Raw genomic sequence first — 57,671 nt, 5'->3', positions numbered from 1 at the left:
TGCAGGTCATCCAGGAAACCGGACACATTCCCTGTTGAGGTCAGGCTGAAGTCAACAGCACCTTCCCGCAAAAATTCAATCAATTCTTCAGGGCTGGATGTTAAGGTTCCACCGGGATAAATTTGAATTTTAATCGCCCCGTTGGTTCTTTCCTCAACGAGTTTTTTAAAGACTTCGACTTGGAGCTGAATGGCACTGTTAATATTGTTTTCGTGAGCAAATTTGAGGGTAACAGGCTTCGCCTCAACCTTGGCAGCAAGACAGACAAGCCCCATTATCATTACGAACGAGGCCAGTCCTTTTACTTTTGGCAACTTGAACATCTTGATCCTCCTGGGAATGTGTTCCGAACATACCTTCACCTAAAAGATACTTTCAAAAGCAACGGCGCTCTTCCTCAATGGACACGTCGCTGGGTCCACACTTCCAACTTTAGAGCTCTATTCAAGCAACCAAACGTTTGATTTTTGCACCCTAGCAAGACCTCATCACACCTGTCAATATTTATCTGATGACATGATCAATAATAAACACACCAGACATCTGCCACAATCACAAATTTAAAACATATATGCTATTATTTCAAATAGTTATACGAACTCCTCTCATCGACAAAAAATCAACACACCTGCCATATGCTTAAAAAATAAATCATGTCGTCAGATCTATTGTCGATAAAAATTCAACCTTGAAGCAAAGCGACAAGACCATGGCAGCACCGGCAATGGATTCAGAACGGCATCTGGCAAGCCATAGGTCAAAGAGAGGGGGATGGTATAAGGCCAAGGAAGATAACAAAAAAGTGAGTGATAAATTCCCTTCAACAGTCAAGGTTGCAAATCAACTGAACAATAACAACATCCAATACCAGGTTTTATATGATATACTTGCTCTCCAAATATGAAACTTAAGCTTCATTAACCGCACGTTCCATTTGCGAGCTTTCCGGAGGACAGGTGGCACCGTCATACATCATTCCCGCCCTGGCACGGTCATTTGAAGTCATCGATTACATTTCCAAGGCTCCGCAGGGGGTGACGTTCAGCGAGATCGTCAACTACCTGCAAGCGCCGAAAGCCTCTATTTACCGGATACTGCACACCCTGGAGAGCGCCTCCTGGGTGGCTCGGCAGGGGGATAAATACCATCTCGACTACATGTTTATCCATTACGGAATGCTGACCCTGTCGCGTCGTGACCTACCCAAGGTGGCCGGCCCGTACCTGCAGCAGCTGACCAAGGAACTAGGCGAAACCACCCACCTGGCCGTCCTGTCCGGCAAGCAGAGCATGCTCGCCGCGGTCTGCGAAAGCCAGCATCATATCAAGCTATCCTCCCCGGTCGGCACCCTACTGCCCCTCAACTGCACCAGCCATGGCAAAATTTTCTTGGCCTGGGCGGTCACCACTCCGCTCGAAGCCTTCCTTAAAGATGTCGAGCTGGTGTCTAGAACGACCCACTCGCTGACCACGGTGGACGCGCTGAAGGAAGAGATTTCCCGAATCCGGCAGCAGGGCTATGCCCTGGACAATCTGGAATTTTTCGACGATATCCGCTGTTGCGCGGCGCCGGTCTTTGACGGTACCGGTCGTTGCGTCGGCGCCATCGGCACCACGGCAACGGCGGTGCGCTTCCCCTTGAGTGCGGTGGCGCAGATCTCCGCCAAGGTTAAAAGCACGGCAGCAGCCATCTCCGAAGCCATGGGCAAAAAAAACTCTTGATTTGGCTTTTCCCGCCCTGCTCCGGCAGGGTGGGGTCAATCCCCTCCCTCACCCAACCATGACCGATGACTCACCAGCGACTCAACAGACCATTTGCAGATCACCGGAAGGAAAGGTCCTGAGCGGAACTTTCTGAACATTTCCACCAGCGTTTTCATTGTCACCCATTTTTAATGCCAACCCCTATTGACAACCGCACTATTCAGTGTACATTTTTTTATATCATAAACCTTGTTTCATATTTAAAACCGAAGGAGGTCACATGAAAAAGCTGACTATCACCATGGTCATGTTCCTGTTCGCCGTCGGGCTCGGTTTGGGCGTCAGCACTCCAAAAGCTGCAGCCGCAACCTATCTGTTTAAGTATGCCAACACCCAGTCCGCCAGCCATCCCCGCAGCAAATCGATGGAATTTTTCAAAACGGAACTGGAAAAGGCTTCGGGTGGGCGGATTGCTGTTGAACTCTATTTTGGTGGTGTTCTGGGCAAAGAGGCCGACACCCTCGACATGGTGAAAATGGGAGCGATTCAAGGTGTCCGCGGCGGCTTGTTTGAAAGAGCGAACAAGCAGTACCTGATCTACACCCTGCCCTTTATGTTTGAAAACACCGCTCAGGTTCTCGCTGCCATGAACAGCCCGATCGGTCAGAAAATCAATGAAGGGGCATTGCAAAACGGTTATTACATCCCCGCCACCGGTGTCGCCGGGGGCTTCCGCAATATCACCAACAGCAAGCGGCCCATCGCCACTCTGGCGGATATCAAGGGTTTGAAAATGAGAACGCCGCCCATCGATATGACCATCAAAACCTTCCGTGCCCTGGGCGCCAACCCGCAGCAAGTCCCCTATACGGAAACCTATATGGCCCTCAAAACCGGAGTTGTCGATGGCCAGGAGAACCCGTTTTCCAATATTGTCGATATGAAATTTTATGAAGCGCAGAAATACCTGTCCGTGGTGAATTGGCAGGTTCATCCCGACCCGTTCTACGTCAACCTGGCCTGGTATAAAGCCCTGCCCGCCGATCTGCAGACAATTTTTGACCAAGTCGCCAAAGAAACCATCAAACGGTCGAATGACCTCTGGCTCGGTTCCGAGGATGGATTTTTCCAGATTCTGCAGAAGGAACTGGCCGTAAACACCCTGACGCCCCAAGCCCGGGCGGAATTCCGGGAAGCCGTAAAACCGGTCTGGCAAGGCTATGTCGATGATGGTTTCTTCACCTGGGACGACATCAATCAGGTGAAGAAGTTTGCCGAATAAACCAGATCCGGGAGCCTCCGGCGAACCCACGTCGGTCCCGCCGGAGGCTTTACAATCACCATGACATCATTCAAAACAATCATCCAACGCAGTCAGTCCGGGCTGGCCGTGCTGCTGGAAAAAGCGGTCACGGTATGTTTTGCGGTTATCTTCGTGCTGACCATCCTGCTGGTCATGCTGCGCTATCTGTTCAACTCGTCCATCAGCGGTGGCCATGAACTGATCGGCTATCTGTTCATCTATACGACCTCCCTCGGTGCGGCGGTCTCCATCTGCCGCAACGAACATATCCGGATCGCCTACTTTGTCGATCTGCTGCCACCGTTTCTGCACAAACTGAGCAGGATCCTGGGAGCTGTCCTGGTCGCGGCTATCAACCTGATTATCGCTTACCTGAGCCTGTCCTGGCTCAGTCAGATCGGCGATTCCCCGTCGCCGGTGCTGAGAATCCCCATGTGGGTGGTCGAAGTCTCGGTGCCCATCGGCTGCCTGTTCGCAGTACTGTTCTGCCTCAGCGCGATTATCCGGGAATTGCTTGGCAAGGAAGGGGACGATTCAGCATGACTCTGCTGCTCCTCTCCCTGACCGTGCTGTTGCTCCTGGGGATTCCCATTGCCTATGCCCTGGGCCTGTCCGGATACATCTATTTCCTGGTCGACCAGCCGCTGCTCCTTGCCATCCTCCCGCAGCGCCTTTATTCGGGGATGGAATCCTATTCGATGATCGCCCTGCCGCTGTTCTGCCTGATGGGCTACCTGATGAACGCCGGCGGCATCACCGCCCGGCTGATTGATTTTTCCCTGCTGTTCGTGGGTCGTTTCCGCGGCGGCCTGGGCCTGGTCAACGTGTTGTCGAGTATGATTTTCGGTGGGATTTCCGGCTCTTCGGTCTCCGACACAGCCTCGGTCGGGGCGATCCTGATCCCGGAGATGCAGAAAAAAGGCTACAGCGTTGAATATTCCAGCGGCATCACCGTGGCCTCCTCGACCATGGGGATGATCATCCCACCCAGCGTGCCGATGATCATCTATGCGCTGGCCGCGGAACAATCCGTCGGCCGACTGTTTCTGGCCAGTGCCATTCCCGGAATCCTCATCGGCATCTTGATGCTGGTCATCACTTTGGTCATCTCCTATCGTAAAAAACTGCCCCGCGAAGCAGCCCAGCTCTCCACGACAGAAAAGAAAAAGTGCCTGCAGCGGGCGATTCTGGCCCTGATCATGCCGATTTTCGTTATCGGTTCCATTGTTCTGGGGGTCGCAACCGCGACCGAAGCCGCTGCCATCGGCGTGCTCTATTCCCTGCTGGTCGGGTTCTTTGTCTTTAAAACCCTGCGCCTGCGCGACATCCCGGAGCTGGCGCAAAAGGCGATCATCACCAGCGCCAACGTCATGATCATCATTGCCTTTTCCAAACTTTATATCTGGATTCTGGCCCTGGAACGGGTTCCGCAGATGCTGGCCAACGGGGTGATGAACCTGGGGCTGCCGACCTCTGCCGTGTTTATCGCCGTGATCCTGATCATTCTGGTCTGCGGCACCTTTATCGACGTTTCCCCGGCCATCTTATTGCTCACCCCGGTCTTTCTGCCGCTGGTCGCTGCCTTTGGCATGGACGGCATTCAGTTCGGGGTTATTCTGATCACCGGCCTGGCGGTGGGTCTGGTGACTCCGCCGGTCGGCATGTGCCTGAATGTGGCCTCGGCCATTTCCAAGCTGGAAATAGGGGCGATCTTCACCGCCGCGCTGCCGTTTCTGGCCGCCAATCTGCTCACCCTGTTACTGATCGCTTTTGTACCGGCGTTAACGCACTGGCTGCCGTCACTGTTAATGCCGTAAATCGAACCAAATGGAGAAAATTCTTATGGACGTTAGACACCCGATCCACCCCGACCACAGCAAAACCTTTAGCACCGACCAACTGCGCCGGGAATACCTGATTTCCCAGCTTTTCACCCCGGGACAACTGAACCTGACCTACAGTCATTTCGACAGGATTATTGTCGGCGGGATCATGCCGACGCTCACCCCTCTGGCTTTGGAAGGGGGGAAAATCCTCGGTGCTGATTCCTTTTTCGAACGCCGCGAAGGCGGTGTCATCAACATCGGCGCGCCGGGCACGGTGATCATCGACGGAACCGAGTATCCCCTCGGCCGGCACGACGGGCTGTATATCGGCAAAGGCGCTATGGCGGTCTCCTTTGCCAGCGCTGACAGCGCCACGCCGGCCAAATTCTACTTCCTGTCCGGCCCGGCTCATCAGACTTACCCCCATCGGCGGGTGACCCGGGACGATGCCCGCCAGGTTCATCTCGGCAGCTTGGCGGAATCGAACGAGCGCACCATCTACCAGTATCTGCACCCGGAAGTCCTGGACAGCTGCCAGCTCTGCATGGGGATGACGGTCCTGGAACCGAACTGTGTCTGGAATACCATGCCGACCCACACCCATGAACGGCGCATGGAGGTGTACCTCTATTTCGATATGGATCCAGAAGCGCTGGTCTTTCACTTGATGGGGCCGCCGGACGAAACCCGCCACCTGGTCATGCGCAACGAGGAAGCCGTCATTTCGCCCAGTTGGTCGATCCACAGCGGGGTCGGAACCAGGAACTATACCTTCATTTGGGGGATGGTGGGAGAGAACCAGACCTTTACCGACATGGACCCCGTGGCCATGCAGGATCTCAAGTAAGCCTGAACGGCAGGGGGCGGCCCGGGCGGATCGTCCGGGCCGGTTTTGTGCTTGATGAGCTGGCGAAGAGCTGTCTGTCAGATGAACCGCTTCATCAGCTCATCAAGTTTTTCATCCAGATTGTCCAGGGTCACCCCGAACTGGCTGCAGGCCAGGTCAATGCGTTCACGCCGGCCCGGTAATTCCAGATCATTGACCCGGCCGAGCAACCCCAGTCGCCGTCCCAGCTGATAGCGCAGACGCTCTTCGGCCGGCAGCTGCAGGAAATTTTCGATCACCCCTGCCATTACCGCCTGGTCCTGCGGCAATTGCCCTTCGATCTCCTGAAACAGGTTGAGGATATGATCACTGCGCAGGAAGCTGGTCACCCCCTCTAACTGTCTCAGGAACAGCAGTAACTCCTCCGCCACTTCCAAATCGGTCAATTTGTCGAAGCGACCGCTTTGCCAGGCCTCATACAGTTCGGTATGGTTGGGAATAGCCAGGGTCCGCAGGCGGATATAGTCAGGGTTGATCTGATTGATCGCGGCGGCCGTGGCCATGGCGTGTTCCCGTGACAGCCTGCGCCCGCCCAATCCGGGCATGACATATTCGGAAAGCTCCATCCCGGCGGCCTTCACCTTGAGCCCGGCCCGCACATGCTGAGCCTGAGTGGTCCCCTTCTGAACCATTTCCAGCACTTCATCCGCGCCCGATTCAAGACCGATATGGATCCGGTTCAACCCGGCAGCAGCAAACCGCTCCAGATCGGCGGCCTCAATCCGATCGATGGTCTGGGCCCGGGCATAGGTGGTAATCCGCTTCGGCCAGGGGAAACTGGCGCGGATATGCTCGAGAATTTGCACGATATCATCGGGCTTGGCCACCAGGCTGTTGGCATCCTGCAGGAAAATCGACTTTTTCCCGCCGGCAAGCCAGTTATGCGCCGCATACAGAGCCATTTCCGTGGCTTCGTCAAGGTCATCCGCAAGCCGGCCCAACTCACGATAGGTCACCGGCCCGTAGCGCTGTTGATACTCCTCGATCCGTTCCAACTGGGTTGCCACCGTATCGATGTCGAGCAGGATATGGGGCAGCGGCCGCAGGGAGAATTTTTCCCCTTTGTAAACCGGGCAGAAGGTGCAACGGTTCCATGGGCAATTGCGGGTCACCCGCAGCAACAGGCTGGCGGCCTCGCTCGGCGGACGGATCGGGCCTTGCTCGAACCCGGCATAGGTCTTTTCATCGGCTTTATTTTTTGGCATAGGCTTCATCTCAAAACGCCTGCTATTTCGACAAGAACAGTCAACATTGAATTGGCAACAATCCCGGCCACCTCAGTCATACCCGTCGGGACCGGTTATCGAGATATTCTGTATTCTTTATTCTAACAGGAAACCTGACAAAAATTCAGCCACCCCCGAAACCAGCAGTTGCAAAACAACCTACCGAGCCCATGCCCGAACGATCAGAATCAGTGCCGATCCACTAACTCGTTTTCATCCAGAAACGGCCCTTTTCCGCTGTGGCGGTGTCAATCTGCGGATTTTCTTGTGCGGCGCAAAGAACTACGACTCCGCGCAACCCCTTGATTTTCTTGCCACAACGAAAAATTTCTCGTTGCCAATCTGATAACTTAGCCGTTGCCCTGCGGAGTTTCTAACTCACCGAATTCACAAGGAGGGAAACACCACTTTTTTCCGCCGCGTTTGAGAAATCCCGGACGGGACTTTTTCACCAACCGCTAAAAATCATGCTACAATTGGAAAAACTTTTTCAAGGGAGACAAAATAATGGTTCATAAATCACGACTTACCTCAATATTGATAACGAATCTCCTTCTCTTTATTGCTCTACCCGCTGCTGCGGCAAAAATCCCGGCACAACCGGAGGATGTTCCCCGCATCAGCGTGACGGATCTGCAGCAGATGCAAGCGGCGGAACAGGTGATCATCATCGATACCCGGACTGAAGGGCAGTGGCAGCAGGCCAAGGATAAAATCCCCGGCGCCATCCGCCTGTCCAGCCAAAGCGACCTGGCCCGCCTGCAAGAGACCCTGACACCGGACACCGCCCTGGTCACTTACTGCACCTGACACAACGAAGCCTCTAGTGCCGGTCTGGCACTGCTGTTACTGCAAAACGGTTTCACCCGCGTCTGGGCCTTGCTGGGCGGTTACCATGCCTGGATTGATGCCGGACTTCCCGTTGCCAGCAAAGAATGAAAGGACAGCCACATGAAAGGAACCTTAACCCCTGGAACCAAGCATACCCACAGCTATGTGGTCCCACAGAACAAAACCGTCCCCTTTGTTTTTGAAGAAGCCGAGCTGTTCCAACAAATGCCGCAGGTCTTTGCCACAGCTTTTATGGTCGGGCTGATGGAATGGGCCTGTATGGAGACCATGAAGCCCCATATGGACGAGGGTGAAATCAGTCTCGGCGTCGATATCTGCGTCTCCCACCTGGCTGCTACGCCGCCGGGCATGACTGTCGAAGTCGAAGCAACCTGCCTAGCCGTGGAAGGTGCAAAAACTAAATGGAGCCTGGTCGCCAGGGACGAACAGGACATCATCGGCAAGGGGACTCACGAACGCTTTACCATCAAAGCGGAAAAATTTGCTAAAATAGTCGAAAAGAAATCGGCCGGATAGCTGGCCGCTGGACCGCTGGCGGTTAACCGGGTATTATCCTGAGCCAAATCTGTTTTTCATTCACTACAACCAGGATTAAAGGAGAGACAAGATGACTGAATGGAGCTGCGACAATCCGGAAGAACATTGCGATTTCCATGCCTGCCAGCTGACCGCAAGCACGCGCAATCCTGAGATCGACAAGATGTTTGAAAACCCACGCTACGCCTGTACCAACTGTGGCGCCAAAGTCCATGACGCCCGCAACGTCTGTCGCCCTAAAGAACTCTAGAATTTTTCCCAACGACCGGCCTCTGCCATCTATCCGCAGAGGCCGGTTTTATCACCCCACAAAATCAGCCGCAACCAGGGATGCGTTTCAATCGGCAACGGCAGCAGTGCTGATTTCAGGTTGGAAAAATCCATTTCCGGATGAAAAACAGTTAGAAACTGACGACAACTCCGGCCAGCAGATTGAACTGCCAGAACAAATCCCCTTTCACCTGAATCCGGCAGGCATTGCCGGATTCACAAAAGACCGAGCCGCTGCCGTTGAACAGGGTGCCGAAACCACGTCCTTCCAGCCGCAGGCCCAGATGCTCTGACAGCTGCAAGCGCAACCCGCCGCCGAGGCTGAGAGAAAACCTTGTTTCCGAGTCCCCCTGTTCAGGACTCAGATAAGTGAGACCAAGCCCCCCGGACACAAAAGGCAGCAATCGTTGTTGTTCCGTTGCGGTTGGATAATAAGACCCGCCGAGATGGAGATAATCAATCTTGATGTCCATGCGCGGCTCACCGGCGAACACCACCCCATCCCCGTTGAGGTGTGTCTCCTGGTGGCTATAGAACAGTTCGTAAAAAGCCCCGCTTCTGGTTTTGTCAGCCATGCCCAGGATAAGTCCGAAATTCCCCCCATCGCCCAGATCGAGGGAGTCGCCGTTCTCTGCGTTCTCAAAACCACCGCCAAATGCGTAACCGATCAGCGGGGTCACCTCGTAGTCACCTGCCACCGCGATTCCCGGCAAAACCATCAACGTCAATCCACAGAGAACAGCAGCAAGCATTGTCAGTAGGCGCATAGAGCAGATCCTTTCCAGAGCAAACAGAGCAGATTCCAGGACATAAAACAGATCCGGGATGCAGGGTTGAGATCCCTCCATTTCCTTCTCATTCCCTTATTCTGCCATAGCACTTATGAATGACAACTGATCCGGCAAAATCGGCGGATGACAGGAAGTTCGGGCCGCGCGGTTAACGGCCCGGGTCGGATGACCGCGGGGCGGGGCAGCTGAACCCTTCGAATTGGGCGCAGACAGTGGTGACGTAATCGAGCAGGAACTGGCGGGACGCCGGCGACAACCCCAGCTTGTCGATCTCCCGACTCAGCTGTTCCGGGTTGCCATGACAGCCCAGGTAACCGTTGAGCCGGGCCGCGGCGGTGGACGCGACCAGGTCCTGGACAGTCGGATATACGCTGGACAGCTCAGCCAACAGGCGATCATAGCGCCGCAAGTAATATTTCTGATGATAATCTTCCGCCGGGTAAAAGGTCCCGGCAGCTTCGATATCGGTCTGCACCGGCCGCTTGTGCTTCTCCTGAATCCGCTGTAACGAGTCCAAGGCCTGTTGGTGCTGCCGATCATTCAGGTAAAAAATCGCGTTGCGGTACTGGCGACTGTAAACATTGCTGGTGGGATCATGACTGTCCCAGAAGACAGCCAGAAGCTCCGCATAGGAGATCTCCGCTGGGTTGAAGGTCACCTGGACCGTTTCCGTATAACCTTTCATCTGCCGGTAACTGGGCTCGGCTGCACTGCCGCCGGCATACCCGGCCGCCGTCCGATAAACACCCTGCAGACTCCCGAACCGGGAGTCGACACCCCAAAATCAGCCAAGGGCAAAAAGTGCGGTCTCCAGATGCGCGGGAAGGTTTTTATCCAGTTCCGGTAACGGCCTGGCGCTGCCGGTTGCGGCCAACGCCAACCCCGGCCCGGAACCGAACAGCAACGCGGTTCCCCGGGCAGTGGTCAACAGATAAGCCCCGACTCCGGCCAGCAGCAACAGTACGACGCTGAACAGGGTTGGCCAGAAAGCTGATGGTTTGGTGTGTTTCTGCATAAGGTTATTGTGGCATTGAGTGAGGTTGGGAGGCAAGGAGAGGGAGACATTTTGCTTGTACAAACCGGGAACATAGGTCACACCGCCGATAGGCCGAGCCTGCAGCCCCTGCCATCGGCGATACGAGAAGCCATATAAATCCCCCCGGCCCTTTTCCCAAGGGGGGAGTTGACCTGCTTTGACGTTCCCCCGGTTTCGTGGACACCGGGTTTACTTCAATCAAATAAAAGAAAAATGCCTGCCGGTTTCCTTTCCCCCTTTAGCAAAGGGGGATTAAGGGGGGTTTGGAGTTCACTGCCAGGCCGGAACAGCACGTTGACCAACCAGAAAATCCGCCGGGTCTCGGCCCGGCAGCCGACCTCCTTTTTTTTGAGCGCAAATAAAAAGGAGGCAAAAAAACGCTTTTGATTGCTCGGGATAACCGGCTTCGTTGGCTTGTTTGGTGTGTCATTGCTGTGTGCGGCTGCGTGGGCAGGGATGAAGACGGGGGCTGTTGTCGTCTCCGATGTATCGCTATGTAGGGCACGAGTCAGCGCAGCAGGAGCCCCTGGCAAAGGCAAGCCTTTTGACGGGGCAACGGTTGGCGGTGATGATTGGTGCGGCAGCTCTGCTTGGAGGACCTTGGCCGAGGAATTGTTTCACCCCCATCCCGACCTTCCCCCATCAAAGGGGGAAGGAGCAGATGTATCAACCCATGAATATAGGTCGCACGGAGGATTGGCCAATTCCGCAGCACCTGCGTTCGCCGATACGAGAAGCCTGCTTCTCGTTCAGGCGCATTCGGCGACGCTGCGGCCTGTACTGGCCATGATCCGTGATTAAATGTTCGGTGACCAACCCTGCCGAATCACCAGCGCCCAACACAAACGTAGCCGGCTTCCGGAATAAACGAAATTCCCGAGCAATCAAGAAGGCCATTTTTTGCTTCCTTTTTGTTGGCCTGGACAAAAAGGAAGGCGGCGGCGGGGCCGCAACCCCGCGACTTTGACTGGGACCTTGAGATTGGATTGCCAAATCGCAACAGTCCATTAGATTAACCAGAGCAACCGGATAAATCCCCCCCGGCCCCCCTTTTTCCAAGGGGGGAGTAATTGTCTGCTTTTTTTCTCCCATCAATAATAAAAAAAATTTTACTGGTTTCATTTCCCCCTTTAGCAAAGGGGGATTAAGGGGGATTTGGCCTTTGCTGTCAGACATCAAAAATAGCGGCCCAATACCGCACGCAACACATCCCCCCTCAACCTGCATATTGATTTTTCCCCGCAAACCCGTAAGATCAAACCAACCACAAAGAGACTATCCTGCCCTGACAACAGCGACCAAGGAGTCCCGAGATGGCCCATCACACCCTGAAATCCGGCTATTCACGCCTGGCCGAACGGTTGAACCGCTACCCGCAGGGGGCGCCGCCTTCGCAGCTGCTGTTCAAAATCCTCTCCCTGTTATTCAGCGAAAAAGAAGCCGAGCTGGTCGCCCTGTTGCCGATCAAACCGGTGACCGCGGCCCAGGCCAGCCGGGTCTGGAAGATCAGTGAAACGGAAAGCCGCAAGGTTCTGGAAGAGCTGGCCGGACGGGCGATTCTGGTAGATATGGAACTGAATGGCCGGCAGGTCTATGTGCTGCCGCCGCCGATGGCCGGTTTTTTCGAATTTTCGCTGATGCGGACCCGCGGCGATATCGATCAGAAGCTGCTCAGCGAGCTGTTTTATCAGTATATGAATGTGGAAGAGGACTTTATCCGCGAACTCTTTACCAAAGGGGAAACCCAACTCGGGCAGACCTTTATCCATGAACCGGTGCTGAGCAGCGCAGACGCTTTGCACGTTTTGGATTATGAACGCGCCAGCGAAGTGATCAAAACGGCCAGTCATATCGGCATCGGCACCTGCTACTGCCGCCACAAGATGCACCACCTGGACCGGGCCTGCGCGGCGCCCATGGAGATCTGCATGTCCCTCAACAGTGCCGCATCTTCGCTGATCAAACACGGTCATGCCCGCCAGGTCGAGGTCGCCGAAGGGCTTGACCTGCTCCAGCAGGCCTATGAACACAACCTGGTCCAGTTCGGGGAGAATGTCCGCGAAGACGTCAACTTCATCTGCAATTGCTGCGGCTGTTGTTGCGAAGCCATGATCGCGGCCCGCCGCTTTACCATCCTCAACCCGGTTCACACCACCAACTTCATCCCGCAGATCAAGCAGAGCGACTGTAACGGCTGCGGCAAATGCGTCACCATCTGTCCGGTCGAGGCCCTGGGGCTGACTTCGGCCAACGATCCGCAGCAACTGACCCGCAAGCATGCCTCGCTGATCGAAGAGCGCTGCCTCGGCTGCGGGCTCTGTGTCCGCAACTGCCCGCAGCAGGTCATCAGTATGAAAGCACGTCCCGAGCGGGTCCTGACCCCGCTTAACGGAGTCCACCGCGCCGTGGTCATGGCGGTGGAGCGTGACAAACTGCAAAACCTGATCTTCGATAATCAGGCCTTGCTCAGTCACCGCGCCCTGGCTGCCGTGCTGGGCGCGATCCTGCGCCTGCCGCCGGTCAAACGGGTGATGGCGAGCAAACAGATGAAATCGCGCTATCTGGAAAAACTGGTTCAGCGGGTGGGTCTGTAACCTGCTCGAAACCGTTCATTAGTTGTCATCCGGAAACACTGGATGGCAATAATGAAGTTTTCAGATTGGAAACGAGCAGTTTTCCGTTGTGGCAAGGAAAGCAAAGGCTTGCGCGGAGGCGTACACCGTTAGGCCGCACAAGTAAGCCTGCAGATTGACGCCGCCACAGCGGAAAAAAGCCGTTTCTGGATGGAAACTAATTGACGGTATAAACAACCTCGTCGGTCCAGACCGGCGCTGCCATGCTGTTCATAAAAACTTCTGCCCTGGTGCGGAAGCTCCCTTTGCGCAACGGCCAGGCAAAGGTGCGTTGCGGGCCTTCGCCGACCAGCCGGTCATTGACGTACCAGCGGACCTTGCGCACGCCCGGGACATCGGTCAGGGCGAATTCAAAATATTCCGCGTCATCGGGAATCCGCGGATCCCGGGCCAGCAGCAGCCCGTTACTCGGTTTGCGGATGCGCAATTCATCCGTCGCCCGCTCCAGGCCGGTCGGCGTGGTGCCGGGGACAAACCATTCATCACGGGCATCGCACTGCTCAGTCGCAGGTAATCCGGAAGCGATACAGACCTGCTGCTTGACCAGGTTGGGGCTGAAATAGAGCGCCCGCGGTTCACGGTTCCGGTTCAGTTCGTTGAACACCGAGCGCAGCACCAGCACCGCGCCGGTCGAGCCGGTGACTTCATGCATCGGGGCGTAATCGAGGTTGCCGACCCAGATGCCGACGGTAAAACGATCATTGAAGCCGACCGCCCAGGCATCCCGATAGTCGCTGGAGGTGCCGGTCTTGACTGCGGTCTGGTAGGGGAAGTTGAGGATCGAATCGCGGCCGAACTCTTTTTCCCGGGCCGCCGGATCGGAGAGGATATCGGCCACCAGGCTGGCAACGTCTTCTGACAGCACCCGGCGGCTGCCATTGTGCAGCGCTGCGTCGGCACTGAAGGTCAAAGGTTTGTAATCCCCCATCCGCGCCAGCACCGTGTAGGCCTGGACCAATTCGTAAAGGGTGAGTTCGCCGTTGCCCAGGGCCAGCCCGTCCCCGTAGACATTGGGATGACCGGCCAGGCTGGTCACCCCCAGCCGATGCAGAAAACCGAGGAATTCAGCCGGACCAACATACTGAATGGCCCTCACCGCCGGGATATTCAGGGAATTGCCCAGAGCTTCGCGCAGGGAGATGGGGCCGTAATGGTCGCGGCTGTAGTTGTGGTAGGTGTGCATGCCCAGCCCGACACTCTCTTCCAGCGGGCTGTCATCCAGTATGGTCGCCGCGGTCCAGCCCTTCACCAGAGCATTGGCGTAAAGCAGGGGCTTGAGTGCCGAACCCGGCTGGCGGGGCGTGGTGACGGCATCGATCTCATTGAATTTTTTATTCTTTTTTCCGGCATAGCCGTCCACCCAGGCAAGGATTTCATTGCTTTGGTGATCAATCACCAGAACCGCACCGTTGTGGACATTGCGGGCCTGCAGGCGCTCCAGGCGGACATCGAGGATCTGCTGAATGCGGCTCTGCAGGTCCAGATCGATAGTGGTGTCGATGGCCGCGCCGGGTTGGGGCGAAACGCTCTCGGCCGCTTCCGCATAGCGGATAAAGTGGGACATGTCCTGAATGCTAGCGGTGCGTTTGACCGTCAGCTGCTGCTCGAGCAGATCCCGGGCCCCGGCCGGGAACATGCGTCCGGCCAGGTCGGTGATGGCCCGTTCCAGATTGGCCGGACGAACCTGCGGATCAAACCAGTGCGGCGCCCTGACCAGAACCGCGAGGGCGAGCATTTCCTTGCCGTCCAGAGTGGAGAGGTCACGGTCGAAATAGTAATGGGCGGCCTGGACAATGCCCCGCCGTTTGGCCTGATACGGCACCTGGTTCAGGTAGAATTCCAGGATCTCCGGTTTGGAAAAGCGCTGTTCCAGGGAAAGAGCTTCAAATCCCTCCAGCCAGCGTGCCCAAAAGGTCCGCGGCCGCGGATGGAGCATCCGCACGACCTGTTCGGAGATGGTGCTGGCTCCCCGTACCACCCGGCCGGCCAGCAGGTTCTGGCGCACGGCATTCAGGCGCGCCAGCCAGTCAATGCCGGAGTGGGAGAAAAAACGCTTGTCTTCGGAACATAAAAAAGCCTGCTGCAAAAGTTCGGGAACATCGTGCAGACGGACCCGGTCATACATATTCCAGCCGTTCTCATAGGTGACATTCAGGGGCCGGCCGGAACGATCCAGATAGGTATTTTTCCGGGTCAGCGCCACCGCCTGTTCCAGGTCCTCGGGCAGGGGGCGCATTCCCAGCAGGGTCGCAACACTGCCGACCACCATGAAAACAACCAACAGCGGCAGAATAACCTTTTTCCGCCAGAGGTTTTTCCAGCAGCGTCGTATCACTCGTTCACCTGCAGCGTTGCCGGCAGCCCCGTGCCGTAAACATCAGGGTCATACATCTCTGCCGCGTTGACGGCAGGAGCACTGAAAACCCCGGCGGCAATGGCCTGGGCGATATAGGCCAGATGATAATTGCCGGCCGGCAGATAGTCGGCATAGAACCTGGCGGAATCGTGTCTGAGTTCCTGATGATAAAAGCTCCAGAAGTAACGGCCGTAGCTTGACCAGTCGGAAATATTAAAGAACCAGGAACCTTCGGCCGCCTGGTAACGCCCTTTGTCCGCATCGACCTGCGAAGCGGTGGCCAGGTCGGTATTGACCGGCTCCAGGCCGCCAGGAACCGGGTCGTCCACCACCACGAAGTGCCGTGCAGTGGGGACCGAAACAAACAGATCGACCCGGACCAGCTCACCCCGGCGGACGCTCATGGGGTTCTGCAACAGGACGAATTTCCCGTCGCGCTCCACCGCGTATTCGCGGCGGATTTCGATACCGGAGTTCACCCGCTGGGCCTGCTCGTCGGCCATCGCGTAAGCGAGTCGGGCGGCATAGTAGAAGCGCCCCTCCCCCTGTTTGCTCAGTTCAATGTTGGCCTGACGCCCGGCATCGGCAGCACTCAGCGGCCGGGTTACGACCACCGGGGGATCGGCCAGGGAGGTCAGTTGTGCGCTGCCGATCTGCTCCCCGGCAAAAGCAACGGCGATCTGCAACTGCGGGTCACTTGTCTCGTACTGGCGGGCATAATCGCTCAACGCGTTCAGGCAAAACAGGTTTTCCTGGGTATTCTCCCAGTGATCCCGCTGGCCGCGGCTCTGGGTGATGGTGCGAACCAGTTTGAACGGGATATCGCCGCTGGCGGTGTCCAATCCGGCGACACTCCGGGCGCTGAGCAGGCTGGAAAGGATCGCGCAATTGGAGCGCAGCGGGGTGGCCAGCAGGTACTTGTAACTGTCATCCCAGGCTTCGTTGAACTGGAATTTCCCGCCCGACTGACTGGCATGTCCGAGGATCGAATCCAGGGTGGTGGTCAGGGTTGCCGCCGGGACCGCCGCAGTCCGGATGGCCGCCTGCAGAAAATGCGCCTGGCCGAACAGATCCATTTCCGGCACATGGGGCAGATAGCGCTGGATATCCGCGGCCGTGACCTTGCCGTTTTCCGCCAGGGCCGCCAGGGCTACCGCCCGCACCGTGGAGGCCATCCCCTTGCTGTAAAACGTCGGCAAGCGGTCGCGGCGCAACAGGGTGGTCAAGTAGTTATGCAAACGCTCCTCAACCTGGGCCGGAACCTGCTCACCGGCGCGCTTGAGCCAGTTGAAAGCCAGCGCCGTATAGGCCGAAAGATAAGGGCTGACCTGATCGTTGAGGGGCATCCAATAGGCCATGCCGCCGTTGGGAGCCTGGAAGTTAGCCGCCGCAGCCAGGGCTCTGGCAATATCGTCCGCCGCCTTTGGCCAGCTGGTTGCCGGCTCCAGGTACGCTTTCAGTTGCAGATAGGAGTGGGCGGCAACCGCCTTGCTGAGCTGCTGCTCCCAGCAGTCATACGGGTAATCACGCAAATAGCGGAAAGCCCCGTCGATGTTGCCGAGCACCGACGGCGCCAAAGTCGCCCCGATGGAACCGGTGTCAGGAACAATCCCGGCCAGAACCTGTACCGCGACAGCGGTCTCGGCGGCCGTGGTCGTGCCATAGGTTGCGGCGGTCTCCAGGGCGTTCCGCCGGTTGACCGGCAGGCTGTGGCTCAGGGCGTCGGCATCGCTGCTGTCGCCGGCTTCGGCCACAAACTGCAAGGTCCCGCTTCCCTGGGTCACGACCGGCACCCAGACCGTGTTCCGCTCATAAGGGCCGGTTTTGACCTGAAAAGGGAATTCGCGTTGGGCAGCGGCCGGCAGCGGTCCGGCCACCTTGACCTTGACCTGCAGGGTGCGCGCCTGCCCGGTGCGGTTGTTGATGTTGAAACCGGCCTGGAAACGATCCCCGGCGAGCACCTGATTCGGCAGCACCGGACGGATTTCCGTGGGACGGTTGACCTTGAAGTTCACATCGCCGAGGCCCATGCGGTCATTCGGGGTCACGGCAAAGGCAAAGATCCGCCAGCCGGTCAGATTGTCCGGAACGGTAAATTCGATCTCCGCATGACCGTCCGGCTCCGGGGTCAGCGAGGGGTTCCAGTAACTGACGAATTTGAACATATTCCTCAGCCGCGTCGTCGACACCCCGTCGCCACCGGGGTTGGCCCCTTTTTTCTCGAATTTCTGCCGCCCCACCAGGCGGCTGATCAGACTGTAATTATAGACATCCAGGGAATCGAGACGATTGAACCCGGCGTAGGGATCGTAATAATTCTCGCCGCTGCGATTCAGGGCCAACACCGCTTCATCGACCACCGCCACCGCAATTTCATAGGGTTCGCCCCCTTTTTCCCCGGCGCCGACCTGGATTCTGGCCTTGACCAGGTCGCCGGGCTTGTAGACCGGTTTATCCGTGGTCACCTTGATCGGCAGTTCTTTGGCCGGATCGGCAACCCTGGTCTGGACATAACCCATGCGATAGCTCGGTTTGCCCAGATCGACCTGGCCCGGTCCCAGGGGCTGGGCAATCCGGGGGGAGACGACCACCACCGACAGATAGAAACCGGGCAGGTAATCTTCCTTGATGGGGATTTCCAGCACCGGGGTGCTGGTCTCCAGGGTTTCGATCCAGCTGTTCAGGATCCCGTAGCGTTCGACCGTCACCAGCGCTTGGGCCCCCGGAAACGGGTTTTTCAGCAGATAGCGGGCGGTTTCGCCGACCCGGTATTTCTCTTGTTCGGCAACAATCTGCAAGGTGGCATCGTCGCTCTGATCCCAGACCAGATTCCCCTGCCCGGTCACCCAGGCATAAAGGGTCGTCTGTTGTTCCCGCTGGCGGTCGTCATGGATGGTGGCGACAAACTGATAATAGCCCGGCTGAGCGGGGACAAAGTCACAAGCTACGGCGCTGGCCTGACTCTGCAGGGTACAGCTGCTCTCCTTGACCCAACTCATGATGTTTTTGGTCAGATACGCGTTACCCGGTCCTTTGACGCGGGCGGCCTGGTATTGGCGATGATTGATCTGAATATCCATCGCCACCCCGGGCTGCAGTTTGCCCTGCTGATCAACCACCAGCGCTTTGATGGTCGCCGGTTCCCCCTGGTGATACAGCCAGGCGGTATTGCGCAGCCCGACAAACCTGCTGCGCCCGGCATAATCCGCGCGGGTCGAAGCAGCGACGAATTTGCCCCGCTCATCCTTGACTGCAGCCTCGACCATGATGGAACCGTAATAAATGGCTGAATCCGGCAGAGTAAAGACATCTTCATACTGGCCATGGTCGTCCAGCTGCCCCCGGACATCAAGGAGATTGCGCTGGGCTCCGGGCAGGGGCTCACCACTGCTGCCGAAGACAAAATCCTTGGCCTTGGGATTGGTTGTCGTAAAGGTTTTTTCATTGAGACGGGCGGTCAAGCGGACCTCGGCAGCGGTAAAGGCCCCGCCTGAATGGAGGGTGGCCAGCGCGGAAACTTTGACCTGCTCGGCGGCACTGAACAGGTCTCCGTTCAACTCGGTTTTCACTTTGAAAGGCGCCGGGGTGAAATCGCTCACCAACACCGACAGAGGCGACCAGGTGAAACGGGGATATTGTTCGCCGGATTGTTTGGCCGGCGTGAGCTGAAATTGATACCAGCCGACCGCGCCCTGCTCCGGCACCTTGAATTCACCGGCACAGGCGCCGAAGCGGTTGAGGATAATCTGTTTCCGCTCATGGACGATCTTATGCTGGGGATCGAAAACCTGCAGCTCGTATTCCCCGGTCGCCGGCGCGACCCAATGTTCATTGCTCTGATCGCGGACATAAATCTTGTATTGAATGGTATCGCCCAGTTTATAGATGCCCTGCGCCGTGGTTCCCCAGGCGTGGCTGTGGCCGCCCTTCTGCTGCATATCGGGATAAACACCGCCCCCCCAGACGGAAAAATAACTGTTCAAAGGCACCAGAGCCATATCGCCACCAACATCAACCCGGGCAAAAAAAACCGGTTGCTCAGCCCGATAGCCGCCGTTGATAAATTCCATATCCGGGTCGAGTACAGACACCCCGGGCAAGGTCGCCAGACCATTGGCGTCGGTCTGGGCCGTTATCGGTAACGGGCTCAGGCCGGGCAAATCTTCATAGCTGCCCCGGTACAGGGACACCGTCGCCCCGGTCACCGGTTTGCCGTCAGCAAACGAGGTCACCCAGACCAGAGAATTGAAATGGCCGAGCTTGACATGCACCTGGAAAGGCGTCACCTGGGCCAGAATCTGCGGGTCCCGGTACCAGGACGGCGGGGTCGGCTCGGGATGCATGCGGGCAAAGATGACGCCGCTTTGTTCATTCAGCAGACCGTGAACCCCCAGCGGCAGGGCATAGGAGATATCTTCCGCCGCGGGAACAGCAAGCGCCTGCTGTTGGGCACGGAGGGCACCGCTTGGAGCCAGCTTATCGTAAGAAACTTTCACCTGCTGCAGATTGGTGACATAGAGGGGAACATCGCTGGCGACCCCTTTTTCCAGCACCGCTACATCGTGGGTCAGCCTCAGGTCCGGCTCGCGATGGGCGGTGGCAAAGGCAAAGGTCGTCTGCGCATCCAGCTTGCGGCCGAATTCGTCCGTGAAATTGGCACGGTCAATGGCAACCTCATAGCGCTGATCAGCCTGCAGCAGCTCCGGAAGCCAGACCTGATAGACCCGGCCGGAGCGATACGGGGAACTTAATTGAGTCCAGTCCGAGGTGTTCTCCCAGGGGTCGTAATCGTTGCGGCCGCCGTCGAGGCGTGGCGAAAACCGCACATGGTCCCGGACTGCCGAGTTCAGGACCGGCGCTGAAAAAATCAGCGCCACCGGACTTAACGGCGCACATTGCGGAAGTTCGGCCGTCGGTTTTACCCCCGCCGTAAGCTGGGCCGGGGCAAGATCCGTCGACTGTTGCTGCCCTTTGAGGGTGCAGCGAATGCCCAGGAATTTGAACGCGGGGTAGGTTTCAAAACTGACCACGGTCCGGTTTTCGATGCCCGGTTCCGGCCCTTGCGGCGAGACCAGCCCCGGTCGGGCAGCAAGGTGGATGGTGCTGGCAGCGGGCAGTTCCTGGCGCGGCTCGACAATCCAGACTTTGCGCGCCTCGTCGCCGGGCAGCTTCTGCAATTGGTCGGCAACCCGCTGCTGCGGCTGGTCGCCGCTCACCGCCTGCCACCAGGGCAATTCCCGAGGCAGATCATCGGGATAGGCGAGCAGGCGGAACGACTGCCCCTTGGCAGCCGTCAGGGACAGAGCGGTTTCGACCGAAGATTTGGTCACCGGCAGGTTGAAACTGACCTGGATCAGCGGGGTCCCCGGCGACAGCCAGTTGACAAAGCGGGTGTAGGTCACCTTCGGTCGGGCCGTGGTAAAGCTGTGCCGAACGGTTCGTTTAAGAGTGGCGCCATCCAGCGTGGTCAGCCCCGGCTGCATGACCACCTCATAACGGGTGGACGGGCGCATTTGTTCAGCTTCGGTCAGCTGGCAAGCCAGGGCGCTGGTATTCAGCCAGCGCCATTCGCAGGCCAACGCCGGGGTGATGGTGACCGGAATCTCCTTGCTGTCCCGCGCCATTCTGCCAATGGGCACCACCGGCCGATCAAACTGGAAAACGATCTGTCGACCGGCCGGGACATCATTCCCCTTGGGGGTGACCCTGAGCACTTTCAACTCAGCCCCGGCGCTTTGGTCCCTGGTCGAATCAAAAGCCAGCAGTGCGGCCAGCTCCTGGTTGCGCTGCCGATACTTGCCGGCCAGACAACTTTCCGCGCCCTGCCCTGGCAGCGCGCAATCCCGGTTCCGCTCTTTGAGCCAGGTCAACTGCTCCTGCTTGAGGTCGTTGCGGGGAGCCCCCGACAACCCGTCCCGGACCTGCCGATATAAGCGGGACAGTTCGACATCCAGTTGCGCCAATTCGTCCGACTGGCAGATCACCTGCTCAACCCGGTTGGAGGCCTTGCCACAATCAAAGCTGGGCCGGGCCGCCTGCACCGGAGACAAAAAACCGCCCAGAACCAGGCAGAAAACAAATAGAATCCTCATCACCAGCACCCCAGATAAAAAAATAGAACCTCTCGGCCCAACTGAAGCCAAGGCCAGCGGTTGAACGATCAATGTTTGACAGTATAGCCATCATGGCTGACAGTTAAAAAAGAGAAGACCTGCCCCTTGCAAACATGGGTTATGCTGGAGTCGTTGAAACAACCGGCACAGAGCCATAACCAAGGAGACAGGTCATGACAAAGTCTATCACTTATGTTGGTTTCGATGTTCATAAAAACTCGATCGATGTCGCGTTAGCCGATGCTGGCCGCGAGAGTGAGATCCGCTATTACGGCACCATTAACGGAGATCTTGCCTCACTGGACAAGGTGATCCGTAAACTGGTCTCACGGGGAACCAGACCCTCCTTTGTTTACGAGGCCGGACCCTGTGGCTATGAAATCTATCGGCATCTGACACAGCAAGGATACGATTGCAAGGTGGTTGCCCCATCGCTGATTCCGCGAAAAAGCGGCGACCGCATCAAGAATGATCGCCGCGACGCTGAGATGCTGGCGCGGCTGCATCGTGCTGGAGAACTGACTCCGGTCTATGTCCCTTGTCTCGAAGATGAGGCGATGCGCGACTTGTGCAGAGCCCGCATCGACAGCAAAAGTGCTGAACGCAAAGCGCGCCAACAACTGGGGGCCTTTCTCCTGCGCAGCGGGTTCCGCTACAGCGGGAAAACACCCTGGAGCAAGGCTCACTGGAACTGGATCTCTTGCATCAAGATGCCGCATCCGGCCCAGCAGATCACCTTGCAGGAATATATTGATGCCATACGTTCCTGCACAGAACGAGTTGAACGCATGACTGAACAGATTCGCCAACTTGCCGAGCCGTGGCGCATGAATCCTGTCGTCGAGGCGATTCAGGCCCTGCGAGGCGTCTCCCTGATTGTTGCGACAACAACGGTTGCCGAATTGGGAGACCTGACCCGCTTTGATCATCCTCGACAGCTCATGGCGTACCTGGGATTGGTTCCCTCGGAACACTCCAGCGGCGAGACGGTCAAGCGTGGCGGGATCACCAAAACCGGGAACGGACATGCCCGGCGCATGCTGGTCGAAGCGGCTTGGTCGTATCGACTTCCGGCTCGGGTCAGTCGTCGGCTGCTTGAACGGCAGAGGCACCTACCGCAGGCTGTTTGGGAGATCGCCTGGAAAGCACAATTGAGGCTCTGCTCCCGCTATCGACTGCTGACCGCCAAGGGGAAACGCAGTCAGGTGGTCATTGCGGCCATCGCCCGTGAGTTATCAGCATTTATCTGGGCCATCGCCCAAACGGTGCCACGCCCGGCATAGCGAAGGAGTCAAGGAACAACGGAACCAGCTTCTGTCGCGAAAAAGCGCGGCCCCGGTAACGGAGAATCCTCGGGCCTGTTATGGGATCAGGCATTTGCCGAACTCCCGGCTCTAGCGAGAGGCAGCTCCACGACGTAGCCAAGACAGGCGGTAACCAACCCGCGAATATCAGCGTGATCTACCGTCGTAAAAAGCGGCCCCGTTTTTTCGTGACAGAGATTTAACCACAGTTTTCAAGGAGCAGTGCGTTTACTCTTGTAATTGTCAGCCATATCAGCAGGCTGTTGAAAAACAGCCTGCCGAGCCCATGGATGGGCGATCAAAATCAATGACGCCTTTCTAAATCATTGATTTTGTAAGGTGGAGGACATCGCACTTATCTCCACCGGACTTGAAAAAGGCCAGGGATGGACTTTTTCAACAACCTGATAGACGATCATACCCGCTTGGGCATGTTTGGAACCAGTTCCGACCCGGACAAAGGAAAAATCCTTTTACTCAGCAAGACTACAAAAGATTAATTGACAGGTATTAATCAGTCAACTTATGATTCCCCGATAACTTTGACAACAATCACCTACCATGGAGAACCCGGCTATGATCCTGACAAATGTAAATACTGTCCCCGGTAAAAAAATCGTTGAACACTTTGGTATCGTTCAGGGCAGCACGGTGCGGGCCAAGCATATCGGTCGCGACCTGATGGCCAGCCTGAAAAATCTGATCGGCGGGGAGCTGAAAGGCTATACCGAACTGCTGCAGGATTCGCGCGAAGAGGCCATGAACCGGATGGCCGAACAGGCCCGGCAGATGGGGGCCAACGCTGTGGTCAATATCCGCTTTGCCACCTCATCCGTGGCCCAGGGCGCAGCGGAACTGTTTGCTTACGGCACCGCGGTCCGGGTTGAATAGGGACGGCTGCCATGGAGCTGATTTTACAGAACCTTGACCTGCTGATTTTCCTGATCCTGTTGGTGCTCGGTTACCTGGCCGGAACCCTCGCGGAAAAACGGCACTACCGATCCATCATCAGACGTGAAAAAGCCCTTTTGAAACTCCCGGTGGTGACTGCGGAAGGCAGTTTCCCGGCTGAACGGATCCAGAACGCGGAACTGGTCTGCGGCAGTGTGGTGATTTCCATCGACTATTTTAAACGGCTGCTGGCGATCCTCCGCAATATCTTCGGCGGGCGGGTCAAATCTTACGAATCCCTGGTCGACCGGGCTCGGCGGGAAGCCATTCTGCGGATGAAGGAAGAAGCGGACCGGCGAGGTGCAAAAATGGTCATCAATATGCGCCTGGCAACCGCGGCCATCGGCAAGAACGCCAACCGCAAAAAAAATATCGGCAGTGTCGAAGCCATTGCCTACGGGACTGCGGTTGTCCTGCAGAAAACATGAAATTCACCGCCCGCTATCCGCAGGACAACGTCAATGTTTCCAGAACCCACCCGCTGACCGAGCTGGCCTGGATGCTCGGCGGACTGGTCAGCATCGGCGTCCTGCTGTTTGTTCTGCTCGGCCTGGCGACCGACCTGGCGGTGGAGAGAATCCCGCCCCGGTTGGAAACCTGGCTGGGCAACCAGGCCTTGGAACAGTTTTCCGGGCAGGATAGTCCGGCCCTTGATCAACGCCTGCAAAAAATTCTGGCCAAACTGCCGGCGGACTCGATTTTACACAACTATCAGTTTCATATCTTTCTGGATAAACGCGACGACGTGAATGCCGTCGCCCTGCCCGGTGGGACCATTGTGGTCTTCTCCGGCCTGCTCCGCCAGGTTGAATCGGAAAACGAGCTGACCATGATCCTGGCCCACGAATTAGGCCACTTCGCCCACCGCGACCATTTGCGCGGGCTCGGCCGCGGTCTGGGAGTGACCGTAGCCAGTGCCCTGCTCTTCGGCAAGGACAACGCGGCCAGCGACCTGCTGGCGAAAAGCCTGCTCAGCGTGCAAAGCCAATACTCCAAAACCCAGGAACAGGCGGCCGACAGTTTCGGCCTCGCCATGCTGGAACGGGTCTACGGCAACTGCAGCGGCGCAACAAGCTTCTTCGCCCGCCTGGCCCGTGAACGAAAAAGCCGGCTCCCTTATCTGCTGGCATCTCATCCCCACCCCCAGAACCGCATCGACAGTCTGAACCGGGAGATCCGGGCAAACAGCTGCCCCCTCGAACAGGTGCTGCCCGTGCAGGCTGATTTGCAAGCCCTCATCGCCGCAGCGACTGATTAGCAGGCTGTTTAACAACCTGCTCGGCCATCAGCCGGGCAGTTCGGTGCGCTCGATCCCGGCATCCAACGATTCATACCCGTAATAGTTGATGGTTTCATAAAGCTCGGCGCGGGGCTGCATCCGGGCGATGGTCCCGGCAGCGGTCTCTTCGCCGTGCAACTGCTGATAAAAATCTTCCAGCGCCCGCGCCGCGATGCGCAGTCCGGACACCGGCCAGATCGCCATGGCATAGCCGAATTCGGCAAACTGCTGAAAAGAGAACTGCTCGGTCTTGCCGAATTCGGTCATGTTGGCGAGCAGGGGGACATCGATGGCCGCGGCAAACTCCCGGAACTCTGCCTCGTTGTGCAAGGCTTCCGGGAAAATAGCATCGGCCCCGGCCGCCACATAGAGCCGCGCCCGCTCGATGGCAGCGGCCATTCCTTCCTGGGCAACGGCATCGGTCCGGGCAACAATTTTCAGGTCCTGCCGGGCCCGGGCGGCGGCGCTGATCTTCTTGGCCATTTCAGCGGCGCTGACCAGTTGCTTGCCGTTTAAGTGGCCGCATTTTTTCGGCAGCACCTGGTCTTCCAGCTGCACCGCCGCAACGCCGGCATCTTCGAGTTCGCGGACCAGGCGCATGACGTTGAGGATTTCCCCGTAACCGGTATCCCCATCCACCAGCAGCGGCAGCCGGGTGACCCGGACAATGGCCCGGGCGCGTGTCACCAGTTCCTCCATGGTCACCAGCCCCAGATCCGGCAGGCCCAGGGAGGCGGTCAGGGCCGCCCCGGATAGATAAAGAGCCTCGAACCCGGCCTTGCGGGCGAGCAGCCCGGCCAGCGGATCATGCGCCCCGGCAATGGCCAAAAAAGATCCGCTCTGCCAGCGTTTTTGCAGTTTTTCACCCAAGCCATGGGGCAAAGGCTGCTCAAGCCAGGTCGGTTGAAGAGAAGAGCTGTTCTGATTGTTGTGCGTACCTGCTGTGCTCATTGTTTTTCCCCTGCAATGTCAATGCGCTGATGGGTTATTTGCTTGTCTGCTGGGTATAAAAAGAATTCCACGAGGCCTGAATGTGGCGGCGCATCAGCAAACCGGCCAGTTCACAGTCATTGGCGCTGACCGCTTCGACAATCCGTTGATGCTCGATCAACGCCCTGCCGCCACGCCCCTTGCTCGACCGATGACAGCGCCGCAACAGGGTCAGTTGCGGATACAGCTCCTGGGCCAGCAGATTGAAGATCAGCGGGCTGTCCGCCAGTTCGGCCAGAACCAGATGAAAGTCACGATCCTTTCCGCTTTGCAGATAGGCGTTTTCCGGATGGCTTTCAATCACCAGGGCATGTTCCGCCAGCAGCTGTTCCAGGCGCTTGACGTCCGCCACTCCGGCCCGCTCGGCGGCCAGGGCGGCAACCTGCCCTTCCAGGGCCTCACGCAGCTGATACAGGGCCTTGGCCTCGGTTAAGGAGAACTCCCGCACCCGCGCCCCGATATTGGGGGTAAAATCGACCAGGCCGCTGCCGGCGACCAAGCGCAGGGCATCGCGCACCGGCCCCCGGCTGACCCCGAACCGATCGGCCAGCTCGGCCTCGCCCAGACGTTCCCCGGGGGAGCGTTCGCCGACCAGGATATCATCACGAATCCGGGCGGCAATCTCCGCTGCGCTCAGACGCTGTTCTTTTGTTGTCATCATCGACTCCACGACCATCGGGGGATCAGAAAATCCCCGTTCTGGGATTCTCAAGCAGCGCCCCGGCGGGCAGAACCGGATTCAATTGCCGCACGTCCGCAGCGCTCAACTCGGGCAGACGCTGAACCAGCTCAAGGAAGCGGGCGCTCTCGACCGGGTCCAGGACCGCATCGGTCAACAGCTTGAACTTGTTGATATATTGCTCACGCGCAAAGGGCTTGGCACCCTGCGGATGAGCATTGGCCACCGCCATTTCATCCTCCAGCACCCGGCCGTCTTTCATGGTTATAACCACCCGACCACCGAAAGCCTTTTCGGCGGGATCATGGGTATGATAGCGGCGGGTCCACTCCGCATCTTCACAGGTTGAAACTTTCTGCCAGAGCCGCACCGTATCCTCCCGCCAGGCCCGCTCCGGGGTGTAACTGCGTTCATGGTGCCAGCTGCGGTCCTGCAGGGCCACGGCAAAAATATACAGAATGGAGTGGTCGAGGGTTTCCCGCGAGGCCTGCGGATCCATCTTCTGCGGATCGCCGGCGCCGGTGCCGATCACATTATGGGTGTGGTGAGAGGTATGGATCACCACCGATTCGATCTGCTCGAAATCAGCAATCTGCTCCCCCATCCGCGCAGCCAGGTCGATCAATGCCTGGGCCTGGTATTCCGCTGAATGCTCCTTGGTATAACTCTGCAGAATCGCCCGCTTGGCCTCACCCGGTTCCGGCAGCGGGACTTCATAAAACGGCTCATAGGGCGACTGCCCCCGGTCGCGCGCGGTCCGACCGTCGAGGATAAAGGCCAACAGCCCGTCTTCCCCTTCGTAGGCAGGGCTCGGAGCCCCCTCGCCGCGCATGCAGCGATCCACCGCTTCGATAGCCACTTTTCCGGCATAGGCCGGGGCAAAGGCTTTCCAGGACGAGATTTCCCCCTTACGGGACTGACGAGTCGTCACCGTGCAATGCAGGGCCTGCTGCACCGCCTGATAGGCGATCTCCGTCGGCAGTTCCAGGAGAGTCGCCAACCCCGCCGCCACCGACGGTCCCAGGTGGGTAATATGATCAATGCGGTGTTCATGCAGGCAGATGCCGGTCACCAGATCGATCTGAATCTCATAGCCGGTGGCGATCCCGCGCAGCAGCTCGCTGCCGGAACGTCCGCATTGCTGGGCCACCGCAAGCAGTGGGGGAATATTGTCGCCGGGGTGTGAATAGTCGGCGGCCAGAAAGGTATCATGATAGTCCAGTTCTCGTACTGCGGTACTGTTGGCCCAGGCCGCCCATTCGGCCGAAACCGTGGCTGCGGCCGGCAGTCCGAACAGAGCGGCACCACCAGAGCGGGGATGGGCGTTCGCCATGGCCCGCGCACTTTGCACCGCGCTGCGGTTGACAGAGGCGATGGCGACAGCGGCATTATCGATCAGCCGATTAATGATCATCTCGGTCACTTCGGCGCTGACCGCAACCGGATCGGTGGCGACTTCGGCGATTTTCCAGGCCAGCTGGCTTGAACGCGACAACGGCTGTTTTGATGGCACAGCATGTACCCGATGTAATTTCATGATGGCGGCTCCCGTAATGAGCGAAAAGAAAAGCAAAACTTATTGTCAACAATACAACATGAAAAATACCTCAAAAATCCACAAAAAGCAATTTTAAGATATGTATTGTTAACAATATGAAGTTCGAGAGGACAATAATGCCGATCTTCACGACCGGGGCAGGTCCATGCGGTCTGGCAAAAAAGGGGGCGAGAAAAAACTCCCGCCCGCTGCCGCGGACAGGCGCAGCAGAGTTATCAGCCGGATGCGACAGGCGTTGTCAGACGGACAGTAACCGTTGAAAGGCGGGATAGTCCTGAAAACCGACCAGCAGGCGATTGCCATACAGATGGGAAGGAACGGATTGGATACCAAGCTGGCGAGCACGCTCCCAGTCAGCGTCAACCGCCGCAGCATAGGATCTCGTCTGCAAGACCCGCTCAGCCTCCGCCCCGGGCAAGCCAAGCTCTGCACAGATGGCAAGCAGCTCAGACTCTAAACCGATATTGCGGCCGGCACTGAAATAGGCCTGATAGACGGCAGTACGAAAAGCAGCCCCCTGTCCTTGCTCCTCGGCCCATTTGCCAAGCTCCTGGGCCAACCGGCTGTTATAAGTGCGGGTCCGCTCGCCAAAAGGCAGTTCGAGCTCAGCGGCAACCCCCTTGAGCCGGGCCATGGCCGCAGCGACATCCATCCGCCCGGCGAACAGCTCCGCAAGGTCCTGACCAGCGGCTGGGGTTTCAGGATGGAGGGGAAAGACCGTCCAGCGCAGGGTCAGTTCGAATTCCTGCTGTAATCGTTCGATACGCACGGCACCGAAATAACACCAGGGTCAAACATAATCGTAAAAAATTTCCAGAGTCTTCATGATGAGAAGTTTAGCAAAGAACTAGGATTTTACGCAATCGACTGCCCCGTATCAATGGCGGATGGCATAAGAGGTGACCAGCCAATCCTCCTGATCCTGGCCTTGTTCCAGCATCAGGACTTCCTCAATCTGAAAGTTTTTATCGGTGAGGACATCGAAATAAAGCAGCATATGAGTTTTCGCAAAGAGGCCTGGATAATTTTCACTGCTGCTCACCGCTTTCAATGTCCGGCTCAGGATCTTTCCCAACTCAGATTGGGTCTTGCGGTATTCGTATAGCCAGGAGGAATCATCACAGAGATTATTTGTTTTGTGGCAGGCGGTCAGGTAGGCAGAAGAAAACTCACCCTGTTCAAGGGAATCAAAAAATACATTGAGGACTTTGCTCATGGGAGCTGGAAGCTGCTCTGCCCGAGCAAGGGAGACACCTCCGCTACAAACGGCAAACAGGATCAACCATGTCGACAGCAAGTGTTTCATATTCAGCCTCCGAAGCAGGCCGAGCTACGACCTCTCATTCAGCACAGTATCGATCCATTCATGCAGTTTGGAAATATCGTAGGGCTTGGCAAAGACCTGACATCCCAACGCGCTGGCCAGATGCAGTTCTCGGTCCGACCAGGTCCCGGAAATAACGGCAATCCGCTCACCCGGCGGGGCAACCCCCATCTCCTGCAGCTGCTGTAAAAATTCAAGCCCCGTCATCCCCGGCATCTGGTTGTCGGTCAGGATAAAATCGAACAAGAGCGGCTGTTCTTCCTGATCGCCCCGGTGATTTTCCAGATAGCTGACCGGGTCGGCATAAGCGCTGACTTTGATGTTCCTCTCTTTCATTATTTCGGCCAACAGCAAACGACAAATATTGTTATCGTCCAAAACCAGCGCAGTTTGTTGCCTCATGCCCTCTCCAGACCATTTCAAAAAACGACTCCCCGGCTAAGGAAAGCCAGTCAACAACATGAATGCAGATTATCTTAAAACAGAGTTCTGACAAATAACTGACAAAACCTGCCCGGCTGTCAGTAAACACAATACTGACAAATTAACCAACTGTTTTTTAGGTGAAAATACAAAAAAACAGCCGTCGGCCAAGCCGCTTCAGCGTTCACCGGCACTGCCAACCACGGCAATCAATTCTGCCGCCCATTTTTTTGCCCGACGGTAACATAAATTGTGTTTTGTCCCGGGGCCTCAGCTTTGCAAACCGACAATTCAATGCTAAACTTAACCAAAATCGTCAACTTTAAAATCAAGGAGTCAAAACCCATGAAATCGCTGCTCATGCTGTGTGCGTGTCTGTCTCTGTCCCCGCTTGCCTGGGCGGCGGGAAACCCGGTCGAATACAAAGTCGATGGCGAGACCTTCGAAGGCTATTATATCAGCCCGAAGGCCTCCGCCCCCCTGGTCTATATGATTCATGACTGGGATGGTCTGACCGATTACGAAATCAAAAGGGCGCACATGCTTGCCGACCTGGGCTATGCGGTGTTTGCCGCCGACATGTTCGGCAAAGGCATCCGCCCGACCGAAACAGCCGACAAGCAACGCCTGACCGGAGCTCTGTATCAGGATCGCGCCCGGATGCGGCGTCTCCTGGAAGGCGGTTTTGCCGCAGCCAAGGCCCAAGGGGCCAATGTCGAAAATGCCGTGGCCATGGGCTATTGTTTTGGCGGTGCGGTGGTTTTGGAATATGCCCGGTCAGGGAAAGGCCTGAAAGGATTTGTGACCTTCCATGGCGGCTTGGCCAAACCGGCAGACCAGGATTATGCACAGACCAAAGGACAACTGCTGATTCTCCACGGCACGGCAGATCAGGCCGTCACCATGGAGCAGTTCGCCCAATTGGCCATGGACCTGGAAAAATACCAGGTTTCCCATGAAATGATTACCTACAGCGGAGCCCCGCACGCCTTTACCGTCTTTGATACTCCGCGTTACAGGAAAGATGCCGACGAAAAATCCTGGGCTCGCTTTGTTGAATACCTTGCGGCAACGCTTTAAATAGTTAGTTTTCATCCGGAAACGGCCCTTTTCCGCCGTGGCGGTGTCAATCTGCGGGCTTATTTGTGCGGCGTAAAGAACTACGCCTCCGCATCAGCCCTTGATTTCCTAGTGTCCCGTTCGGTTAATTATTTGTATTAATTTTGAGTCATTTTTGTTGCTGTCAAGGCGTGCCGCCGCAGGCCTAGCTTAGGCTAAGCCGAGAAGGCAGAACGTAGACAGCGGCAAAAAGGACCGAAATTGGAATAGAGAACTAACCGCACGGGACACTAGCCACAACGAAAAATTGCTCGTTTCCAATCTGAAAACTAGTTAAGGGTTCAACGGTTGGCAACGGGCCGCTGCATAACAGGCGGCCCCGATGATTCCAGCCTGATTGAGCAGGCAGGCGGGCATCAGCTCGGCCCGGGTGGTCAGATAGGGGAAAAATTTTTCGCTGCGCCGGCTCACCCCGCCGCCAACCACAATCAGGTCCGGACAGAGCAGTCGTTCAACATGAGCCAGGAACAGGTTCAACCGTTTGCTCCAGGCCTTCCAGCTCAACTTTGCCTGCTTACGGATCACCGCCGCCGCATATTGCTCGGCCAGTCCTCCCTTCAGGGGCAGTGCGCCCAGCTCCAGGTTCGGGAAATGGCGCTGTTGGTAAAATAACGCCGAGCCAATGCCGGTGCCCAGGGTCAAAACCAGCACCGCGTCCTCACGGCCGCGCCCGGCACCAAACTCCATTTCCGCAAGCCCGGCGGCATCTGCGTCATTCAGGACAAAACAACGACAGCTCGTGGTGGCGGTCATGAGCTCAGCCACGTTGACGCCGATCCAGTCAGGGGAAATATTTGCGGCGCTCCTGGCCACCCCGGCACTGACAATGGCCGGGAAACCAATCCCCACGACTCCGTTCCAGGCGAAGAGCCTCAGCAAATCCCTGACCGCATCAGCCACCGCAGCCGGAGTTGCCGGTTGCGGCGTCGAAACCCGCAGGCGCTCCGATAACAGTTCGCCTGTTTCACAGTCGACAACGGCACCTTTTATACCGCTCCCTCCGATATCAATTCCAAGAATCTCCACAGTCAATCCTCATTTCATCACAAGTTTTTTTACAAGCTTCAACGTCTCAGTTCACAGCTTCCACTGTCGCAGGCGTTGGCTCTTTTCGGCAGCAAGTGCCGATAGCGGGCAAAAAAGGCATAGCTGCCGCGAGCCAGAAGATTAATCCCCGGAAAACCGACGAAAGCACTGAGCAGACGCTGCAGCGATCCGTCCGGGTAGGCCTGCCAGATCAGCATAAATGCTTCAACTCCGGTTGCAAACTGCCCTTCCGCGTCACGCACGTGCAATTTAGCCATGAATTCGGAATGACTTTTGCCGAATTTCTGCGCTTCAAAATCGGCGGCACTGATATCAATGAAATGGAGGCGGTCGTCCGGGTTGTTTTTTTTATAAGCTTCCATCTCTCGGGAACAAACGGCACAGGAGCCATCGTAAAAAATATCCAATGGAAACGAAACGGACATGCTCTCTCCTTTCGTTGTTGATTTCTTTTCATAGTAACAGAGTTCAATCACCGGCAACAGGGCGGGACAACAGTTTACGCGCGAACGGATTTGGGGGAAAATGGTGATTGATTTATGCTATCCTCCGTCCAGACCCAAAGAGACGAGACAATATGGAACAGAACAGCGAACAGAATAAAACGATCTATGAAGGCATGAAAGTCGGCTACTTGATCCTGCTGCTGCATGTCCTGCTGATTATCGGGCTGGGAATTGCCGTGGTTCTGCTCAAGGGGATTTATGATTTCCGCTGGCTGATCCTGTTCGGCGGCGTTGCCCTGATCGGCGGATCGGCTTATTTCTTCTACCGCCGCATGCAGGAGAACAACCGCAAGCTCAGCGATATCATCTCAGACCCGGCATTGAAAGATCGAACCCTCGAAATCAGCCTTCTCGGCGGCATGGCAACCTTCAAACTGGGGCATCGGGGCGATGATATCAAAATTATCGAGGCCGAATCACAAGACCGTGCCAGGCAGCTGGAAGCTCCAAAATCTACCCAATTACAAGATCTTTCCGAACTCAGCCGAATGCTTGAGCAGGGCCTGATCACCCGCGATGAGTTCAAAAAACTAAAAAATGAAATTATTTGATTGCAGTCCAAGAAAAGATAGTGTAAATTTCGCTCCGCTTTGCAAGAAGAGATCTTACGGGGCTGTAGTAGAGTCGGTTACAACGCCGGCCTGTCACGCCGGAGGTCGCGGGTTCAAGTCCCGTCAGCCCCGCCATTTATATCAAGCACTTAGCCTTTATTGGTTAAGTGCTTTTTTCGTCTGTGCCCATCCGGTGCCCACGTTGTGCCCATGATTTAGGGGTTTTGACCGCCGGTTTCCGTAAGCTATCTCATTTCACCAACCGATGGTCAGCATTTTTTCGACCTTCGGCTTAATGTGGGCACGGTGCCCATGTACTTTCAATAACTTCTGAAAAAAAATATTGTGCCAAGACAATATTAAAAAAATTATGACCTAAAAAAATGGCCCATTTGACCTCTGGCCTAAATTAAATGTCTTTAGATTTGAAAATCTGATGACATTGAAGAAAAAGACTTTCCGAACGCAAAATCGCAATTCATAGAATCGGCATTTGGTTAAAGTTGGTGATGCAACGATCCAGAGCTCACAATATAGTGAGGAGGATTTTCTACCTGTGGATGTACTATTAATTCTTAAGCGAAACAAGATCCCGATGCAGAACAAGTTATGAGAACACTCCGGCCCGCATTTGGTAGCCGGGTAATTTTAGGTTCTGCGAATGGTGATTTTTGAGACGCTAAAAAGTGTCTGCCAGACTTCGGGTGATTCGGTTGACAAGGTGCCCATCATCTTCCGGCATTTCCAGAATATCATGCGCCTGCCGGACCTCCTTCCCGGTCGGTTCGATGAACGGGATAATGTGCATCGACGAAAGAATTGGTCACACTGGACGTTTGCCCAGCAATCTTCATCAACACTCGAAAGACGTCTAAATACCACCCATCAGGAAAAGCCATACTGAGATTGACAATGCCCCCTTGGAATGGAATAGAGCATTTGCGGTCAGGCCAATTAATATAACTGAGACTGAATGAAGCCAATTGGTTTTAAATGCAACGAAACGCTAGATATTCCAGCCCAATCTGAGCCGCTCGTTCACGCTCTTATAGGAGACGAGTTGGCCTTTCCGGATCATCGCCGCAACTCGGGACTCTACCTTGCGCTCGAAGCTCTTTCTCGGCATACCACGCGTGACAATCTGGCAGTTCCGTAAAATAATCGTCGGCAACGCCGAACGCACGCAGGACTGATTCGGCCGTGACTTGATGGCATCGATAATCAATGAAACCAATTCGGCCGGCTTCAGGCTCAGCGCCTCACGGATATTGAGAGGACAGCCTTCCATAACCGGCTCGGCCTCGACATCTTCGTCGTCGATATCCTCCAAATCGTCCATCACAGGACTGGCAAAGTCATTGGTGTCCTGGCCGTCCCGAGCACTCTGGTAGAAAGAGTCCTCGTCCCTGACCTGCGAAGCATCTGCCTGTGGCTCATTGGGTTGAGCCTCGACCGGGAAGATACCTCTCGCTTCGAGCATGCGCCAGAGCGGCTCCAGGGCCTTTTCAGAGTCGGCCCGGTAGGAACACTCCCTGACCCGGAAGAACACCCAGTTGCACCGCTCCAGCATCCGTTGACGCTGCATGTCGGCCTCGAACTCGTCACAGCCGTGCCAATGATCGCCGTCGCACTCGACGGCTAGCTGAGCACTTCCGCCTTGTATCACGATGTCGATTCGCTTGTTGGCAAACTCGTACTGCGGCAGGACACTATAACCCCGTGAAGCGATATCCAGGGCGACATCGACCTCGAACCAGCTATCAAACGGCGCAGGAGGCTTCTCAAGCCACCGGTTGGCCTCGTAAGCCTCCCGGCGGAGCATGTCGACATCGATTCCGGCGACCGTCTTCACGGACGTATCGTAGAAGTGCGACAGCAACTTCTTGCGCATGCACTCCTGGCTCAGATCATTGGCGGTGACCGTGTGGAACAACCACATCTGTTCCTTGGCGCGGCTGGCGGCAACGTTGAACCTCCGCATGTCCTTCTCCATCGTCATGGCGCCGATGCGGCCTTCGCCGCGGGCGGCCACCATGCTCAGGAAGACTACATCCCGCTCGTCCCCTTGGAAACTGTAGGGATTTCCGCACACGATGCGCCGCTCCTGCATCTCTTCGGCACCAAGCCGGGTCAACAGCATCCCCTCGATCAGCTTGGCCTGCGCCTCGCCCTGAAGGACGATGACGCCCATCGACATGCCGGCGTAAGTGGTATCCTCGCAACACGCCAGAATCTGCTCGACCAGCGCCTCGGCCTCCGGCCGGTTGATGACCGACTGACCGCTTCCCTCGCGGAAGCCGGTCGACACATGCACCGGCATGAGCGGTTTGAGCCGGTTAGGCGGGCACTGCTTTAACGGGATGAGCGGGTCGGCGGTGTAGCACAGCTCGTTGGAGAACCTGATAATCTCCGGCGCACACCTGAAGTGCTCACGCAACGTGATGCGGTTGCCAAACCGGATGCGACTGTGCGCAAACAGGCTGGTCTCAATGTCGAACGAATCCCGGTGGTCGAAGTCTGACAGGTACGACCGCATGAGATTGGCAACATGATTGCGGTCGATGCCAACGGCTTCCGGGCTGATCTGCTTCTCATCGCCGACCACGATGACCTTCTCAGCGAGATACAAAAGCGGGAGTGCTTCGTAGCCGCACTGCGAGGCCTCGTCAATGATGATTATGTCGAAGCTCTTGGGAGCGGCCTGCACGGTCTCGAACACCCGGTGGAGCGGCATAACCCATGCGGGTACAGCCTCCTTACAAGCATTCAGATGGCGCTGGGCGTCTTGACGATGGCGGTGGGCATGCTTCCCCGTCCCCTTCCCCAGGCGCCGCATGGCAAGCTGCCACGTTTCGAGGTGTTGCTGATGCTCCCGGGACATCCGCTCAAAGCAGTAGCCCCACGCCTTTAGGGCGGCTAGATCACCAAGCGCCTGCAAGGCTGCCTGCTCTAATCGCTTCAGATTGCGCTCAAGATGTGAACCATCGCTGTTCTCGTACTCATCGAGCCAGGTCCTTGCCCGACGCCATGCCCAGGCCTTCGTTAGCACCCTGAGCCGGGGACGCCACAATTCTTCGTCCTGGCGGCTCGACAAGACCGCCGAAAGCTTCGGCGCCTTGACGGCTAGCCTTGTCAGATAGCTCTGCTTGTCCTTAATGTCAGAGAACCGCCTCGACACGCCGCGCAGGCGGTCGACGACGACCCGATAATGGTCAGCGTCTTTCTCCCTGACAGCATCAAGAAGGTCACTGCACAGCGGATGGGAGTTCGCCCGGGTCGCAACAGCGGCCACCCTGCCCTCCTCCCTCCGAACGTGCTCGGAAAGCGTCCTCAACTCCGAAAGGAAGGCCGTCTCGTGACAAGTCTTCATCAGCGTCACCAGCGATCCGTTTTCGGCGAACTGCGGTTGCGAAAGGCCAACCGCCGACGAAATAGCCTTCTGGACATCACTCCGCATGTCATAGAGGCCGAGCACGTGCTGAAGCGCCTCGACGACCTCGTCGACATGCGCCATCTGCAATGCGAAGTTCGGCGTAGCCGGCGGCGTTTCATGCCCGGCCCAAAATGACCAGATTTCATCGAGACCAAGACGAACGTCAAGGTACGCCATCAACTTCTGGAGCGTTGTCATGTCGCTCAGGCCCGGTTGGCCATCGACCGCGACCAACTTGATATGCACGCCGTGCTTCTTGATGATCGGATGTTCAAACATGACCATGCGTTTCATACCACCACCGGCCGCCAGATGCGACTGGATGGCCGACGTATCACTGCGCATGCGGCGTAAATCAGTTCCCGCCGGGAGGTCAACCGAAACTCGCTGAATCTTGCCGGCGACATGCCGCACGTCTTTGAGGCGCTCCTCGGTCAGGCGTAATAGCTCCTTCCAAGGCGTATCGAGGTCCTGCAAGACCTCCTTGATAGCCTTATTCACCCAGTCCTTCGGACGACGGCGCACGCTCTCAATTTCGGCAACCATTTTGCTGACCGCATCTGACAGGGCCTTGACGCTTGCGGGCTGTGCCTTCGCAAGGGCAATCCCGTCCGGTGAATTCAGGCGCTCCTCGCCGGCTTTGACCAGCACGTTCAGTTCATTGATGCGATGCCAGGCCTCACGCAACGACTCGATGGAGGGAATGTCCTTGTCAACGTCTGGGAAATACTTGGCCAGTTCCTCCTCGGTGGCAACATCGATGCTGTCGAGAAGCCTTACCAACTCCGCAACTTCCTGCACGGAAAGCGGCAGTTCGTCGTCTTTACCAATCGCATCGGAGAACCAGGAAAATTCTGTTTCCTGATTCTTTAGTTCTACGGCAATCTTGGCAGCCGTCCCAGAATATGTGCCACCGGCAACCGTGTGTTTGAAGGTCTCCTTCTCACGGATCGCCAGCAACTCGCCTTCGGCTTCCGCAATATCCTTACGGGCATCGATCAACTTGCGCTCTAATGCCTCGATCATGCGCTGGTCGGCGATTTCGTTTCGCTGGCCAACCTTCGTGAGGATGCCGCTGACACTTCGCTCCAGCGATTCGCGCTCGTCCGTCCCACTGCCAAGCATGCTGATGCACAACGGCTGGATAGGCGCCGGAATTTTGCTGCCCAATACCTCCAGCGCCCGAGGCGACTTCGCCGTAACGAGCACCCTTTTGCCGATTGCCAAAAGGTGCGATATCAGGTTGGCGATGGTCTGCGACTTACCGGTGCCAGGAGGTCCCTGGACGAGGACACCAGGGTTGTTATGCGACTTTCTCACGATTTCCCGCTGTTGCTCGTTGGCCGGAAGCGGAAAGTAGATGTGCCCGGGGATTTCTCCGCCGCCACCGGACGACGATGCTTCACGAACTTCAACGCCGCCACCCATCTCGCAGAGGTCAGCAAAATGCGATGGCACCTCGCCGCCCTCCTCAATCTGCCGCCGCATATCAAGAAGCGTATAGAGAAGCCCCTTCATCGACCGCTTGCGAAGTATCAGGGCCGGATCAAACTCAATCAGCGGCACCTCGGTGACACCCTGCATCGATGACTTCTCGGCATCCGGCAGGTAAGAACCGCGGCCCTGTTCTTCAAGGGAGTTGGAGACCGCCGTAAGGAGTGCGTCCATGGTCGTCCGGTCCCAGAAGTTATCCCTGAGACTATGCCCTGTCGCCAGCAGTGATTCTGAATTCGAGGGATAGCTCTCAGCTTCGAGCATATCGAACTCGACATCCGCCTGGTCGCCGTCCGGCGCCGCCCGGACAATGAAACGCCCGATTGCCGCTTCGAATTCGAGGGAAGCTTTCGCGATAATGAGGTGACGCTTTACGACCTTGCCGCCCTTCTGGCGCCATGTCAGGAAGCCGACCCCCATGATGAGTTCATATTGCTCGCCCAGCCGCTGCTGTTCCTGGTAGATGCTGTGCAGGGCGCCGAAGACCTTCTGCACCCGCTGGTATCTCTGGTAGGCCTGCGCCCACGTCGTCCATTTTCTATCGATATACTCACGCCACGCAGTCTGCACGTCTTCCCGGTCACGCAGATGATAGACGTGGACGTCGTCAACAAACTCCTCCTTGGTCTCCGGGTCAATCTTCATTACCGGCCGGTTGATTGATTCATTGAGAACGGGACGCACATCCAGAACCTTCAGCAGGCTCTGGTCGACCCATTCCTCGCAAATTTTCGGTACAGCCGGGAATGGCGGCTCCGGGCACTTGCGGACATCAAGCCAGACATCATCAGGCACGTTTTCATCCAGACCCCACGAGCGCGAATAACAAAACTGGCCGTCCTTCGGCACGTCGGAAATCCACAGGACGTTCGGATACTGGGTGATTTCCCTGACGGTCACCATCGTCACCCGGGCGAGATTCGACAGGTAGTCGACCACCCGCAGTATCTTCCCGTTCGGACCCGTGTGATCACTTTCAACCGTTGGTCGTGGAGCCTGTTTTCCACGATTCCCGGTAAAGCCTGAAAAGACCTCTCTCACGCGATGGAGGCTTTCGAGTTCATCGCCCGAATCTTCGACATCGGCCTCAACCTCCGGGTCGTCATCGCCCTCAACAATTTCGTCGTCAAACACACCGTAATTGTCGCTGTCGGCGGTCTCGTCCATAATTTCCTCGTCGGCCTCCTCGGTCATCACATCGACATTCCCTGCATCTTCGTTGGCCGTAACAAACAATTCAGAATCCAGCCCCCATGAACCCCGCTTTGAGCCGACTTGCTGATGTGTGTCGGCCTCATGCGGCCCAGAATCGTGATCGATTACCGACTCTGACAGTGCTGCAGGCGACGATTCGCCGGACGACGCTGAACTCTTTCTCTCGTTTTTGCCCAAGGCCTCGATAGCGTCGATGATTGTTGCTTTGAGTCGTTTTGCGGACGGGGTCTTGCGGTCACCCGCAATGAGTTCATTAAGGATGGATCTGAGATTGGCAATATCCCACGGCTTGGCCTCATACATCCCGGTGAGTTCTTGGGCCGACTTGGAAAACAGCGGACGTCTTGACATAACCCTCCTGCCAACCAATCAAAAAAGCACGTTGCCAATGTAGCCTAACGTATCGCTCAAGTCAAAGTTCCGAACGTGTCTTAGAATTCTTCTTGCTGGATATTTGTGAGTAATTGAAACTGAGATCCATGGTACTTACATATCTCACTAAATAGGAGAGGTTTCGCTTAACTCGCCTCGATCAAGTTTCTGCTCCAACCGAATCGGCCTCCGATAGATCTTCCAAATCAGCAGGTCCTAAACCAAGCAAAGCTTCCGCTTTCTCCTCTGGCATACTGCCAATAGCTCGCAACTTACGGTCGATAGCTCGCCGACGAACCGTAACATCATCAATAGTCTTCGAGGCCTCATGCAGTTTCTTTTGAACTTTTTCAAGGACGACACCATACTTTCCAAACTCTGTCTTGACCGCTTCTAGCACTTGCCAGACTTCACTTGAACGCTTCTGAATGGCTAAGGTCCGAAAGCCCATTTGTAAGGCATTCAGGGTGGCGGCAAGCGTGGTCGGCCCCGCTATCGTAACGCGAAAGTCTCTCTGGATTTGCTCAACAGTGCCAGGCCTACGCAGCACTTCCGCATAAAGCCCCTCTGTTGGTAAAAACAGAATTGCAAAATCGGTTGTATACGGGGGATTGATGTACTTGTCGCGAATATCTTTGGCGCAACCCTTGATCCGATTATCCAATTGTTTTGCCGCCGCTTCAACGGCATCAGCGTCCGATCTTTCGGCCGCCGAAATAAGCCGTTCATAATCCTCAATGGGGAACTTGGCGTCAATTGGCAGCAATACTTCAGGATCGCCTTCCCCCTTTCCGGGGAGGCGTACGGCAAACTCGACTCGCTCTTGGCTACCTGGCTTGGTGGCCGCTTCCCTCAGATACTGTTCAGGGGTAAGCATCTGTTCCAGGAGGGTCCCCAACTGCACTTCTCCCCATGTACCCCTCGCTTTAACATTGGTAAGAACGCGCTTCAGGTCGCCAACACCATTCGCTAAGGTTTGCATTTCCCCTAGGCCCTTATGTACCTGCTCCAAGCGCTCGCTAACCAGTTTGAAGGATTCTCCCAGACGCTTCTCCAAAGTCCCCTGGAGTTGCTCGTCGACCGTCTTTCGGATGCTTTCAAGCTTCTCTGCATTTTCGCCACGGAGATTGTCCAAGCGCTGTTCCACAGTTTTGCGAAGATTCTCTTGGGCCTGCTCTTGCTTCAGGGTCAGACCGGCAATCTCCTTGGCAACCTGCTCTAATCGCTCCTTTTGAGATTGGGAACTGGTGGCAATATTGGAGGTCAGGGTCTCTCCGAGCTGCCTGAACGTATTCGTCAATTCTTCTCGCAGCCCCTTGGAAGACAGAGAGGAATCGGTGCGAATCTCGACCAGCTTGGTTTCGATGGTCTTTCGGAGTTCACTTTGGTCCTGCTTCTGCTTTTCAATAAGCTTTGCGATTTCTTGAGCAACGATTTCCAGCTTTTCCTTCTGGACGTTCCCCAATTGACCAATACTTGCTGTAATGCCTTCGCCCAAGGTCTTTAGGTTGCTTTGGACTTCCTCGCGCAAAGCTCGATCGCTTTCCGAAGACTCCTTCTTGAGTTCTGAAAGCTTGCCATCAACCAGTTGTTGTAGTTTCTCTTGGCGATTTTCACCCGCCTTGCCCATTTCATCGATGCCGGAGTGCATTGCCTTGGCCATTTCCTCGACACGACGGTCAACACCCACCACGCCTTCTCTGAGTTTTTCCGAAAAGACATCAAGCTGGGATTTCTGAAAATTTTGCATTTCGCCTATTCTTTTCAGTACCGAGTCCTGGAGGTTAAAAATCTGGGTTGCGACCTCTTCCCGAAGAGCCTTTGCCCCAGCATTAGCCTCATCCCTGCCGCGACTTGCCTCTTCCCGCAATACCCGCTCCAGACGTTCTCCCGCCGTAGCGAGGCCGGTCAGCTTAGAATCAAAGTCTTCCGGCAGGGCCACCCCTTGCATGCGGATCAAAATAAAAACTATTGCAACCAAAGTGATTAATGAAAGGACAATGCAGGTCCCCAACAAAATTTGGAAGGTCATAAAGAGTTTCCTTTCTCCTATTACTGGTCATCTGAATTTTCAGAAATCCAACATAGAGTATTCACCAATGCCATCTGCTCGACCGTGTGGCACTTGATCGCTATCAGCTGAGGGTTCGCCAGCAGTAGTGCGAGGCAACGGGCTCTCGAAATTGCTACATTTAAACGGTTCTTGCTGTAAAGGAATTCCATGTAGCGGGGCAGAAAGTCAGCACTCGACGTGGCCATGGAGACGATGACGACTTCCGCTTGCTGCCCCTGGAATTTATCAACAGTTCCGACGCGGGCGTCCATGGGCAATACATCTTTGAGCAGGTTTACCTGCATGTTATAGGGAGCCATAACTAGGATATTTTCAGCCGACATGGGATGCTCGATGCCATCGCGGTTCAAGTAGTGCTGCCCGAGCAAACTTTCATATAGGCTGCGAACGACCTCTGCTTCTTGTTCGCTGCGCTGAGAACACCCGCTGTGGTTGATGCCGATGAAGCGGATACCAGAAGGCCGCAACTCCGGATGGGCGTCTGGAGTGAGAACAAGACGCTGGTTCTGATTCTTGGCTTCGGGATGGAGCCTGCCATCATAGACCGCGTCGGAAATAAACCGGCAGACATCCTGATGCATGCGCCAGGTGGTCCCGAGAAAAACGCCCTGGTCGTCGGGAATGGTCGCCTTCCCCTGGAGCAGGTAATCCAGCGTTGATTCCCCTGAATGCCCGGGATGAATTCCTTGGACCGGTTGCTGCAGTTGCATCTGATCACCGAGAAGCACAATGTTCTTCGCACAGGTCCCCAAAGCCACCAGGTTCGCAAGAGCGACCTGCCCAGCTTCGTCAATGAAGAGGTAATCCAGGCTTTGATCAAGGTCGGGATCGGCAAACAACCAGGCCGTGCCCGCCACCAGATTCGCGCCAGAACCAAGGACAGCTCGCTTGTCTGTGACGTCCCTGATCATGGCCCCATTCAGGAACGTATCGGGTCCGGATGACTTCTTGACTCCCCAAATCCTTACCTGCTTCTCCGCTGCACGCTCTTCTACCGCTTCGAGCAGGTTGTTGATCGCCTTGTGACTGTTCGACGAAATTCCCACCGTCGCCCCTTTCTCTAGTAGGTCGACAATGACATGTGAGCCGGTATATGTCTTCCCGGTTCCTGGGGGACCCTGGATGAACAGATAGCTTTCCTGGAGACGGCTGACCACCTCACACACTTGGGGTGTCGTCTCGTAACCGCCAGCCACGATTGACACATCTGAAGCAAGGCCTCTGATTTCAGGTGATAATCGCCTCAGGATTGCTTCTAGGGCAGCATAACGATGGTCACCGGCCACAACGCTATCGGCAAACCGATATACCGCTTCTCTGAGAACCTCATTTTTTATTGGACCAGTTGTGATCACCGAAAGTCGTTCGGGAAGTGGCCCGCTCCGTTTACCTCTCTTGATGCGGACCAGCCTCTGCTTTTCATCAATGTCTTCGATCGTTCCCGCACGATCCAATGTGTCGGAACGCTGGCAATCATCGCCGGCTTTTAGCTTGAATTCCTGCTCCGGGTAACGATACGTGTAGATCAGCGATTGTTTTTCCGCCACAGGAGGCCATTGGGGGGCGGCAACCAGTCCACCTATCGCTTCCGGATCTTCGATGAGTTCTTCTTCCGTCATTTCCTGTCGGGCAAACATGGCCCACCAAACAGGCTTATCCGCTCGGCGATGGAAATCCAGAAGCTGGTAGACAAGCTCCCGCATTCGATCATCGTCGCTCCATTCAGCGCGATCCTCGGGCAGGCCACCGAGCAGCCTGTTCGCATAATCGGCAAGCCGGGCCTCCGCTTCATGGACTCGATCACTTTTTTGCTGCTCGGCAGTTTCTTCGGTGTCTGCATTGAACCAGGGCAAGTCGGCAGGGCGGATTCCTAGCAGCCACTCGCGAAGTAGATACGTGGAACGGCAATCGTCCTCATTGTAGTCGTGGATCTGCTGGAGCAAAGCGGGGTCCCGCGTTTCCTTCCAGTGCTCATAGAACACGATACTCGCCCCCGCATTGGTGACTTCACCCGTCCGCTTCTCCATATAGAAGGTCTCAAGATTTTTGATGGAGTAGCGAGGTTCAGAGGCCAGCAGAGACTCCCGAACAACTTTGTAAAGATCTACCAGCTTTTCCGTGCGAAGTAGGTGGTCAACTTCAGCCTCGCAGGTGCCATGGAGGGACATCAACCGTTTCAGGGCCGTCTCCTCGTAAGGGGCGTAGTGGTAGATGTGCATGTTCGGATAACGCGCCAGGCGATCCATGACAAAGGCCATGAAATCCTGAAACGCTTGCCGTTCCTCTTGCCGGCTGTGAGCCCAGAATGGCTGAAATTTTGGTTGACCGTCATCGTGGTAATAAACACCAAACAGGTACTCCAACCCTCCCTCTTCCAGCGGGTCTCCTTCCATATCGAAAAAGAGGTCGCCGGGATCTGGCTGCGGAAGACGCCGGAATCCTTTCGTCTCGGCGGGGTCGGTCTCAAGAAGTTCGAAAAGGTCCTTGCCGGTCTCCCGCCGCTCAAGCTGTAGAGCGGCCTGCCGGCGAAGGCGCTGGAATGTGGCATCCTGCATGCCGGGCACATGATCGTCGGGCTTCAGCTGTGCCAGCCCGGCCAGGGTCGTGATGCCGCCAGAGCGAAGCTTGTCGATCTGAATTTTAGTGATGTTGGCAACCTGGCAGAGGTGATCGTCCTGTGTCCATTGCTCCTGACACAAGTTTCTCCAATGGCAGAGGTCACAATGAGCGCAGGGCTCGGGGTACGTTGGAGCGAGTCCCCCTTTCACCCGTTCAAGAAAACGCGCCTTGGCCGAGCGGTAATAACGATAGTAGTCAGCGAGCCGATAGCTCTGCTCGGTCCGATTCCCCAGAACGACATGAATGTTTTGTGGCAGGAAACCTTGGTCAACGGACAGTAAGTCGGAGTAGAGGCAGAGCTGGATGATGAATTTCGCCTTCGGGCTTCTTGCCAGCTTGGTGTCCACGACCTCGTAACTGAAGTTGCCCAGACCGGAGGGGTGATCGACCTTGCGGAGAAAATCCACATAGCCAACGAACTCTGGGGAATGGAGACACCCTTGGAAAATGATCGGAATGCCTTCGGCCATCGCCCTCTTGGTCTCCTCGGCAGCGGCGGCAATGCTTTGGCCTGAAGTTTTCGCGTCAAACACCGCGACACCGGACTCTTGAAGATCCTGAAGGTATCTTGCCTCGTGTTCAAGGCCCTTCTTTTGGATCAACTCTGCCTGCTCGTCGTCCTCGGCCTTGGGCAGGGGAGTGTCAAGGTTGACCAAGTCCAGCGTGGTCAGATGCTCGCATTCGAGAAAATTGACCAGGTCGCTGGCCGAATAGAGTGCGCTGCCGTGGATCTTTTGCATGGTCTTCCCCCATCAACTAGGCAATGGATAGCTCTAATGCCGCCTCATCTGTATCATTATGGTTTCTAGGAGTGTCCCGGAAAAAGCAGAAATGAAAGCACGATAGACGCGATCCTGAGTGCTTTACATCGTTGAAATTTTCCTCACTAACGCATTGCCGTTTTAATTTCATCAAGATTGATTGCTACTATCTGCTGCTCATTCCCAGCACGTTCACTGCCATTTTGATCAATTCCGAGTTTTTTCATCAGATAGTAAAGAAGTGCAATCCTGCATTTAAATTCCAATCTAAAATCTGTCATTCCATAATCCATGGCGACTATATTTTTTTGAGCATCATTCAAAGTAGGATTTGGACCGATTATTACATCAATAAAGTTAAACCAATTTTTGTCGCTATCCACGTCAATATCAGAATCAGATTCAATAACTGCAGAAGCAATCCTACCAATCACAAAATCTTTAAACGCATTACTTTCATGGCAATAAGCTCTAACATGCCACCTTGACCCATCTGTACCGAAAGAATGTGGAGAAATTAAACGAGTGTTTCCTGGTTGAGGATTGTTAAATGATCGATAATCAACCGAGACGACTTTTTTGTTCTTAATTGACTGAACCAATGTTCTTAGGACGTCTAGGTTAATAACACGGGAAGGATTTGGCACTGCTGCAATATAGTCTGATTCGCATGTGGTAATACTCTTGGTTGGCGAACATGACATGGTTGAGAAATACGCATCTGCTGATAGTTCGATGAATAACGGTGAGAATGATTCCGTTGGCTCGTAGTATTTGGCGCTTGCATTATAGGCAATGTTCTGAGGAGCCATTTCCTGGTATTTCGTGAAGTCAACCGAGGCCTGGGGGATTGATATCCCGAACGCTGCCGTCAGGTCTCCTCGATTGACCTTTCCCTCCCAATATAACTTCCCTTCAAGATATTGAAGCCGTTTCTGCGTGCCCCAAGGAATTGTAACCGGCTGATTTTCCATTCGAATCTCCTATGCTGACAATAGGCGTAAAAACTATATTGACATAAAAACTATTCACATATAAATTATGCGTATTGTTTTTATACCTGTCTTAACGGAAGACTTCAAGCAAAAAGGAGTAAAACATGAGCAATAACAGTAAAAGCACACATGTTGTTCCGAACAAGGAAAAGGGTGGCTGGGACATCAAGCAGAGCGGTGGACAGCGTTCCTCTGGGCATTTCGACATCCAGAGAGAAGCAATCGACAGGGCACGTCAGATCAGCCAAAACCAAGGAACTGAGCTGTATGTTCATAACCGAAAGGGGCAAATCCGTGAAAAGGACAGCCACGGGAAAGACCCTTTCCCGCCTGAAGGTTGACAAATTCCTCATGGAGGTAGCCCCACGGGCTACCTCCATCCATGAAAGGCAATGTGATGACCCAGGCAACCAACGCCTTTTCAGAAAGGAAAACGATCTATGCCGCAACAAGGGAGGACCTCCTCAAGCGCAGCCTTTCCAATTCCGAAAACATGGACAAGGCGATTTTATCGCTTTCATCCGCCTTTTTAGGGGCCTCCCTGGGACTGATGAAAAACGTGGTCGATGTCCACCGTGCCAACTATCCACAGCTCCTTACGGCATCCTGGTGGCTGTTCGCAGCCGCGATCATCTTCACCCTCACTTCATTCCTGGCGAGCCAGAGGGCCATCAATAAGCAATTGGAATTGGCGGAGAAGTATTACTTGACAGGGGAGGATTCAGCGCTATCGGAAACAAATCCGTTCGCATTGGCAACTGAATACATAAATTGGGGATCTGCGATTGTTTTCATCCTCGCGGTCATATCTTCTATCGTTTTCATATCAATCAATTTAGGAGCTTGAAGCTATGTCAAATAAACGTCCCGAGTTTGGAATAAGTACAAACGGACAGCTCATCCCCCGCATGCAGGAAGTAGCTAGCAGCGCTGGAGGGACAAGGGGTGCCACAATCCCACCCTTGCAACCTGCTGGTTCAGGACAATCCAATGGGGGGACTGGATCATCAACATCAACAGGACAATCCGGAACCAAGAAATAACGAATGGATTCCGCTTGAAATTTTTCGAGGTCAAAATGCCTTATCAAAATCTAGAGAACGGACTCTATCTTGTCCGACAAAGATCTGTAAAAAACGGTATGCAAATCTGGCACTATGGGATTTTGGATGTTGGGAACAAGCTCGGACCTATCCCCGCCTTCACGGCATCTATCGAGCCACTGATCGTTCACCAGACCCCACCCCAAGTACGTGCCGATCGCCTTTCTGAAACGGGCCACTGGGAGATGGAAGGCAAGGTAGATCCCTCGATGGAAAAGTCTGCCATTTCAAGGATCAAAGAGGCTCTTAAAAATCCCGATTACGATCTTTTTGGGCATAACTGCGAACATTTTGCTCGGTTTGTGACTACCGGAGTCAAAGAATCCAAGCAAATCCAATCTGTCGCCTGGTCCTGTATAGGCCTTGTGGTAATGGGATGGGCCCTTTCTAGGCGAGCGTAAGAAATGGACATCGTTGAGTTCCCAAGAATAGAAGAGGTTTTCATAGAAGGTAGAAATGGAACGGTCCGAGCATCCTCTTTCCTGAATAAAGACCGCAGGGATTACTCTATTCTTCGCCAGGAATTTGATGATGCGATCTTGAGAGGCGAGCCTATTGCACGTTGTGCGGCTTGCCATAAACCCGTTAAGCCCAGGTTGTCGATCCATCGAAGACGTTACTTTCGCCATCATGGAGGCGACGGTAACTGCCCATACAAAACATCCGGGAAGAAAAATCAAACACAAATTGACGCTATGCGTTACAACGGCCAGAAAGAAGGGCCTGAGCATATACACATCAAGCAGCTACTAAAGTCGAGCCTTGGTGCGGACTCGTCTTTTGATCAAGATTCAATCGCCGAAGAGCAACGATGGTGGGGAGTAACTGACCCAGCGAAATGGAGAAAGCCAGACATATCGGCACAATATGGCGACCTGCCAATTGCATTTGAAGTTCAGCTTTCCACAACATTTTTAAATGTTGTAGTCGAGAGGCGCAGGTTCTACCTTGAGAATGGCGGTTTGTTGATTTGGATTTTCAAACGCTGTGAGAAGGAAATTCCTCGGCAGTTTCAAGACGACATATTTTACAATAACAACAGTAACCTATTTGTTGTCGACGAGGAAACCTGCAGACTGTCCAAAGAAAATCAGAAGCTCATGCTGCGCTGTTATTACCTTCAGCCGATCCTGAATGGTGGCGTGATCCAAGAGGAATGGCGGGAGCAAGTTGTCTGTTTCAATGAGTTGAGTATCGATCGCGAAAATCAACGTATTTTCTTCTATGACTGCATGGAAGAGCTTAATCGTTTAGAGGAGTTCCAGGTTGCCAACAGGATAGAAAATCTCCGAAAGAAATATCTGGAGTTCTGGGACTCCTACCGATACACAGGTTACAGAGGCGAGGAGGCATCAAGGGAATATTCAGCTCTACATCGCGCCTTAAAAGAAGTGGATATAGATCTTCCTCAAAACCCGAAACAGGACATTGCCCGTTTCTCCTGCCTTGTCTTAAGCGCAAAAGACGGAAAATCGGTAGGATTTGACTATCAGTCCCTATTGGAAGTAGCAAACTTTGCATACGATCATTGTCGGCCGCTGTTATGGTATTTCTTTACGGCTCTAAAGGGGTGTGGAAACATGCCTGTTTTGATGGAAGAAGATAGGCACGCTGCCGAGCGGAAAAGACGAAAATTCAAGGGGCACACAAGCTGGGATGAAAAATTGAACATTATCCGAGAAGGAATCCGCGAGTGGAATTCTACGCAAACAGGGAATTTCCCCCAAGAGCGAAATTTTGACCAACTTTTTGGTTTCTTGTTCCCTGAAATGCAAAAATATATCAAGATTAATTAACTTGGCACATCCTCATGTCCCTCATCTATCAGAAAATTGAGACTCTCGCCAATTCGATTAAGTTATCGTAGGCGTTCATTCAATCCTGAGAATGTCCCTGAAGTTGTGCTATCAGGTTTGGGATTGTTGAAATTATCGATTTCGGACAATTCTTAGCCCCCCCCCACATTCTGAGAGATGAAACAAAACAAATGCCTTTTCTTTGTTTTGTTTGAACCAACTCTTAACTGAAGACACCATGCTCAATACGGGATAGTTCGTCAAGGATTGCCTGCTGTCCTTTTTCGCTATCAACCATAACCAAAGGTATTCGATTTCCCAAAGCGCTACATGGAGTTGTGAGCCAACCAATCACTTTTGTTTTTTCTTCGAAGACCTCCGTTGTCCGCTCAAGGACTGCTGCAGGGCAAGTTGACGCCCAAGCTCTTGACATCTCATCAAGTATTCTTGGCCAACTAGAGGATGAAGGTAAGTTTTGAAGAGTAGTTAAAGCAATATCCTTTGGAACATTTTCATTCATATTTCTTCTCCATATAGAGCATCAACCTTCGTTCAAAAGCTGACAATAGAGAATCCGCAAGTGTCATTCCTTTAAGAAATTAAATTTTACAATTGTTTGGACTGATGGCCGCACTATTCGGAATCGACCCGCTCAACATGTTCCATCAAATCGCCAATCTGGCATTTAAAAAAAGTACATAGTTTGTCGATGTTTTCAGTCGTCGTATTATAATTTCGCTGGTTCACAATTTTGGAAAGAGTCGTTCTGTGGATACCAGTTTCGTTAGCTATTTCCTCAAAGGTCAGCCTTTTCCCTGTTCGAAACTGATAATCTGACATTAACTCCCTCAATCTATATCGAATCACTCGCTGCTCCTTTTTGAGACAAACCCAGATCCCTTAAAAAATATCCTACTTCGCCTTTCCGAGCAAGCATCAACCGATGCATATCCATGACCATTGTAGAAAATATTCAAAAAACGTTCTTGACAGTCACATAAAAGCAACTTATGATGCTTTTACACATCAAACGTAGAAAGGAGTCTACAATGAATCAACAAACCTACATGACAACAGAAGAACTCGCCACTCGCCTGCGCTACGACGCTCGCTACATCCGTAGCGCTCTTAAAGATGCCGTCTTCATCGAAGGGATTCACTACATCCGTCCATTCGGTCGTCGCCGTGTTCTCTACATCTGGGAGCAAATCGAAAAGGACATGGTCAAAGAATCCAAAGAACAGGCCCCAATCATTCCGATGGCTAATGGAGGTGTTTTCAATGGCTAGTATTCGGACGCGTAATAACTTTTTGTTTTTCGATTTTCGGTATAAGAGTGTTCGCTGCCGGGAACAAACCCTGCTCAAGGATACGCCTGAGAATCGAAAAAAGCTTGAGCCTTATGCCACACAGATCGACAGGGAAATCAAAGCGGGCACTTTTCAGTATGAAAAGTATTTCCCCAATAGCAAAAACCTCGAGAAGGTACAAGCGCCCGTGAAAGCTAAACCGGTTGATCCTAAAGAGATGCAGGCTGTGTGTAGCGATTCCCCCTCGCTGAAAGAGTTTTCAGAAGAATGGTTTGAAGAAAACCTGATCCGTTGGAAGCTGTCCCACCAGGAGACCGTTCGAGGAATTTTGGATAAACATCTGATCCCCCGTTTTGGAGATATGAACGTCAGCCACATCACCAAGGGTGACATCCTCAAATTCCGATCCTCACTCGCCAAAGTCCAGATTGGAAACAAGACGGGGTTATCGCCTATGCGGATTAATCACATCATGACATCTTTACGTATGATTCTTAATGATGCGGCTGACCGGTTCCAATTTATCACGCCCTTTCAAGGAATCAAACCGTTGAAAGTCCCAAGGTCGGATGTCGATCCCTTCACTATTGATGAAGTACGTCTGATTCTGTCAACGGTGCGCTTAGATTTTCGCAACTATTACGAAGTTCGGTTCTTTACCGGAATGCGTACTGGAGAAATCGATGGGTTGAAGTGGAAGTACGTCGACTTCAACCGGCGCGAAATTCTGGTTCGCGAGACTTTGGTTCGGATGAGAGAGGAAAATACCAAGACTCCTGGTTCAGTCCGTGAGATTCAGATGTCAGAACCGGTTTACCAGGCCCTTAAGGCTCAGTGGGAAGTGACAGGAAAACTGAGTCAATTCGTTTTCTGCAATCGAAACGGAACTCCTCTTGACCATACCAACGTCACGAAAAGGATCTGGTATCCCACCTTGGAAATGCTGGGAATGAAACGCCGCCGCCCCTATCAGACCAGGCATACAACGGCAACCCTGTGGCTGGCGTCAGGAGAAAATCCTGAATGGATTGCCCGGCAGATGGGACACAGTTCAACGACGATGCTTTTTACGGTCTATTCCCGCTTTGTCCCGAACCTGACTCGTCGTGACGGGACCGCTTTTGAAAATCTGCTGGCGGCTCGGATCAATGGAGGTGACCATGACAACTAACTATCTCCAAAATCAATTGGACATGGCCCAAGGGCCCATTTCCGGCACATTCAGAATCAGAGAACCGTATTCCGGTGAGTCGGACACAGGACGTCCTTTTGTCCGTCTGCGGCTGGAAGATTTCACAGGTCACCTTTATGCCTTTTCCTGGCAGGACCAGGTCATGAAGTCGCAAGGTCTGTTCGATTTATCTCGGGCCTATGTCGAAGGACGCCTCAGAAGCCAACAAGGTCAATCTTTTGTCGAATTAAAGACCTTGGTTCCAGCAAGGCTTGCTTATCATGACACCATCAGGCTCATCCCCCAGTCGGTTTGTCCGCAGCCGGGTTTGCTGTTTGAACTTCAGGCCGCACTGCGGCTGATCACCATTCCGGCTCTGAGACAGTTTGTTGTTCAGGTTTTGGGAAATGATGGCATCGCCTACCCTTTTGTCTCTTGTCCGGGAAGTCTTCATCATCACCATAATTATCCTGGTGGACTGTTGAAACATTCTTTGGAAAGTTTTGCCATGATCGAATCACAACAGGGATTCACCCAAGAAAGTTATGAGCTCGGATTGGTGGCCGCCCTCTTCCATGATATCGGCAAAATTCTGACGCTGACCCCTCAAATGACTTGGACGTCACTGGGAACCTGTGTCGAACATGACAAGCTGACCTGCGAAGTTCTTGGACCCGCTCTTCAGCAGTTTCAAGAACAATGGCTGGAAGGCGCTAAAGAATTGCGCTATCTGCTGGGATGGAAAGCCAAGAGCGCGATCCCCCACTACAACATGGCTGACCTCGTGGCCTGCAGTGATCGCATCAGTGCCGGCCTTGATATCGCGAAACGTCATGCTTAAGACAATGGCCGTTACAGTAACGTTCCAGTCAGAGCGTTCCAGGAACGTTACTGTAACGATGTAACAGGATGACTATTATGGAACAGGGAATCACTTTTGAGCAGGTCCAAAAAGCAATGCTTCATCTGCGGGATCAAGACGAACGTGTCAGTCGACGGAATGTTCGCTCCATTACCGGGGGTGGGATGTCCACGGTCCACAAACTGATGAGGATGGTTGAAGAGCAAGAGTCCCTTCAGAATGATTTGTTTGCGAAAGAGATGTCCGATAGTTTTCTCACTGCGTTCAAAAAAGAAATTGCTGTCCAGACAAAAGCGCTGACCGAAAAATACGAACACCAGGTCGAAAGCTTTCAAAAACGTGAGCAGGAACTTATCGAAGAGTTAACAGATCTCGAGACAAAGGCCAATACCTTTGAGAAAAAGCTTGAATCCCTCACAGCTTCCACCAATAAAGACCGACAGCAGGCCGAAAAGGATCTTGCAGTCGCCCGTGAAAGTATCTGCCGCCTTGAAAATTGGGTTACCGGTTATATGACAGAACGGAAGGACATCGACAAAGTCCTCGAAACCGTTCGAGCAGAAAACGTCAGTAGACAATGCAATATTGAAAGCCTTCAGATGACTGTCGAAAAGCAAAGAAGCCATATTGACCAACTCACACAGAGTCTCAGCGATTCCCGGAAAGAGCTAGCCGCCGCGGAGAAAAAAGCCGCTGTTGCCCAGCAAAAGCTGGCAGATCTCAAGGATACTTTGGCGAAAGCAACCTAAATGTTGCTCAGCAAACCACCTTGACACCATTATTCGCTAAATCGGTAATAGGTCGAACAATAATCAAAATGGTGCCAAACGACTGATAAACTGCAAAAAGGCAGCCAATTAAATTGAGCGCCGATGGTGGGTCATTTTTTATGCCGAATGACAGCCATGGTTTGGAACCTCGTTTTTCAATGTGTTTTTGGCGAAATTCATTTTAACACAAAGAGGTTACAGGCCTTCTATTTCATTGATTAAGCTGTGAAACAACAGTGATATCGCCTAAAATCTTGTTCAATTACAGCCAGTTCCAGAAGGAAAGGATCAGGACGATCAGCAGCACAAACCCCAGGTTCATGTAGGCCATGAAATAGAAAACCTTCTGCGGCAGGGTAAGACCCGGGCCTTCCTCCGGCAACAGTCTACCTACCCGAGGCATGGCGAATATTTTGTCCTCCTCATGCGGCGCCTGGCTCAGAATCTCTGTCAGGTCACACCCTGCTTGATGACGACCAACATGGGTCCCTTCTTTCCAGAGTCGACTTTGACTAACATCGTATATTTCCCCCCGATATGCAATATATGCGGGCCGGCCATCCTTACCATCATATTGGGCTAAATTTTCCAGCGACAAATCACCGGAAGCTGTCTGGGAGGGCATCGAACTGTCTCGTCGCCTCAGCCGTGGGCCGATGAATAGCACGACGATCATGGCCGAGCCCACCATGACCAGGAAAAGGGCAATTTTAATCAGGAGTAAAATGCCAAACCGGGTTGAAAAGAGAAAGTCGACCGATGGCACCCGGAAAGCAAACAGAATCCCCCCGGTAACGGCCATGATCAGCATCGAGAGCAGTCCAAGTTTGACTTCCCCTTTAGGCAACCCGCCCGATGCATAGGCTGGCTTCAACACCAGGTGGACATATAGAATGGTACCGAACCAGAACATTGCAAACAGTATATGCAGATAGCCCGCCACCAGCCGAACAAAATAGGCAAGAGACTTCCCCGAACCAGAATCGGCTGAGGCGGCGGACATAGGTTCAGAAGGTTCCGAGAGTGAAAGGGCAAACCCCTCGCCAACCTTCGTCAGTTCGCCGCCCCCGGAAGGGTTGACATGACAAACGGCACAGTCCTGTCCCGTATCTGCCGCAAATTCCTCTGTTGCAAGAGCAGATCCCGCCAAGAGTAAGCAAATCAGAAGAGTCTGGATGAAAAGAAAATTAAGGTGGGCACGGAGATTCATCTGGCGTCCTTATAGGTATAAATTGAATTCAGGTCCACCAACGCAGGAGAAGGCCTCTTACTTTCTCATTCTTATCTATCATATTAAAATTTTCGTTGGTAATCATTCATTTTTAACGAAATTTCGTTCAGACTAACATTTTAGATCAAAAAAAGAAGTTCATATAAATTAAAAAGCTTACATAATTGATACAGGTCAAGGTTTTAGCCTTTTATTCTTGTGTATAATTTAAATTAAATAGGAATTTTAGAAGAAAACAGAATTTCAAAAAAAGCGCAAATATTTATTTCTGAAAAACGAACGAAATAGCAAAAATGGAGAGCTCGGGCAATTCAGAAAAACAGACCTAAACAGTAAAAGGATTTTTCCTCTCTGGATCAGTCGCATGACGGACGATGTTACAAAAAGGTTACAGGAGGTTGACCGATGAAACCGGTGCCTGACATTTTTGCGGCGATTATCTCCCACATGCGCGAGGGAGTCATTTTTCTCGACAGCCAGCATGTCATTCAGATCTGCAACCGGGCTGCCGAAAAAATTCGCAAGGTCCGGGCAGATCAAATTGTTGGCCGCTCGATTTTTGACATTCATCCACGCCGAGCACACCCGCAACTCAGTGAACTGCTGGGCAATATGCAGAGCGGGGCACTTCCTTCCAGCCATCGGGTCATTCAGGCCCAAGGGCGCTACTTCGACAATTCCTATTCTTCGGTCCATGACGATCAGGGCCAATTCCTTGGCACGCTCTTAATCAGTCGCGATATCACCGAACAGCGGCGATTGACCGAAGAGATCAGCCAACTTAAGAACATTCTGGCTGCAAAAGAAAAAGGAACGCCACTGATTTTCAAGAGTCCAGCGATGCAACGGATTCTAGAGACCGTCGATGCAATAACGGCGCTCGAATCAACCATCCTCATCACCGGTGAGAGCGGTACCGGCAAAGAATGCATTGTCGATCTGATCCACAGCCTCAGCCCACGTAATAAAAACCCTCTTGTTAAAGTCAACTGCGGAGCACTTCCGGAAAATCTGATCGAGTCCGAGTTGTTCGGTCACGTTAAGGGGGCCTTTACCGGTGCACATACCGATAACAAGGGGAAATTTCTAGCTGCGTCTGGCGGGACTCTTTTTCTTGACGAAATTGGGGAACTGCCGCTGCCTGCTCAAGTGAAATTACTCCGGGTTATTCAGGACAAAATCATTCAACCAGTCGGAGGCCAAAACGGAATAAATGTCGATGTCAGAATTATTGCCGCAACTAACGCTGACTTGGGAAAAGCGGTCTCTGATGGCCGTTTTCGTGAAGATATCTTCTACCGGATTAACGTCATATCCATTGAAATTCCCCCGTTAAGAGAGCGCCTGGAAGACATCATCCCTATGGCCGAAGCATTCATCAAGCATTTCGCCAGGAAAATGAAAAAACCGATCCCAAAATTATCTGCACCGGTTTGTGATTTGCTCCTTAGCAGTCCGTTGCCCGGTAATGTTCGACAGCTCAAACATGCGATGGAGCGAGCTGTCGCTTTAGGCCGTGGAAGTACGATCATGCCCTCTGATCTTCCCAGTGACCTGATCAAAAAAACTGGTCTGACAACACCTGCTTTTCAATTTGATGAAAGCAATCTCAAGGAGGCATTAGCTGGCGTCGAACGAGAATTGATTCTCCAAAAGTTGACAATCAACCAAGGACGAAAATTACCCACGGCCAAAGCACTTGGCATATCCAGGAAAACGCTATGGGAGAAGATTCAGCGGTACCAGCTAGAGGGAGATGTTACGAAAGAGAAGCATCCCTCTTGATATGTTACGAGTAAGTAACGTTTACCCGAAAACTGGTTCATTACACCACGCACAAAGAATGGATTTTATTATTTTTCTCTTTTGTTTTCAAATGGTTAACTTGAAGATTTCCAGGTTGGTATGATCTGTGTAAAACAACGGTAGAGACGCGACGGCTGTGGCCGGACAATTAAGAGAACTGTCGTGCTTGCAGACTGAATCATAATCCGTTTCTCAGCCCCTGCGGAGGCAATGAAATTCACATCACCACAACTTTAAATATTCAAGGCAGGATTTTTTGTAACTGCTGTGCTTTCTCCCTGGCCCAAAATCATCGAGACGGCCAGCTATAAAGGAGCGAATATGCCAGAGAACAAATTCATAAGACTGTCCTTGATCATTCTTGCCCTGTTGCCTTTCTTTTCCAGTTCAGGATTTGCAATGGATGGAGATCCTGCACGCGGCAAAGCACTATTTACCGGAAACACAGCATTTGAAAAAGGGGGGGCTCCTTGTCTGGCCTGTCATAACCTTGCTGGGCTGGGCATGGTTGCCGGCGCCAACTATGGCCCCGACCTCACCAAAATTTTTGACAATTATGGTCGCGAGGGGCTGGAAGGGGTCCTCCCATCGCTGCCGTTTCCCAGCATGGAAGCCATTTTCGCTGATCGGCCTCTGACTGAAACAGAACAGGCCGATATGATTGCATTCCTGCAACAGACCGCACAACTTTCCGTGACCCCGAATCCTAGAAAACTCGCATTTCAGGTCATTGTCGGCGTCGTAATTTTGCTCGGACTGACCTTCCTGGTCGGCTTAAGACGGATGCATACAACCCGTCAGCCACTGATTGACCGTCAACGCAACCTCATAAACAAAGGTGGACTGCAATGAGCTGGATTAAAGATATCATCGATCCTAAAGCCAGGGCATGGGAAGAGTTCTATCGCAACCGCAACCAGTGTGACAAAGTGGTCAGAAGCACACATGGCGTTAACTGTACCGGAAGTTGCTCCTGGAATGTTCACGTCAAGGATGGGATTGTCGGCTGGGAATTACAAACGACCGATTATCCAGCCTTGGAAGACGGAATTCCGCCCTATGAACCTCGCGGGTGCCAGCGCGGAATTTCATTTTCCTGGTATCTCTATAGCCCCCTGAGGGTCAAATATCCCTACTTGCGAGGTACCCTGGTTGATCTTTGGCGAAAAGCCAAGGAGGAACACCAGGATCCGGTTGCTGCCTGGACATCGATCGTCGAGGATCCGGCAAAACGCAAAAGTTATCAGCAGGCCCGCGGCAAAGGCGGGTTCCGCCGTGCCGGTTGGGATGAAGCTGAAGAGATCATCGCCGCATCGACCATCTATACCATCAAGAAACATGGTGCCGACCGTTTGGTCGGTTTCTCGCCAATTCCAGCGATGTCGATGCTCAGTTT

47 protein-coding genes, 1 tRNA gene and 1 pseudogene (2 of these 49 only partly in view) are annotated in these 57,671 nt (G+C 54.2%); 27 read left to right on the top strand and 22 right to left on the bottom strand.

The genetic code is table 11. The features are described 5' to 3' along the window. Positions 1-323: the 5' portion of a TRAP transporter substrate-binding protein gene (locus tag N909_RS0116585; RefSeq protein ID WP_029917111.1), read on the bottom strand. 724 nt of this gene lie to the left of the window's left edge; the window shows 323 of its 1,047 coding nt (coding positions 1-323); it begins with the start codon at positions 321-323; its stop codon lies beyond the left edge, outside the window. 633 nt (positions 324-956) lie between these two features. Here N909_RS0116585 and N909_RS0116575 point away from each other — a divergent pair. The 5 genes from N909_RS0116575 (at position 957) to kduI (ending at position 5,679) form a co-directional block, all read left to right on the top strand. Continuing rightward, the gene (locus N909_RS0116575; RefSeq protein ID WP_029917106.1) at positions 957-1,721 is read left to right on the top strand and encodes an IclR family transcriptional regulator; all 765 of its coding nucleotides are present in this window, start codon (positions 957-959) and stop codon (positions 1,719-1,721) included. 262 nt (positions 1,722-1,983) lie between these two features. After that, positions 1,984-2,985 carry a TRAP transporter substrate-binding protein gene (locus N909_RS0116570; RefSeq protein WP_029917104.1) on the top strand — a complete coding sequence of 334 codons (1,002 nt, stop codon included), beginning with the start codon at positions 1,984-1,986 and terminating at the stop codon, positions 2,983-2,985. Between the two features lie 60 nt (positions 2,986-3,045). After that, positions 3,046-3,549 (top strand): TRAP transporter small permease, encoded by a 504-nt coding sequence (locus tag N909_RS0116565; protein WP_029917102.1) that lies wholly within the window; start codon positions 3,046-3,048, stop codon positions 3,547-3,549. Next, positions 3,546-4,823 carry a TRAP transporter large permease gene (locus N909_RS0116560; protein ID WP_029917100.1) on the top strand — a complete coding sequence of 426 codons (1,278 nt, stop codon included), beginning with the start codon at positions 3,546-3,548 and terminating at the stop codon, positions 4,821-4,823. Before N909_RS0116565 ends, N909_RS0116560 begins: the two co-directional genes overlap by 4 nt. A gap of 25 nt (positions 4,824-4,848) precedes the next feature. After that, positions 4,849-5,679: a 5-dehydro-4-deoxy-D-glucuronate isomerase gene (gene kduI / locus N909_RS0116555; RefSeq protein ID WP_029917098.1), complete on the top strand. Its 831-nt coding sequence runs from the start codon at positions 4,849-4,851 to the stop codon at positions 5,677-5,679. Between the two features lie 77 nt (positions 5,680-5,756). On the opposite strand, the gene N909_RS0116550 is transcribed toward kduI, so the two are convergent. Next, on the bottom strand, positions 5,757-6,932 hold the full coding sequence (locus tag N909_RS0116550) for a radical SAM protein (protein WP_245613612.1): 1,176 nt from the start codon (positions 6,930-6,932) through the stop codon (positions 5,757-5,759). A 519-nt stretch (positions 6,933-7,451) separates the two neighbouring features. Between N909_RS0116550 and N909_RS0116545 the strand changes: the two genes are divergently transcribed. The 3 genes from N909_RS0116545 (at position 7,452) to N909_RS0116535 (ending at position 8,583) form a co-directional block, all read left to right on the top strand. Further along, entirely contained in the window at positions 7,452-7,754 is a 303-nt protein-coding gene (locus N909_RS0116545) for a rhodanese-like domain-containing protein (protein WP_029917095.1), read from the top strand. A 141-nt stretch (positions 7,755-7,895) separates the two neighbouring features. After that, positions 7,896-8,312, top strand: coding sequence for a thioesterase family protein (locus tag N909_RS0116540; protein ID WP_029917094.1), 417 nt, complete (start codon positions 7,896-7,898; stop codon positions 8,310-8,312). 91 nt (positions 8,313-8,403) lie between these two features. Then, on the top strand, positions 8,404-8,583 hold the full coding sequence (locus N909_RS0116535) for a hypothetical protein (RefSeq protein WP_029917092.1): 180 nt from the start codon (positions 8,404-8,406) through the stop codon (positions 8,581-8,583). 151 nt (positions 8,584-8,734) lie between these two features. On the opposite strand, the gene N909_RS0116525 is transcribed toward N909_RS0116535, so the two are convergent. From N909_RS0116525 to N909_RS24800, 3 genes and pseudogenes are all read right to left on the bottom strand, one after another. Next, the gene (locus N909_RS0116525) at positions 8,735-9,370 is read right to left on the bottom strand and encodes an outer membrane beta-barrel protein (protein ID WP_162179132.1); all 636 of its coding nucleotides are present in this window, start codon (positions 9,368-9,370) and stop codon (positions 8,735-8,737) included. A gap of 172 nt (positions 9,371-9,542) precedes the next feature. Then, a pseudogene (gene msrA / locus N909_RS23970) lies at positions 9,543-10,166 on the bottom strand (peptide-methionine (S)-S-oxide reductase MsrA); the annotation flags it as partial. Between the two features lie 12 nt (positions 10,167-10,178). Next, the gene (locus N909_RS24800) at positions 10,179-10,409 is read right to left on the bottom strand and encodes a hypothetical protein (protein ID WP_155005964.1); all 231 of its coding nucleotides are present in this window, start codon (positions 10,407-10,409) and stop codon (positions 10,179-10,181) included. A gap of 1,334 nt (positions 10,410-11,743) precedes the next feature. On the opposite strand from N909_RS24800, the gene N909_RS0116505 reads away from it, so the two are divergent. Further along, positions 11,744-13,024 (top strand): 4Fe-4S dicluster domain-containing protein, encoded by a 1,281-nt coding sequence (locus N909_RS0116505; protein ID WP_029917088.1) that lies wholly within the window; start codon positions 11,744-11,746, stop codon positions 13,022-13,024. Between the two features lie 196 nt (positions 13,025-13,220). Here N909_RS0116505 and N909_RS0116500 read toward each other — a convergent pair whose 3' ends face one another. Next, positions 13,221-15,398: a transglycosylase domain-containing protein gene (locus tag N909_RS0116500; protein WP_029917087.1), complete on the bottom strand. Its 2,178-nt coding sequence runs from the start codon at positions 15,396-15,398 to the stop codon at positions 13,221-13,223. Further along, complete coding sequence (locus tag N909_RS0116495; RefSeq protein WP_029917084.1) at positions 15,395-21,511, bottom strand: alpha-2-macroglobulin family protein; 6,117 nt, start codon at positions 21,509-21,511, stop codon at positions 15,395-15,397. The genes N909_RS0116500 and N909_RS0116495 overlap by 4 nt, the downstream gene beginning before the upstream one ends. Before the next feature lie 194 nt (positions 21,512-21,705). Here N909_RS0116495 and N909_RS0116490 point away from each other — a divergent pair, with 194 nt between their 5' ends. The 4 genes from N909_RS0116490 (at position 21,706) to N909_RS0116470 (ending at position 25,045) form a co-directional block, all read left to right on the top strand. After that, positions 21,706-22,815, top strand: a complete 1,110-nt coding sequence (locus tag N909_RS0116490) for an IS110 family RNA-guided transposase (RefSeq protein ID WP_029912265.1) — start codon at positions 21,706-21,708, stop codon at positions 22,813-22,815. A 597-nt stretch (positions 22,816-23,412) separates the two neighbouring features. Next, positions 23,413-23,727 carry a YbjQ family protein gene (locus tag N909_RS0116480; RefSeq protein ID WP_051689839.1) on the top strand — a complete coding sequence of 105 codons (315 nt, stop codon included), beginning with the start codon at positions 23,413-23,415 and terminating at the stop codon, positions 23,725-23,727. Positions 23,728-23,738: 11 nt separating this feature from the next. Next, the gene (locus N909_RS0116475) at positions 23,739-24,215 is read left to right on the top strand and encodes a YbjQ family protein (protein ID WP_029917079.1); all 477 of its coding nucleotides are present in this window, start codon (positions 23,739-23,741) and stop codon (positions 24,213-24,215) included. Further along, entirely contained in the window at positions 24,212-25,045 is an 834-nt protein-coding gene (locus tag N909_RS0116470; RefSeq protein ID WP_029917078.1) for a M48 family metallopeptidase, read from the top strand. The genes N909_RS0116475 and N909_RS0116470 overlap by 4 nt, the downstream gene beginning before the upstream one ends. Positions 25,046-25,072: 27 nt before the next feature. Here the strand turns inward: N909_RS0116470 and prpB are convergent, their stop codons facing one another. From prpB to N909_RS0116440, 6 genes are all read right to left on the bottom strand, one after another. Further along, complete coding sequence (gene prpB / locus N909_RS0116465) at positions 25,073-26,017, bottom strand: methylisocitrate lyase (protein ID WP_051689838.1); 945 nt, start codon at positions 26,015-26,017, stop codon at positions 25,073-25,075. Positions 26,018-26,051: 34 nt separating this feature from the next. After that, positions 26,052-26,717, bottom strand: coding sequence for a GntR family transcriptional regulator (locus N909_RS0116460; protein WP_211253967.1), 666 nt, complete (start codon positions 26,715-26,717; stop codon positions 26,052-26,054). Positions 26,718-26,739: 22 nt separating this feature from the next. Then, the gene (locus N909_RS0116455; RefSeq protein ID WP_029917070.1) at positions 26,740-28,272 is read right to left on the bottom strand and encodes an MmgE/PrpD family protein; all 1,533 of its coding nucleotides are present in this window, start codon (positions 28,270-28,272) and stop codon (positions 26,740-26,742) included. A 259-nt stretch (positions 28,273-28,531) separates the two neighbouring features. Next, positions 28,532-29,119 carry a DsbA family oxidoreductase gene (locus tag N909_RS0116450; RefSeq protein ID WP_281174861.1) on the bottom strand — a complete coding sequence of 196 codons (588 nt, stop codon included), beginning with the start codon at positions 29,117-29,119 and terminating at the stop codon, positions 28,532-28,534. 51 nt (positions 29,120-29,170) lie between these two features. Next, complete coding sequence (locus N909_RS0116445; protein ID WP_029917067.1) at positions 29,171-29,599, bottom strand: DUF4019 domain-containing protein; 429 nt, start codon at positions 29,597-29,599, stop codon at positions 29,171-29,173. Positions 29,600-29,623: 24 nt separating this feature from the next. Further along, positions 29,624-30,019, bottom strand: a complete 396-nt coding sequence (locus tag N909_RS0116440) for a response regulator (protein ID WP_029917066.1) — start codon at positions 30,017-30,019, stop codon at positions 29,624-29,626. 366 nt (positions 30,020-30,385) lie between these two features. Between N909_RS0116440 and N909_RS0116430 the strand changes: the two genes are divergently transcribed. Beyond that, on the top strand, positions 30,386-31,120 hold the full coding sequence (locus tag N909_RS0116430) for a dienelactone hydrolase family protein (RefSeq protein WP_029917065.1): 735 nt from the start codon (positions 30,386-30,388) through the stop codon (positions 31,118-31,120). Positions 31,121-31,432: 312 nt separating this feature from the next. Here N909_RS0116430 and ppgK read toward each other — a convergent pair whose 3' ends face one another. Together ppgK and N909_RS0116420 are read right to left on the bottom strand one after the other, a co-directional pair. Then, positions 31,433-32,185 (bottom strand): polyphosphate--glucose phosphotransferase, encoded by a 753-nt coding sequence (ppgK, locus tag N909_RS0116425; protein ID WP_029917064.1) that lies wholly within the window; start codon positions 32,183-32,185, stop codon positions 31,433-31,435. 38 nt (positions 32,186-32,223) lie between these two features. Further along, complete coding sequence (locus tag N909_RS0116420) at positions 32,224-32,631, bottom strand: thiol-disulfide oxidoreductase DCC family protein (protein WP_029917063.1); 408 nt, start codon at positions 32,629-32,631, stop codon at positions 32,224-32,226. Positions 32,632-32,783: 152 nt separating this feature from the next. On the opposite strand from N909_RS0116420, the gene N909_RS0116415 reads away from it, so the two are divergent. Beyond that, positions 32,784-33,263 carry a hypothetical protein gene (locus tag N909_RS0116415; protein WP_029917062.1) on the top strand — a complete coding sequence of 160 codons (480 nt, stop codon included), beginning with the start codon at positions 32,784-32,786 and terminating at the stop codon, positions 33,261-33,263. A 58-nt stretch (positions 33,264-33,321) separates the two neighbouring features. Beyond that, positions 33,322-33,398 (top strand) — tRNA-Asp (locus N909_RS0116410). 871 nt (positions 33,399-34,269) lie between these two features. Here the strand turns inward: N909_RS0116410 and N909_RS0116400 are convergent. The 4 genes from N909_RS0116400 to N909_RS0116385 all read right to left on the bottom strand — a co-directional run bounded on the left by N909_RS0116400 (position 34,270) and on the right by N909_RS0116385 (position 46,205). Next, positions 34,270-39,756, bottom strand: coding sequence for an AAA domain-containing protein (locus N909_RS0116400; protein ID WP_051689837.1), 5,487 nt, complete (start codon positions 39,754-39,756; stop codon positions 34,270-34,272). Positions 39,757-39,937: 181 nt separating this feature from the next. Further along, positions 39,938-41,275: a DNA recombination protein RmuC gene (locus N909_RS0116395; protein ID WP_051689901.1), complete on the bottom strand. Its 1,338-nt coding sequence runs from the start codon at positions 41,273-41,275 to the stop codon at positions 39,938-39,940. Positions 41,276-41,829: 554 nt separating this feature from the next. Next, entirely contained in the window at positions 41,830-45,210 is a 3,381-nt protein-coding gene (locus N909_RS0116390; RefSeq protein WP_029917055.1) for a TM0106 family RecB-like putative nuclease, read from the bottom strand. A 146-nt stretch (positions 45,211-45,356) separates the two neighbouring features. Beyond that, positions 45,357-46,205, bottom strand: coding sequence for a WYL domain-containing protein (locus tag N909_RS0116385; protein ID WP_029917053.1), 849 nt, complete (start codon positions 46,203-46,205; stop codon positions 45,357-45,359). Positions 46,206-46,330: 125 nt separating this feature from the next. Here N909_RS0116385 and N909_RS0116380 point away from each other — a divergent pair, with 125 nt between their 5' ends. The 4 genes from N909_RS0116380 to N909_RS0116365 all read left to right on the top strand — a co-directional run bounded on the left by N909_RS0116380 (position 46,331) and on the right by N909_RS0116365 (position 49,125). Beyond that, positions 46,331-46,567 (top strand): DUF2188 domain-containing protein, encoded by a 237-nt coding sequence (locus tag N909_RS0116380; RefSeq protein ID WP_029917049.1) that lies wholly within the window; start codon positions 46,331-46,333, stop codon positions 46,565-46,567. Positions 46,568-46,623: 56 nt separating this feature from the next. Further along, positions 46,624-47,073, top strand: a complete 450-nt coding sequence (locus N909_RS0116375) for a hypothetical protein (protein ID WP_155005963.1) — start codon at positions 46,624-46,626, stop codon at positions 47,071-47,073. Between the two features lie 210 nt (positions 47,074-47,283). Then, positions 47,284-47,730 (top strand): hypothetical protein, encoded by a 447-nt coding sequence (locus N909_RS0116370; protein ID WP_029917045.1) that lies wholly within the window; start codon positions 47,284-47,286, stop codon positions 47,728-47,730. A gap of 3 nt (positions 47,731-47,733) precedes the next feature. Then, positions 47,734-49,125, top strand: coding sequence for a DUF6035 family protein (locus N909_RS0116365; RefSeq protein WP_029917043.1), 1,392 nt, complete (start codon positions 47,734-47,736; stop codon positions 49,123-49,125). A gap of 223 nt (positions 49,126-49,348) precedes the next feature. Here N909_RS0116365 and N909_RS25360 read toward each other — a convergent pair whose 3' ends face one another. Both N909_RS25360 and N909_RS26500 read right to left on the bottom strand, forming a co-directional pair. Further along, the gene (locus N909_RS25360; RefSeq protein ID WP_084167742.1) at positions 49,349-49,645 is read right to left on the bottom strand and encodes an MbcA/ParS/Xre antitoxin family protein; all 297 of its coding nucleotides are present in this window, start codon (positions 49,643-49,645) and stop codon (positions 49,349-49,351) included. Between the two features lie 113 nt (positions 49,646-49,758). Beyond that, a complete protein-coding gene (locus N909_RS26500) occupies positions 49,759-49,992 on the bottom strand; it encodes a helix-turn-helix domain-containing protein (protein ID WP_029917041.1) in 234 nt (77 codons plus the stop codon). A gap of 182 nt (positions 49,993-50,174) precedes the next feature. On the opposite strand from N909_RS26500, the gene N909_RS0116355 reads away from it, so the two are divergent. The 4 genes from N909_RS0116355 (at position 50,175) to N909_RS0116340 (ending at position 53,217) form a co-directional block, all read left to right on the top strand. After that, positions 50,175-50,414 (top strand): hypothetical protein, encoded by a 240-nt coding sequence (locus N909_RS0116355; protein ID WP_029917038.1) that lies wholly within the window; start codon positions 50,175-50,177, stop codon positions 50,412-50,414. Next, complete coding sequence (locus tag N909_RS0116350) at positions 50,407-51,606, top strand: site-specific integrase (RefSeq protein WP_029917036.1); 1,200 nt, start codon at positions 50,407-50,409, stop codon at positions 51,604-51,606. Before N909_RS0116355 ends, N909_RS0116350 begins: the two co-directional genes overlap by 8 nt. Next, positions 51,596-52,447, top strand: coding sequence for a hypothetical protein (locus N909_RS0116345; protein ID WP_029917034.1), 852 nt, complete (start codon positions 51,596-51,598; stop codon positions 52,445-52,447). Before N909_RS0116350 ends, N909_RS0116345 begins: the two co-directional genes overlap by 11 nt. A gap of 77 nt (positions 52,448-52,524) precedes the next feature. Next, positions 52,525-53,217, top strand: coding sequence for a DNA-binding protein (locus N909_RS0116340; protein WP_029917031.1), 693 nt, complete (start codon positions 52,525-52,527; stop codon positions 53,215-53,217). Positions 53,218-53,500: 283 nt separating this feature from the next. Here N909_RS0116340 and N909_RS0116335 read toward each other — a convergent pair whose 3' ends face one another. Beyond that, on the bottom strand, positions 53,501-54,448 hold the full coding sequence (locus N909_RS0116335) for a CopD family protein (RefSeq protein WP_029917030.1): 948 nt from the start codon (positions 54,446-54,448) through the stop codon (positions 53,501-53,503). 426 nt (positions 54,449-54,874) lie between these two features. Between N909_RS0116335 and N909_RS0116330 the strand changes: the two genes are divergently transcribed. The 3 genes from N909_RS0116330 to N909_RS0116320 all read left to right on the top strand — a co-directional run. Then, positions 54,875-56,254 (top strand): sigma-54 interaction domain-containing protein, encoded by a 1,380-nt coding sequence (locus tag N909_RS0116330; RefSeq protein ID WP_029917029.1) that lies wholly within the window; start codon positions 54,875-54,877, stop codon positions 56,252-56,254. 372 nt (positions 56,255-56,626) lie between these two features. After that, entirely contained in the window at positions 56,627-57,127 is a 501-nt protein-coding gene (locus N909_RS0116325; RefSeq protein WP_162179131.1) for a c-type cytochrome, read from the top strand. After that, positions 57,124-57,671, top strand: the 5' portion of a protein-coding gene (locus N909_RS0116320; protein WP_029917027.1) for a nitrate reductase subunit alpha. The gene runs 3,076 nt beyond the window's last position; only the first 548 of its 3,624 coding nucleotides appear in the window; its start codon is at positions 57,124-57,126; its stop codon lies off the right edge, out of view. Before N909_RS0116325 ends, N909_RS0116320 begins: the two co-directional genes overlap by 4 nt.

The sequence above is a fragment of the Pelobacter seleniigenes DSM 18267 genome, assembly GCF_000711225.1.
Taxonomy (GTDB): domain Bacteria; phylum Desulfobacterota; class Desulfuromonadia; order Desulfuromonadales; family Geopsychrobacteraceae; genus Seleniibacterium; species Seleniibacterium seleniigenes.
Note: the sequence above shows the minus strand (reverse complement) of the source record. Positions and strands in the feature narration are given on the sequence as shown.

Coding starts and splice junctions, on each gene's coding strand:
- N909_RS0116570 (WP_029917104.1), top strand. CDS start 1,984: ATGAAAAAGCTGACTATCACCATGGTCATGTTCCTGTTCGCCGTCGGG.
- N909_RS0116565 (WP_029917102.1), top strand. CDS start 3,046: ATGACATCATTCAAAACAATCATCCAACGCAGTCAGTCCGGGCTGGCC.
- N909_RS0116560 (WP_029917100.1), top strand. CDS start 3,546: ATGACTCTGCTGCTCCTCTCCCTGACCGTGCTGTTGCTCCTGGGGATT.
- kduI (WP_029917098.1), top strand. CDS start 4,849: ATGGACGTTAGACACCCGATCCACCCCGACCACAGCAAAACCTTTAGC.
- N909_RS0116550 (WP_245613612.1), bottom strand. CDS start 6,932: ATGAAGCCTATGCCAAAAAATAAAGCCGATGAAAAGACCTATGCCGGG.
- N909_RS0116545 (WP_029917095.1), top strand. CDS start 7,452: ATGGTTCATAAATCACGACTTACCTCAATATTGATAACGAATCTCCTT.
- N909_RS0116540 (WP_029917094.1), top strand. CDS start 7,896: ATGAAAGGAACCTTAACCCCTGGAACCAAGCATACCCACAGCTATGTG.
- N909_RS0116535 (WP_029917092.1), top strand. CDS start 8,404: ATGACTGAATGGAGCTGCGACAATCCGGAAGAACATTGCGATTTCCAT.
- N909_RS0116525 (WP_162179132.1), bottom strand. CDS start 9,370: ATGCGCCTACTGACAATGCTTGCTGCTGTTCTCTGTGGATTGACGTTG.
- N909_RS24800 (WP_155005964.1), bottom strand. CDS start 10,409: ATGCAGAAACACACCAAACCATCAGCTTTCTGGCCAACCCTGTTCAGC.
- N909_RS0116505 (WP_029917088.1), top strand. CDS start 11,744: ATGGCCCATCACACCCTGAAATCCGGCTATTCACGCCTGGCCGAACGG.
- N909_RS0116495 (WP_029917084.1), bottom strand. CDS start 21,511: ATGAGGATTCTATTTGTTTTCTGCCTGGTTCTGGGCGGTTTTTTGTCT.
- N909_RS0116490 (WP_029912265.1), top strand. CDS start 21,706: ATGACAAAGTCTATCACTTATGTTGGTTTCGATGTTCATAAAAACTCG.
- N909_RS0116480 (WP_051689839.1), top strand. CDS start 23,413: ATGATCCTGACAAATGTAAATACTGTCCCCGGTAAAAAAATCGTTGAA.
- N909_RS0116475 (WP_029917079.1), top strand. CDS start 23,739: ATGGAGCTGATTTTACAGAACCTTGACCTGCTGATTTTCCTGATCCTG.
- N909_RS0116470 (WP_029917078.1), top strand. CDS start 24,212: ATGAAATTCACCGCCCGCTATCCGCAGGACAACGTCAATGTTTCCAGA.
- prpB (WP_051689838.1), bottom strand. CDS start 26,017: ATGAGCACAGCAGGTACGCACAACAATCAGAACAGCTCTTCTCTTCAA.
- N909_RS0116460 (WP_211253967.1), bottom strand. CDS start 26,717: ATGATGACAACAAAAGAACAGCGTCTGAGCGCAGCGGAGATTGCCGCC.
- N909_RS0116455 (WP_029917070.1), bottom strand. CDS start 28,272: ATGAAATTACATCGGGTACATGCTGTGCCATCAAAACAGCCGTTGTCG.
- N909_RS0116445 (WP_029917067.1), bottom strand. CDS start 29,599: ATGAAACACTTGCTGTCGACATGGTTGATCCTGTTTGCCGTTTGTAGC.
- N909_RS0116440 (WP_029917066.1), bottom strand. CDS start 30,019: ATGAGGCAACAAACTGCGCTGGTTTTGGACGATAACAATATTTGTCGT.
- N909_RS0116430 (WP_029917065.1), top strand. CDS start 30,386: ATGAAATCGCTGCTCATGCTGTGTGCGTGTCTGTCTCTGTCCCCGCTT.
- N909_RS0116420 (WP_029917063.1), bottom strand. CDS start 32,631: ATGTCCGTTTCGTTTCCATTGGATATTTTTTACGATGGCTCCTGTGCC.
- N909_RS0116415 (WP_029917062.1), top strand. CDS start 32,784: ATGGAACAGAACAGCGAACAGAATAAAACGATCTATGAAGGCATGAAA.
- N909_RS0116400 (WP_051689837.1), bottom strand. CDS start 39,756: ATGTCAAGACGTCCGCTGTTTTCCAAGTCGGCCCAAGAACTCACCGGG.
- N909_RS0116390 (WP_029917055.1), bottom strand. CDS start 45,210: ATGCAAAAGATCCACGGCAGCGCACTCTATTCGGCCAGCGACCTGGTC.
- N909_RS0116385 (WP_029917053.1), bottom strand. CDS start 46,205: ATGGAAAATCAGCCGGTTACAATTCCTTGGGGCACGCAGAAACGGCTT.
- N909_RS0116380 (WP_029917049.1), top strand. CDS start 46,331: ATGAGCAATAACAGTAAAAGCACACATGTTGTTCCGAACAAGGAAAAG.
- N909_RS0116375 (WP_155005963.1), top strand. CDS start 46,624: ATGACCCAGGCAACCAACGCCTTTTCAGAAAGGAAAACGATCTATGCC.
- N909_RS0116365 (WP_029917043.1), top strand. CDS start 47,734: ATGGACATCGTTGAGTTCCCAAGAATAGAAGAGGTTTTCATAGAAGGT.
- N909_RS25360 (WP_084167742.1), bottom strand. CDS start 49,645: ATGAATGAAAATGTTCCAAAGGATATTGCTTTAACTACTCTTCAAAAC.
- N909_RS0116355 (WP_029917038.1), top strand. CDS start 50,175: ATGAATCAACAAACCTACATGACAACAGAAGAACTCGCCACTCGCCTG.
- N909_RS0116350 (WP_029917036.1), top strand. CDS start 50,407: ATGGCTAGTATTCGGACGCGTAATAACTTTTTGTTTTTCGATTTTCGG.
- N909_RS0116345 (WP_029917034.1), top strand. CDS start 51,596: ATGACAACTAACTATCTCCAAAATCAATTGGACATGGCCCAAGGGCCC.
- N909_RS0116340 (WP_029917031.1), top strand. CDS start 52,525: ATGGAACAGGGAATCACTTTTGAGCAGGTCCAAAAAGCAATGCTTCAT.
- N909_RS0116335 (WP_029917030.1), bottom strand. CDS start 54,448: ATGAATCTCCGTGCCCACCTTAATTTTCTTTTCATCCAGACTCTTCTG.
- N909_RS0116330 (WP_029917029.1), top strand. CDS start 54,875: ATGAAACCGGTGCCTGACATTTTTGCGGCGATTATCTCCCACATGCGC.